At 70.9% G+C, this 42364-nt stretch carries 39 protein-coding genes; 12 read left to right on the plus strand and 27 right to left on the minus strand.

The window, feature by feature from the left end; translation table 11 throughout:
- Window positions 1-139 precede the first annotated feature (139 nt).
- The 9 genes from ACFVFH_RS00540 to ACFVFH_RS00580 form a co-directional block, all read right to left on the minus strand.
- Complete coding sequence (locus ACFVFH_RS00540; protein WP_383761375.1) at window positions 140-1534, minus strand: hypothetical protein; 1395 nt, start codon at window positions 1532-1534, stop codon at window positions 140-142.
- 159 nt (window positions 1535-1693) lie between these two features.
- Window positions 1694-2032 carry a metal-sulfur cluster assembly factor gene (locus ACFVFH_RS00545; RefSeq protein WP_093539690.1) on the minus strand — a complete coding sequence of 113 codons (339 nt, stop codon included), beginning with the start codon at window positions 2030-2032 and terminating at the stop codon, window positions 1694-1696.
- A complete protein-coding gene (gene sufU / locus ACFVFH_RS00550) occupies window positions 2029-2484 on the minus strand; it encodes a Fe-S cluster assembly sulfur transfer protein SufU (RefSeq protein WP_072483050.1) in 456 nt (151 codons plus the stop codon). Before sufU ends, ACFVFH_RS00545 begins: the two co-directional genes overlap by 4 nt.
- A gap of 25 nt (window positions 2485-2509) precedes the next feature.
- Window positions 2510-3766, minus strand: coding sequence for a cysteine desulfurase (locus ACFVFH_RS00555; protein WP_383761377.1), 1257 nt, complete (start codon window positions 3764-3766; stop codon window positions 2510-2512).
- The gene (gene sufC, locus ACFVFH_RS00560) at window positions 3763-4527 is read right to left on the minus strand and encodes a Fe-S cluster assembly ATPase SufC (protein ID WP_266736468.1); all 765 of its coding nucleotides are present in this window, start codon (window positions 4525-4527) and stop codon (window positions 3763-3765) included. The genes ACFVFH_RS00555 and sufC overlap by 4 nt, the downstream gene beginning before the upstream one ends.
- A 7-nt stretch (window positions 4528-4534) precedes the next feature.
- A complete protein-coding gene (locus ACFVFH_RS00565; RefSeq protein WP_383761380.1) occupies window positions 4535-4852 on the minus strand; it encodes a bifunctional 3-phenylpropionate/cinnamic acid dioxygenase ferredoxin subunit in 318 nt (105 codons plus the stop codon).
- Window positions 4852-6030 (minus strand): Fe-S cluster assembly protein SufD, encoded by a 1179-nt coding sequence (gene sufD, locus ACFVFH_RS00570; RefSeq protein ID WP_383761383.1) that lies wholly within the window; start codon window positions 6028-6030, stop codon window positions 4852-4854. Before sufD ends, ACFVFH_RS00565 begins: the two co-directional genes overlap by 1 nt.
- A 59-nt stretch (window positions 6031-6089) precedes the next feature.
- Entirely contained in the window at window positions 6090-7511 is a 1422-nt protein-coding gene (gene sufB, locus ACFVFH_RS00575; RefSeq protein ID WP_383761385.1) for a Fe-S cluster assembly protein SufB, read from the minus strand.
- Window positions 7508-8248: a helix-turn-helix transcriptional regulator gene (locus ACFVFH_RS00580; RefSeq protein ID WP_383761389.1), complete on the minus strand. Its 741-nt coding sequence runs from the start codon at window positions 8246-8248 to the stop codon at window positions 7508-7510. Before ACFVFH_RS00580 ends, sufB begins: the two co-directional genes overlap by 4 nt.
- A gap of 146 nt (window positions 8249-8394) precedes the next feature.
- Between ACFVFH_RS00580 and ACFVFH_RS00585 the strand changes: the two genes are divergently transcribed.
- The 3 genes from ACFVFH_RS00585 to ACFVFH_RS00595 all read left to right on the plus strand — a co-directional run bounded on the left by ACFVFH_RS00585 (window position 8395) and on the right by ACFVFH_RS00595 (window position 11207).
- Entirely contained in the window at window positions 8395-9321 is a 927-nt protein-coding gene (locus ACFVFH_RS00585) for an ABC transporter ATP-binding protein (RefSeq protein ID WP_383761392.1), read from the plus strand.
- Complete coding sequence (locus ACFVFH_RS00590) at window positions 9318-10085, plus strand: ABC transporter permease (RefSeq protein WP_383761395.1); 768 nt, start codon at window positions 9318-9320, stop codon at window positions 10083-10085. The genes ACFVFH_RS00585 and ACFVFH_RS00590 overlap by 4 nt, the downstream gene beginning before the upstream one ends.
- A 108-nt stretch (window positions 10086-10193) precedes the next feature.
- Window positions 10194-11207 carry a heme A synthase gene (locus ACFVFH_RS00595; RefSeq protein ID WP_383761398.1) on the plus strand — a complete coding sequence of 338 codons (1014 nt, stop codon included), beginning with the start codon at window positions 10194-10196 and terminating at the stop codon, window positions 11205-11207.
- Window positions 11208-11308: 101 nt separating this feature from the next.
- Here the strand turns inward: ACFVFH_RS00595 and ACFVFH_RS00600 are convergent, their stop codons facing one another.
- Window positions 11309-11665: a hypothetical protein gene (locus tag ACFVFH_RS00600; RefSeq protein ID WP_383761401.1), complete on the minus strand. Its 357-nt coding sequence runs from the start codon at window positions 11663-11665 to the stop codon at window positions 11309-11311.
- A 96-nt stretch (window positions 11666-11761) separates the two neighbouring features.
- Window positions 11762-12715 (minus strand): heme o synthase, encoded by a 954-nt coding sequence (locus ACFVFH_RS00605; protein ID WP_383761403.1) that lies wholly within the window; start codon window positions 12713-12715, stop codon window positions 11762-11764.
- A 394-nt stretch (window positions 12716-13109) separates the two neighbouring features.
- Between ACFVFH_RS00605 and tkt the strand changes: the two genes are divergently transcribed.
- From tkt to ACFVFH_RS00635, 6 genes are all read left to right on the plus strand, one after another.
- A complete protein-coding gene (gene tkt / locus ACFVFH_RS00610; protein WP_383761406.1) occupies window positions 13110-15197 on the plus strand; it encodes a transketolase in 2088 nt (695 codons plus the stop codon).
- A gap of 34 nt (window positions 15198-15231) precedes the next feature.
- The gene (gene tal / locus ACFVFH_RS00615) at window positions 15232-16350 is read left to right on the plus strand and encodes a transaldolase (RefSeq protein WP_383761409.1); all 1119 of its coding nucleotides are present in this window, start codon (window positions 15232-15234) and stop codon (window positions 16348-16350) included.
- A 5-nt stretch (window positions 16351-16355) separates the two neighbouring features.
- Window positions 16356-17888: a glucose-6-phosphate dehydrogenase gene (gene zwf, locus ACFVFH_RS00620; protein ID WP_383761412.1), complete on the plus strand. Its 1533-nt coding sequence runs from the start codon at window positions 16356-16358 to the stop codon at window positions 17886-17888.
- The gene (gene opcA / locus ACFVFH_RS00625) at window positions 17885-18895 is read left to right on the plus strand and encodes a glucose-6-phosphate dehydrogenase assembly protein OpcA (protein WP_383761415.1); all 1011 of its coding nucleotides are present in this window, start codon (window positions 17885-17887) and stop codon (window positions 18893-18895) included. The genes zwf and opcA overlap by 4 nt, the downstream gene beginning before the upstream one ends.
- Window positions 18892-19674, plus strand: a complete 783-nt coding sequence (gene pgl / locus ACFVFH_RS00630) for a 6-phosphogluconolactonase (RefSeq protein WP_383761418.1) — start codon at window positions 18892-18894, stop codon at window positions 19672-19674. The genes opcA and pgl overlap by 4 nt, the downstream gene beginning before the upstream one ends.
- Window positions 19675-19752: 78 nt before the next feature.
- A complete protein-coding gene (locus tag ACFVFH_RS00635) occupies window positions 19753-20112 on the plus strand; it encodes a VOC family protein (RefSeq protein WP_383761421.1) in 360 nt (119 codons plus the stop codon).
- A 6-nt stretch (window positions 20113-20118) separates the two neighbouring features.
- Here the strand turns inward: ACFVFH_RS00635 and ACFVFH_RS00640 are convergent, their stop codons facing one another.
- From ACFVFH_RS00640 to ACFVFH_RS00705, 14 genes are all read right to left on the minus strand, one after another.
- Window positions 20119-21708 carry a PH domain-containing protein gene (locus ACFVFH_RS00640; protein WP_383761424.1) on the minus strand — a complete coding sequence of 530 codons (1590 nt, stop codon included), beginning with the start codon at window positions 21706-21708 and terminating at the stop codon, window positions 20119-20121.
- Complete coding sequence (locus ACFVFH_RS00645; protein WP_383761427.1) at window positions 21705-22208, minus strand: PH domain-containing protein; 504 nt, start codon at window positions 22206-22208, stop codon at window positions 21705-21707. The genes ACFVFH_RS00640 and ACFVFH_RS00645 overlap by 4 nt, the downstream gene beginning before the upstream one ends.
- Before the next feature lie 4 nt (window positions 22209-22212).
- On the minus strand, window positions 22213-23865 hold the full coding sequence (gene pgi, locus ACFVFH_RS00650; RefSeq protein ID WP_383761430.1) for a glucose-6-phosphate isomerase: 1653 nt from the start codon (window positions 23863-23865) through the stop codon (window positions 22213-22215).
- Window positions 23866-24052: 187 nt separating this feature from the next.
- On the minus strand, window positions 24053-24388 hold the full coding sequence (locus ACFVFH_RS00655; RefSeq protein ID WP_072483070.1) for an RNA polymerase-binding protein RbpA: 336 nt from the start codon (window positions 24386-24388) through the stop codon (window positions 24053-24055).
- A gap of 109 nt (window positions 24389-24497) precedes the next feature.
- The gene (gene secG / locus ACFVFH_RS00660; RefSeq protein ID WP_093539669.1) at window positions 24498-24734 is read right to left on the minus strand and encodes a preprotein translocase subunit SecG; all 237 of its coding nucleotides are present in this window, start codon (window positions 24732-24734) and stop codon (window positions 24498-24500) included.
- A gap of 115 nt (window positions 24735-24849) precedes the next feature.
- Window positions 24850-25626: a triose-phosphate isomerase gene (gene tpiA, locus ACFVFH_RS00665; RefSeq protein ID WP_383761432.1), complete on the minus strand. Its 777-nt coding sequence runs from the start codon at window positions 25624-25626 to the stop codon at window positions 24850-24852.
- Window positions 25627-25632: 6 nt separating this feature from the next.
- Window positions 25633-26844 carry a phosphoglycerate kinase gene (locus ACFVFH_RS00670; RefSeq protein WP_383761435.1) on the minus strand — a complete coding sequence of 404 codons (1212 nt, stop codon included), beginning with the start codon at window positions 26842-26844 and terminating at the stop codon, window positions 25633-25635.
- Between the two features lie 252 nt (window positions 26845-27096).
- Entirely contained in the window at window positions 27097-28107 is a 1011-nt protein-coding gene (gene gap, locus ACFVFH_RS00675; protein WP_124718312.1) for a type I glyceraldehyde-3-phosphate dehydrogenase, read from the minus strand.
- 259 nt (window positions 28108-28366) lie between these two features.
- Complete coding sequence (gene whiA, locus ACFVFH_RS00680; RefSeq protein WP_329865985.1) at window positions 28367-29356, minus strand: DNA-binding protein WhiA; 990 nt, start codon at window positions 29354-29356, stop codon at window positions 28367-28369.
- Window positions 29347-30381: a uridine diphosphate-N-acetylglucosamine-binding protein YvcK gene (yvcK, locus tag ACFVFH_RS00685; RefSeq protein WP_383761440.1), complete on the minus strand. Its 1035-nt coding sequence runs from the start codon at window positions 30379-30381 to the stop codon at window positions 29347-29349. The genes whiA and yvcK overlap by 10 nt, the downstream gene beginning before the upstream one ends.
- Window positions 30378-31370, minus strand: a complete 993-nt coding sequence (gene rapZ, locus ACFVFH_RS00690) for an RNase adapter RapZ (protein WP_383761443.1) — start codon at window positions 31368-31370, stop codon at window positions 30378-30380. The genes yvcK and rapZ overlap by 4 nt, the downstream gene beginning before the upstream one ends.
- Window positions 31367-33505 (minus strand): excinuclease ABC subunit UvrC, encoded by a 2139-nt coding sequence (gene uvrC / locus ACFVFH_RS00695; RefSeq protein WP_383761444.1) that lies wholly within the window; start codon window positions 33503-33505, stop codon window positions 31367-31369. The genes rapZ and uvrC overlap by 4 nt, the downstream gene beginning before the upstream one ends.
- A gap of 99 nt (window positions 33506-33604) precedes the next feature.
- Window positions 33605-34540, minus strand: coding sequence for a hypothetical protein (locus tag ACFVFH_RS00700; RefSeq protein WP_383761447.1), 936 nt, complete (start codon window positions 34538-34540; stop codon window positions 33605-33607).
- A gap of 4 nt (window positions 34541-34544) precedes the next feature.
- Window positions 34545-35201 carry a papain-like cysteine protease family protein gene (locus ACFVFH_RS00705; RefSeq protein WP_383761450.1) on the minus strand — a complete coding sequence of 219 codons (657 nt, stop codon included), beginning with the start codon at window positions 35199-35201 and terminating at the stop codon, window positions 34545-34547.
- A 228-nt stretch (window positions 35202-35429) separates the two neighbouring features.
- On the opposite strand from ACFVFH_RS00705, the gene ACFVFH_RS00710 reads away from it, so the two are divergent.
- Window positions 35430-36356, plus strand: a complete 927-nt coding sequence (locus ACFVFH_RS00710; RefSeq protein ID WP_383761453.1) for a hypothetical protein — start codon at window positions 35430-35432, stop codon at window positions 36354-36356.
- 401 nt (window positions 36357-36757) lie between these two features.
- Here ACFVFH_RS00710 and ACFVFH_RS00715 read toward each other — a convergent pair whose 3' ends face one another.
- Window positions 36758-37186: a Rieske (2Fe-2S) protein gene (locus ACFVFH_RS00715; RefSeq protein ID WP_383761456.1), complete on the minus strand. Its 429-nt coding sequence runs from the start codon at window positions 37184-37186 to the stop codon at window positions 36758-36760.
- Between the two features lie 387 nt (window positions 37187-37573).
- Window positions 37574-40657, minus strand: coding sequence for an excinuclease ABC subunit UvrA (gene uvrA / locus ACFVFH_RS00720; protein ID WP_383761458.1), 3084 nt, complete (start codon window positions 40655-40657; stop codon window positions 37574-37576).
- 175 nt (window positions 40658-40832) lie between these two features.
- Here uvrA and ACFVFH_RS00725 point away from each other — a divergent pair, with 175 nt between their 5' ends.
- Both ACFVFH_RS00725 and ACFVFH_RS00730 read left to right on the plus strand, forming a co-directional pair.
- Window positions 40833-41522 carry a maleylpyruvate isomerase family mycothiol-dependent enzyme gene (locus tag ACFVFH_RS00725; protein WP_383761461.1) on the plus strand — a complete coding sequence of 230 codons (690 nt, stop codon included), beginning with the start codon at window positions 40833-40835 and terminating at the stop codon, window positions 41520-41522.
- 10 nt (window positions 41523-41532) lie between these two features.
- Window positions 41533-42189, plus strand: a complete 657-nt coding sequence (locus ACFVFH_RS00730; RefSeq protein WP_383761464.1) for an MBL fold metallo-hydrolase — start codon at window positions 41533-41535, stop codon at window positions 42187-42189.
- Window positions 42190-42364 lie beyond the last annotated feature (175 nt).

Genomic DNA, 42364 nt, shown 5'->3' on the forward strand with positions numbered 1-42364 from the left:
GCCGCCTGCGTTGCGGCCCCGCCGCGCCCCCCCCGGACCCACCCGCCGGCCCCCGCCGGGCAGCCGGGCGCCACGGCCGCTTCACATCCCGTGCGGGCACGGCCGTTCCGCGTCCCGCGCCGCGGGTCCGGCCGGTCCGTCAGCCTCCGACGGTGAACCAGACGGCCCGCGACTTCTTCCACTCGGCGTGGTCGAGGTCCTTCGCCTCCGTGCCGTCCCCGTACAGATCGGCCGATCCGGCGTCCGTGATCAGCTGCGCCCTGGCACCCGGGGCCGACAGGTCCGGAACGTCCACGACGGCCTCCCAGCCGCCCGGGTCCGAGGTCGGCAGATCGATCCGCTTGACCGGCGCGTGCCCGGCGACACCGTCCCAGCTGTAGAGGGCGTACGGGTCGGAGTTGTCGTCGGCCGCCCAGGAACCGGCCACGATCAGGTACTGGTCCGCGGCGTTCTTGCGGATGTCCCGGATGCTGAGCCCGCCGAGGTCCAGCTCGATCGGCGCACCCATGACCGCCTTCGCCCCGCTGCCGGCCACCTTGTCGAAGTTGGTGACGGGCACGATCAGGGCCTTGCCGCCCGACTTCGGCGGCACCAGCGGCGCCCGGAAACCGAGGTAGGCGGTGGTCGTGGAACCGGGGGCGAACTCCAGCCCCTCGACGTTGAATCCGTCGATCTGCTTGGGCGCCTCGCCGTCCGCGGTGCCCGCGGCGAAGCCCAGGCGGTTGCCGTTCGCCTTGTCCCAGGCGACCAGGTCGTCCCGGAGCTTCTTGTACGAGCCGCCCACCTTCAGCTGGGTGCCGGCGCCCGAGCCGGTCACCGTCGTGGTGAAGACGGTGTTGCGGGGCGACTTGTAGACACCGTCCTTGTTGTTGCCGAGCGAACCCGTCCAGTAGATGGTGTCGCCGACCCGGGCCGCCGCCTCGATGTCGATCTCCTTCGACAGACCGAGCTTCGAGCCGACGTCCCAGCTCCGCACCGGGCCGCCGGAGGCGGAACGGTCGTACAGGCGCAGGGTGTTGGACTCGTCGTCGGCCACCACCACATACCCGCCGCCGACGTCGACGGCGGCCGAGGAGTCGGAGGAGCCGGTGAGGTAGCGGGTGTCGGCGGCGTTGCCGACGGCGGCGGAGGCCGCGTAGTGCAGGGTCTTGGTGGCGGTCTTGCCGCCGAGCCCGGTGACCTTGACCGTGAGGTCGGTGTAGCCGCGGCCGCGTGCGGAGACCGCGAGGGTCCGGGTGGAGCCGGTCCCCGCCACGGTCACATCGCCCGTCCCGGCGACGGAAGGCTTGGAGCTGGCGGACGCCGCCACGCCGAGCGCGCTCGCGTCGGCCCCGCTCTGGGCGACGGTGACGGTGACCACGGGGTCGCCGCTCGCGCCGACCGCGCCGGAGAGGTAGGAGACCGAGAGACCGATCGTCGGCGTCCCGTAACTCGCGGCGTGCGCGGGGGTGTCGAGCCCCAGTGCGGCCAGCAGGAGAACCCCGCCCGCGGCGGTGGCCGCACCGCGGCCGGGGAGCGAAAACTGATGCAGCACGGCATGCCTCTCGTCGGCGTGGTGTCGCGGTCACTTTCCGCTACCCGCGCCAACGAGGAACACACATCGTGGGTACGGCAGGTGTCGCCGGGACGAAGAACGGCCCCCGGCACGGAGCCGGGGGCCGTTCCTGCGCAACCCGCGCGCCGGGCGCGGGGATCAGACGTTGAACCCCAGGGCGCGCAGCTGCTCGCGTCCGTCGTCCGTGATCTTGTCCGGGCCCCACGGCGGCATCCAGACCCAGTTGATCCGCAGCTCGTTGACGATGCCGTCGGTCGCGGACTTCGCCTGGTCCTCGATGACGTCGGTCAGCGGGCAGGCCGCGGACGTCAGCGTCATGTCGAGGGTGGCGATGTTGGCGTCGTCGATGTGGATGCCGTAGATCAGGCCCAGGTTGACGACGTCGATGCCCAGCTCGGGGTCGACCACGTCGTACAGGGCCTCACGGACCTCCTCCTCGGAGGCCGGCTTGGTGGTGAGAGTCTCGTTGTCGCTCATGCCGTCTTCCCTTCGGACAGCGCTTTGGCCGTCGCGTCCTTCCACGCCATCCAGCTCAGCAGCGCGCACTTGACCCGGGCCGGGTACTTGGAGACACCGGCGAACGCGACCGCGTCCTCCAGCACCTCCTCCATCGCGTCGTCCGGCTCCAGCTGGCCCTTCGACTGCATCAGCTCCAGGAAGGTCTCCTGGATCTTCTGCGCCTGGCCCAGCTCCTTGCCGACCAGGAGGTCGTTCAGCACCGAGGCGCTGGCCTGGCTGATGGAGCAGCCCTGACCCTCGTACGACACGTCGGCGATGGTCTCGCCGTCGTACTTCACCCGGAGAGTGATCTCGTCGCCGCACGTCGGATTGACGTGGTGCACCTCGGCGTCGCCGTCCCGCAGGCCACGCCCGTGGGGGTGCTTGTAGTGGTCCAGGATCACTTCCTGGTACATGGAATCAAGCTTCACCAGTCAACCCTCAGCCGCTCGCCCATTATCCGAAAAAGTTCCGTACGTGTTCCAGTCCGTCCACCAGGGCGTCGACCTCGGCGGGCGTGGAATACAGATAGAACGACGCTCGCGTGGTCGCAGGAATTCCGTACCGCAGGCAGACCGGGCGTGCGCAGTGGTGTCCGACGCGGACGGCGATGCCCTGTTCGTCGAGCACCTGGCCCACGTCGTGCGGGTGGATGTCGCCGAGCGTGAAGGAGATCGTGGCGCCGCGGTCCTCGGCCGTCGCCGGACCGATGATCCTGAGGTCGGGGACCTCCAGGAGCCGCTTCACCGCGTACTCGGTGATCGCGTGCTCGTGCCGGGCGATCTTCTCCATGCCGATCGCCGAGAGGTAGTCCACGGCCGCGCCGAGGCCGACGGCCTGCGCGATCGGGGGCGTACCGGCCTCGAACTTGTGCGGCGCGGGGGCGTACGTCGACGAGTGCATCGACACGGTCTCGATCATCTCGCCGCCACCGAGGAACGGCGGCAGGTCCTCCAGGAGCTCCTGCCGTCCCCAGAGCACGCCGATGCCGGTCGGGCCGACCATCTTGTGACCGGTGAAGGCCACGAAGTCGGCCTGGAGCGCCTGCACGTCCAGCACCATGTGCGGGGCGGCCTGCGAGGCGTCGATGCAGACCAGCGCGCCGACCTGCTGGGCCCGGCGGATGATCTTCTCGACCGGGTTGATCGTGCCCATGATGTTGGAGACCAGGGTGAAGGAGACGATCTTCGTCTTCTCCGTGATGATCTCGTCGATGTCGGACAGGTCGAGGCGGCCGTCGTCGGTGATGCCGAACCACTTCAGCTTCGCGCCCGTGCGCTGCGAGAGCAGCTGCCACGGCACGATGTTGGAGTGGTGCTCCATCTCCGTGGTGACGATCTCGGTGTCGTGGTCCACCCGGTAGGGCTCGTCGGCCCAGCCGAGCATGTTGGCCACGAGGTTCAGCGACTCGGAGGCGTTCTTGGTGAAGATCACCTCGTCGCGGCTGGGCGCGTTGATGAACGCGGCGACCTTGTCACGGGCGCCCTCGTACAGCGCCGTGGCCTCCTCCGCGATCGTGTACACGCCGCGGTGCACATTGGCGTTGTGCCGCTCGTAGTACTCGTTGAGGGCGTCGAGCACCTGGCGCGGCTTCTGCGAGGTCGCCGCGCTGTCCAGGTAGACGACCTTCTTCCCGTCGTGGACCGTACGATCCAGCAGGGGGAAGTCCTTGCGGATCGCCTCGGTGTCGAGGAGGCCCGGCAGCTGTGTCACGCGGAAGCGCCACCCTTCACATATGCCTCGTAGCCCTCGTTCTCCAGCTTGTCGGCGAGCTCGGCGCCGCCGGACTCGGCAATGCGGCCGTTGGCGAAGACGTGCACGAAGTCGGGCTTGATGTAGCGGAGGATCCGCGTGTAGTGCGTGATCAGCAGGGTGCCGACCTCGCCGGTCTCGCGGACCCGGTTGACGCCCTCGGAGACGATGCGCAGGGCGTCGACGTCCAGGCCGGAGTCGGTCTCGTCGAGGATCGCGACCTTCGGCTTGAGGAGCTCCAGCTGAAGGATCTCGTGGCGCTTCTTCTCACCGCCGGAGAAGCCCTCGTTGACGTTGCGCTCGGCGAACGCCGGGTCCATCTGGAGCCGGCCCATCGTCTCCTTGACCTCCTTCACCCAGGTACGCAGCTTGGGCGCCTCGCCGCGGACGGCGGTGGCGGAGGTGCGCAGGAAGTTGGAGACCGAGACGCCGGGGATCTCGACCGGGTACTGCATCGCGAGGAACAGACCGGCGCGGGCGCGCTCGTCGACGGTCATCTCCAGGACGTCCTCGCCGTCCAGGGTCACCGAGCCGCTGGTGATCGTGTACTTGGGGTGACCGGCCAGCGAGTAGGCGAGGGTGGACTTGCCGGACCCGTTGGGGCCCATGATGGCGTGGGTCTCGCCCTGCTTCACGGTCAGGTCGACGCCCTTGAGGATCTCCTTCGTGGCGTTGTCGGCCTCGACGGAGACGTGCAGGTCGCGGATTTCAAGCGTTGCCATGGGTGACTCAGGACTCCTGGGTGACGGAGACGAGCACATCGTCCCCTTCGATCTTGACGGGGTATACGGGGACGGGGCGCGTCGCGGGAAGGCCGGAGGGCTTGCCGGTGCGCAGGTCGAAGCTGGAGCCGTGCAGCCAGCACTCGATCATGCAGTCCTCGACCTCTCCCTCGGACAGTGAGACGTTCGCGTGCGAGCAGATGTCGTTGATCGCGAACACCTCGCCCTCGGTACGGACGACGGACACCGGGACGCCGCCGAGCTCCACCCGTTTCGGGGTGTCGGCCTCCAGCTCACTCAGCGCGCAGGCTTTGACGAAGGCCATCAGACGGAAGCCTTCAGCTCGGCCTCGATCTTGTCGAGCAGCCGCGCCTCGACGTCCGGCAGACCGATCTGCTGGACGAGCTCGGCGAAGAAGCCGCGCACGACGAGCCGCCGGGCCTCCTCGGCCGGGATGCCGCGGGACTGGAGGTAGAAGAGCTGCTCGTCGTCGAATCGGCCGGTCGCGGAGGCGTGGCCGGCGCCGACGATCTCACCGGTCTCGATCTCCAGGTTCGGCACGGAGTCGACCCGCGCGCCGTCGGTGAGGACGAGGTTGCGGTTCATCTCGTAGGTGTCGGTGCCCTCGGCCGCGGCCTGGATGAGGACGTCACCGATCCACACGGCGTGTGCGCCGTCGCCCTGGAGGGCGCCCTTGTACGCGACGTTGGACTTGCAGTGCGGGGTGTTGTGGTCGACCAGGAGGCGGTGCTCCTGGTGCTGGCCCCGGTCGGTGAAGTACAGGCCGAAGAGCTCGGCCTCGCCGCCGGTGCCCGCGTAGGCGATCCGCGGGTGCAGGCGCACGACGTCGCCGCCGAAGGTGACGACGATCGACTTGAACGAGGCGTCCCGGCCGACCAGAGCGTTGTGCTGGCCGACGTGGACGGCGTTCTCGTCCCAGTCCTGCACGGAGACGACGGTGAGCTTCGCGCCGTCGCCGAGGACGTAGTCCACGTTGGCGGCGAGCACCGCGTCGCCGGTGTGGTCGATGACGACGACGGCCTCGGCGAAGGCGCCCAGCTCGACGACCTGGTGGCCGTAGGCCACGCCGCCCTCGCCGTGCACCGCGATGCGGATCGGCTCGGTGAGCACCGCCTCCTTGGCGACCGTGACGACGGACGCCTGCTCGAAGGAGGAGTACGCCTGGGCCGCGACGCGGTCCACCGGGGTCCCGGCCCGGCCGAGCCGGGAGTCGTCCCGGCCGACGGTCTCGACCGTGACGCCCTCGGGCGCCTCGATCGCGACCTTCACTCCGCCGTTGGCGGTGGCCGTGCCGTCGTGCAGCCCGCGCAGCCGCTCCAGCGGGGTGAACCGCCACTCCTCCTCGCGGCCGTGCGGGACGGGGAAGTCCGCGACGTCGAAGGACGGGGGCGCGCTCATGCGCGTGGCGACGGTCGACTCGGCGGCCACCGCGATGGAACCGGTGGTGGTGGAACCCGCCGGGAAGTTCTGAGCCTCAGCCATGGCTGTCGTAGTGCTCGCTTTCTCTGTCAGTGGTCGGGGGATCCGGTCGTCAGGCTGCGCTAGCCGACCGAACCCTCCATCTGCAGCTCGATCAGCCGGTTGAGCTCAAGGGCGTACTCCATCGGCAGCTCCTTGGCGATCGGCTCGACGAAGCCGCGCACGATCATCGCCATCGCCTCGAACTCCGTCAGACCACGGCTCATCAGGTAGAAGAGCTGGTCCTCGGAGACCTTGGAGACGGTCGCCTCGTGCCCCATCGACACGTCGTCCTCGCGGACGTCGACGTAGGGGTAGGTGTCCGAGCGCGAGATCGTGTCGACGAGCAGGGCGTCGCAGAGCACGTTGGACTTCGCGCCCGGCGCGCCCTCGCCGATCTCGATCAGACCGCGGTAGGAGGTACGGCCGCCGCCCCGCGCCACCGACTTGGAGACGATGTTGGAGGAGGTGTTCGGCGCCATGTGGACCATCTTGGCTCCGGCGTCCTGGTGCTGGCCCTCGCCCGCGAAGGCGATGGAGAGCGTCTCGCCCTTGGCGTGCTCGCCCATCAGGTAGACGGCCGGGTACTTCATGGTGACCTTGGAGCCGATGTTCCCGTCGACCCACTCCATGGTCGCGCCCTCGTAGGCCACGGCGCGCTTGGTGACCAGGTTGTAGACGTTGTTCGACCAGTTCTGGATCGTCGTGTAGCGGCAGCGGCCGCCCTTCTTCACGATGATCTCGACGACCGCGGAGTGCAGCGAGTCGGAGGAGTAGATCGGGGCGGTGCAGCCCTCGACGTAGTGGACGTAGGCGTCCTCGTCGACGATGATCAGCGTCCGCTCGAACTGGCCCATGTTCTCCGTGTTGATACGGAAGTAGGCCTGGAGCGGGATGTCGACGTGGACGCCCTTGGGCACGTAGATGAACGAGCCGCCGGACCACACGGCCGAGTTCAGCGAGGCGAACTTGTTGTCGCCGACCGGGATGACGGTGCCGAAGTACTCCTGGAAGAGCTCCGGGTGCTCCTTCAGCGCGGTGTCGGTGTCGAGGAAGATGACGCCCTGCTCCTCCAGGTCCTCACGGATCTGGTGGTAGACGACCTCGGACTCGTACTGCGCGGCGACACCGGCGACCAGGCGCTGCTTCTCCGCCTCCGGGATGCCGAGCTTGTCGTAGGTGTTCTTGATGTCCTCGGGCAGGTCCTCCCAGGACTCCGCCTGCTTCTCCGTGGACCGCACGAAGTACTTGATGTTGTCGAAGTCGATGCCCGACAGGTCGGAGCCCCAGTTCGGCATGGGCTTCTTGTCGAAGAGCCGCAGGCCCTTGAGGCGCAGCTTCAGCATCCACTCGGGCTCGTTCTTCTTGGCCGAGATGTCGCGGACGACCTCCTCGGAGAGCCCGCGCTTGGCTGCGGCGCCTGCCGCGTCGGAGTCGGCCCAGCCGAATTCGTACGTGCCCAGACCCTCGAGCTCAGGGTGGGCAGTCTCCGTAGGGAGCGTCATGCGGGGTTCCTCCCGGCCGTGCTTGCAGATGCTGAATTGGTGGTCTGTGGTGCTGGGTGGCCGCTGCGCGGAATGTACGTCGTGCACACGCCGTCGCCGTGGGCGATGGTGGCCAGACGCTGCACATGCGTCCCGAGGAGGCTGGAGAAGAACTCCGTCTCCGCCTCGCACAGCTGCGGGTACTGCTCGGCGACATGGGCGACCGGGCAGTGGTGCTGGCAGAGCTGCTCGCCCTGCTGGGGACCGGGCGCGCTACGCGCCGTAGCAGCGTACCCGTCGGCGGACAGGGCCTTGGCCAAGGCCTCGGTGCGGGCCTCGGGGTCCGCGGCCTCGACCGCCGAGCGGTACGCCTCGGACTGGGCCGCGATCCTGGCGCGGGCGAAGGCGATGACCGCCTCCTCGCCCGACGTCTCGGCGATCCAGCGCAGGGCGTCCGCCGCGAGCGCGTCGTAGGACTGGTCGAACGCGTCCCTGCCGCAGTCGGTGAGGGCGAACACCTTGGCCGGGCGGCCACGCGTCCGCGCCCCGTAGACCCGCTGTTCACGGGCCTCGACGACGCCGTCGGTGACGAGGGCGTCGAGATGGCGGCGGACCGCGGCCTGGGTGAGGCCGAGGCGCTTGGCCAGCTCGGCGACGGTGGACGGGCCATGGTCCAGGATGGAGCGCGCGACCCGGTTGCGCGTGGAGCGCTCACCGGTCGCGAGTTCCTCCTGCGGAGCCTCGCCGACGTATTTCACAACGCCATTGTTGCGTAATTCATCGGGCTCTGACAACCACGGTCCGAAACGATCTATGGTGCCATTCATCACTTAGGGTTACCTAATCAGGGCCCCGGAAGACCCGGAAGACGGGGACGTTCCGCCCCTGCCTAGACTTACCGGCCATGAAGAGCGAGTCGGCCGTAGAGGTCCGCGGCCTGGTGAAGCGGTACGGCCGCAAGACCGCCGTGGACGGCCTCGACCTGTGTGTACGCACCGGTGCCGTCACCGCCGTCCTCGGCCCCAACGGCGCCGGCAAGACCACCACCGTCGAGATCTGCGAGGGCTATCGCCGCGCCGACGCCGGCACCGTCCGGGTCCTCGGCCTGGACCCGGTCGCCGACGCCGCGAAGCTCCGCCCCCGGATCGGCGTGATGCTCCAGTCGGGTGGCGTGTACTCCGGCGCGCGCGCCGACGAGATGCTCCGGCACATGGCGAAGCTCCACGCCCACCCGCTGGACGTCGACGCCCTGATCGAGCGGCTCGGCCTCGGCAGCTGCGGCCGTACGGCCTACCGGCGGCTCTCCGGCGGCCAGCAGCAGCGTCTCGCCCTGGCCATGGCCGTCGTCGGGCGGCCCGAGCTGGTCTTCCTGGACGAGCCGACCGCCGGTCTCGACCCGCAGGCCCGCCGCTCCACCTGGGACCTGGTGCGCGAGCTGCGCGCCGACGGCGTGTCGACCGTCCTCACCACCCACTTCATGGACGAGGCCGAGGAGCTCGCCGACGACGTCGCGGTCGTCGACGCGGGCAGGGTCATCGCCCAGGGCAGCCCCGAGGCGCTCTGCCGCGGCGGCGCCGAGAACACCCTGCGCTTCACCGGCCGCCCCGGCCTCGACATCGGTTCGCTGCTGAAGGCACTGCCGGACGGCAGCGAGGCGGCCGAGATCCTGCCGGGCGCGTACCGCATCGGCGGCGACGTCGGTCCGGAGCTGCTGGCCACCGTCACCTCCTGGTGCGCCCAGCACGGGGTGATGCCCTCCGGCATCTCCGTGGAGCGGCACACCCTGGAGGACGTCTTCCTGGAACTGACCGGCAAGGAGCTGCGCGCATGAGCGCCGGTACGTACACCCCGCGGCCGGGCGGTGCCCCGCTGGGCCGCATGATCACCGCGCAGACCGCACTGGAGACGCGGATGCTGCTGCGCAACGGCGAGCAGCTGCTGTTGACCGTGATCATCCCGACGCTGCTGCTGGTGCTGTTCAGCGCGGTCGACATCGTGGACACCGGCGCCGGCGCGTCCGTCGACTTCCTGACGCCCGGCATCCTCGCGCTGGCCGTGATGTCCACGGCGTTCACGGGCCAGGCCATCGCCACCGGCTTCGAGCGGCGCTACGGGGTGCTCAAGCGGCTCGGGGCCTCGCCGCTGCCGCGCTGGGCGCTGATGACCGCCAAGACCCTCGCGGTGCTGGTCACCGAGGTGCTCCAGGTGGTGCTGCTCACGGTGATCGCGTTCGCGCTGGACTGGTCCCCGCAGGGCAGCCCCTTCGCCGTCCTGCTGCTGCTGGTGCTCGGCACGGCGGCCTTCTCCGGGCTCGGGCTGCTGATGGCCGGCACGCTCAAGGCGGAGGCGACGCTCGCCGCGGCCAATCTGGTCTTCCTGCTGCTGCTGGTCGGCGGCGGGGTCATCGTGCCGCTGGACAAGTTCCCGGACGCGGTGCAGTCGGTCCTCGGGCTGCTGCCGATCGCGGCCCTGTCGGACGGTCTGCGCGAGGTGCTCCAGCACGGGGCCTCGATGCCCTGGGCCGACCTCGGCGTCCTGGCGGTCTGGGCGGTGCTCGGGCTCGGCGCGGCGGCGCGGTTCTTCCGCTGGGAGTGAGACCGCGCGCCGGGGGCGGCTGCGGGCGGCGAGGTCCAGGGCGCGCCGCGTCGGCGTTTCGGGGTAACTCGTCCCCCTCGTGAAAGCTTGCACAAGCCGCCGCCTACGATGGTGCGCGTGCCCAAGCTGACCCGAGCCGAAGTCGCTCAAGCCGTGCGGAACCCGCTCCTGTACATCGCCGAGCGATGGACCCCTTCGCCCCGCACGGTCCGCCGTGCGGCCCTGTCGGCCGTCGTCATGGCCGTGCTCATCGTCGTGACCGGCGGCGCGGTCCGGCTGACCGGCTCCGGCCTCGGCTGCCCGACCTGGCCCAAGTGCACCGACGAGAGCCTCACCGCGACGAGCGAGATGGGCTTCCACGGCGTCATCGAGTTCGGCAACCGGATGCTGACGTACGTCCTGTGCGCGGCCGTCGGTTGGGCGATCATCGCCGCCCGGTCCGCCAAGCCCTGGCGCCGCAGCCTGACCAGGCTCGGCTGGGTGCAGTTCTGGGTGGTCATGGGCAACGCCGTGCTCGGCGGCATCGTGGTGCTGGTCGGCCTCAACCCGTACACCGTCGCCGCACACTTCCTGCTCTCCACGGCGCTGCTGACCGTCGCGATGCTGACCTGGCAGCGGACCCGCGAGGGCGACGGGGCGCCCCGGCCGCTGGTCGGCAAGGCGGTGTCCCAGCTGACCTGGCTGCTGACGGTCGCCGCGGGGCTGCTGATCGCGGTCGGCACGGTGGTCACGGGCGCCGGACGGCACGCGGGCGACTCCAGCGATGTGCACCGCATCCCGATCGACTGGAAGATGATCGCGCAGCTCCACGCCGACCTGGCCTGGGTCGTGGTGGCGCTGACCGTCGCGCTCTGGTTCGTGCTCAAGGCCGTCGACGCGCCGGTCGGGCCGCTGCACCGCACGCGCGACCTCTTCCTGGTGCTGATGGCGCAGGGCGTCATCGGATACGTGCAGTACTTCACCGACACGCCGGAGATCCTGGTCGGTCTGCACATGCTGGGCTCGTGCCTGGTGTGGATCGCGGTCGTGCGGGTGCTGCTGTCGCTGCGTGAGCGCCCCGTGGCCGTCGCGTCGGTGCCCGGCCCCGCGGCCGGGCAGCCGGAGCCCGCCGCGGCGGGCTGACGCCGGGCGGCCGCCTCCCCCTCCGATACGCCGATACGCCGATCGCCGGACGGGTTCCTCCTGGGAACCGTCCGGCGATCGGCGTATCGGGAGCCGCGCGGTCAGGACGCGTTGGCGGGGCCGCCGATCTGGATGCCGGCCATCCGCGTCCACTCGTACGGGCCGGTGCGGACCTTCGCCGCGAACTCCCCGTCGAAGGACTCGTGCATCGTGATCCCGGCCTTCCGCGTGGCGCTCTCGGCGATCGCGTAGGAGGGGGCGACCAGATCGCCCCAGTCGCCGTCCTCGCCCACGAGCACGATGCGGGCGCCCATCTGCCCGAGATAGGCGAGCTGTCCCTCCGCACCGCCGTGCGCCTTGGAGAAGGCGCCGATCTCCTTGGCGAGCTTGGCCGCCCTGCGCTCCGCGCGGGCCGCCTGCTTGCCGCTCTCCACCTGGGTCTCTGCCGTCTCAGCCATGTCCAGGATGCTACCGACGGGTAGCCGAACGTGCGACGGGCGGGGTGCGTGGCCTGGGCCACGCACCCCGCCCGTCGGCAGGGATCGAGGAGCGGACTACCTCAGGAAGGGGTCGACCGCCACGGCGACGAAGAGCAGCGAGACATAGGTGATGGACCAGTGGAACAGCCGCATCTCCTTGAGCTTGGCGCCCGTCACACCGGCCTTGGCCCGGTTCTGGAGGCCGTGCGCCTCCCAGAGCCAGAACCCGCCGGTCGCCAGCGCCACCGCCGTGTAGAACCAGCCGGTGTAGCCCAGCGGCGTCAGCAGCAGCGAGACGGCCACCATCACCCAGCTGTAGATGACGATCTGGCGGGCCACCACCCGATTGGACGCGATCACCGGAAGCATCGGGACGCCGACCCGGGCGTAGTCCTCCTTCACCTTCATAGAGAGCGGCCAGTAGTGCGGCGGCGTCCAGAAGAAGATGACGGCGAAGAGGATCACCGCGGCCCACGACATCGAGTTCGTCACGGCCGACCAGCCGATGAGGACCGGCATGCAGCCCGCGATGCCGCCCCAGACGATGTTCTGCGAGGTCCGGCGCTTGAGCAGCATCGTGTACACCACGACGTAGAACAGCAGCGCGCCGAGCGACAGCGCCGCCGACAGCCAGTTCACCAGCAGGCCGAACCAGACCGTCGAGACCGCCGCGAGGGCGAAGCCGAAGGCCAGGCACTCGCGCGGGCTCACCATGCCGGTCACCAGCGGGCGCTGCGCCGTACGGTCCATCAACGCGTCGATGTCGCGGTCGATGTACATGTTCAGCGCGTTGGCACCGCCGGCGGAGAGATATCCGCCGATGGTGGTGGTGACCACGAGCCACAGATCGGGCACACCCTGAGCGGCGAGGAACATCACCGGAACAGTGGTGATCAGCAACAGCTCGATGATCCGCGGCTTGGTCAGCGCCACGAAAGCCTTGACACGGGCCCCGAACGGGCGATGGCCCCCTGGGCTGGGAGTCAAGGCGACCCCTGCGGGTCGGGACTCGACGGCCGTCACGCACACCCCTGACAGAGAAATCCCAGCAAGCTCCGGGCGTGAAGGCCCAGTAAAGACTTGCGCGAACCAGACCACTGTAGACGTTGGGGACAGGCCGATCTTCGCGGGGGTGGGTCGTGTTGGGGCGGCGCGGGAGCGGGCCCCCGGGCCCGGGGTCCCGCCCGGCGGATCCGTGCCTCGGCGCCGGGACGCGTTCGTCGCGGGGCACATGAGTAAGGAGAAGCGCTCATCGGAGTGGCGCAGAAGTGAGCCGTCGCGCTCATACGGGAGGCGAACTCCGCGGGCCGCCCGCACCCTGGAAAGCAGCGGAAAATGCTTGTTCCGGCGGGGGTAGGCTCGACAACGCCCGGTGCGGTCACAGTCACCGGTTTACAACAGTGGAGAGGAGCCCTGACTCAGGGTGAGCACCAAGCCGACCACCACAGACCTCCAGTGGACCGAATTGGACCAGCGGGCCGTGGACACCGTCCGTGTCCTCGCCGCGGACGCCGTACAGAAGGTCGGAAACGGCCACCCTGGTACGGCCATGAGCCTCGCTCCCGCCGCGTACACCCTCTTCCAGAAGGTGATGCGCCACGACCCCGCCGACGCCGACTGGACCGGACGCGACCGGTTCGTGCTCTCGGCCGGTCACACCAGCCTGACCCTCTACATCCAGCTCTACCTGGCCGGGTACGGCCTGGAGCTCGACGACCTCAAGGCGTTCCGTACCTGGGGCTCGAAGACCCCCGGTCACCCGGAGTACGGCCACACCACCGGTGTCGAGACCACCACCGGCCCGCTGGGCCAGGGTGTCGCCAACGCCGTGGGCATGGCGATGGCCTCCCGCTACGAGCGCGGCCTGTTCGACCCGGAGGCCGCCCCCGGCACCTCCCCGTTCGACCACATGATCTGGGCCGTCGCCGGTGACGGCTGCCTCCAGGAGGGCATCTCCGCGGAGGCGTCCTCGCTGGCCGGCCACCAGAAGCTGGGCAATCTGGTCCTGCTCTGGGACGACAACCACATCTCCATCGAGGGCGACACGGAGACCGCGGTCTCCGAGGACACCCTGAAGCGCTACGAGGCGTACGGCTGGCACGTCCAGCGCGTCGAGCCGCTGCCCAGCGGCGACCTGGACCCGGCGGGTCTCTACCGCGCGCTCCAGGCCGCCAAGGCCGAGACCGGGCGCCCGTCGTTCATCGCGGCCCGCTCGATCATCGCCTGGCCCGCGCCGCACGCCCAGAACACCGAGGCCGCGCACGGCTCGGCGCTCGGTGACGAAGAGGTCGCCGCCACGAAGAGGGTCCTGGGCTTCGACCCGGAGAAGACCTTCGAGGTGGCCGACGAGGTCATCGCCCACACCCGTGAGGCGCTGGACCGCGGCCGCGAGGCCCGGGGCGAGTGGGAGAAGTCCTTCGCCGCGTGGCGCACCGCCAACCCGGAGCGCGCCGCCGATTTCGACCGGATCTCCGCCGGTGAGCTGCCCGCGGGCTGGGAGGACAAGTTCCCGGTCTTCGAGCCGGGCAAGGGCGTCGCCACCCGTGCCGCCTCCGGCAAGGTGCTCCAGGCGCTCGGCGAGATCATCCCCGAGCTGTGGGGCGGCTCCGCCGACCTCGCGGGCTCGAACAACACCACGATCGACAAGACGTCGTCGTTCCTCCCGGTGGGCAACCCGCTGCCGGGCGCGGACCCGTACGGCCGCACGATCCACTTCGGCATCCGTGAGCACGCCATGGCCGCGGCCATGAACGGCATCGCGCTGCACGGCAACACCCGCATCTACGGCGGCACCTTCCTGGTGTTCTCCGACTACATGCGCAACGCGGTGCGCCTGTCCGCGCTGATGCACCTGCCGGTGACGTACGTGTGGACGCACGACTCGATCGGTCTCGGCGAGGACGGCCCGACCCACCAGCCGGTGGAGCACCTGGCCTCGCTGCGTGCCATCCCGGGCCTGAACATCGTCCGCCCGGCCGACGCCAACGAGACCTCCATCGCCTGGCGCGAGATCCTGCGCCGCTACACCAAGGTGTTCGGCAAGGGCGCCCCGCACGGCCTGGCGCTGACCCGCCAGGGCGTTCCGACGTACGAGGCGAACGAGGACGCGGCCAAGGGCGGCTACGTGCTCTTCGAGGCGGAGGGCGGAGAGCCCCAGGTCCTCCTCATCGGCACGGGCTCCGAGGTGCACCTCGCCGTCGAGGCGCGCGAGGAGCTCCAGGCGGCCGGCATCCCGACCCGGGTGGTCTCGATGCCGTCGGTCGAGTGGTTCGAGGAGCAGGACCAGGCGTACAAGGACAGCGTTCTGCCGCCGTCCGTGAAGGCGCGCGTCGCCGTCGAGGCCGGTATCGGCCTGACCTGGTACCGCTACGTCGGGGACGCCGGCCGGATCGTCTCGCTGGAGCACTTCGGCGCTTCGGCCGACGCCAAGGTCCTCTTCCGTGAGTTCGGCTTCACCGGCGAGCACGTCGCCGCCGCCGCCCGGGAATCTCTCGCGGCAGCCACGCGCTGACGCCGTTATACGACTAGTAGGAGATGCATTTCTCATGACAGACGCACTCAAGCGCCTCTCCGACGAGGGCGTGGCGATCTGGCTCGATGACCTGTCGCGCAAGCGGATCACCTCGGGCAACCTCGCCGAGCTGATCGACCAGCAGCACGTCGTGGGCGTCACCACCAACCCGTCGATCTTCCAGAAGGCGATCTCCTCGGGCGACGGGTACGAGCAGCAGCTCACCGACCTCGCCACCCGCAAGGTCACCGTCGACGAGGCGATCCGCATGATCACCACGGCCGACGTACGGGACGCCGCGGACATCCTGCGTCCGGTCTTCGACGCCACGGACGGCCAGGACGGCCGGGTCTCCATCGAGGTCGACCCGCGCCTGGCCCACCACACCGCGGCCACCGTCGCCGAGGCCAAGCAGCTGGCCTGGCTGGTGGACCGGCCCAACACGCTCATCAAGATCCCGGCGACGAAGGCCGGTCTCCCGGCGATCACCGAGGTCATCGGCAAGGGCATCAGCGTCAACGTCACGCTGATCTTCTCGCTGGAGCGCTACCGCGAGGTCATGGACGCCTACCTGGCGGGCCTGGAGAAGGCCAAGGCCGCGGGCCTGGACCTCTCCCTGATCCACTCGGTGGCCTCGTTCTTCGTGTCCCGCGTGGACACCGAGATCGACAAGCGCCTGGACACCGTGGGCACCGACGAGGCCAAGGCCCTCAAGGGCAAGGCGGCCCTCGCCAACGCCCGGCTCGCGTACCAGGCGTACGAGGAGGTCTTCTCCTCGGACCGCTGGGCCGCCCTCGACCGGGCCCACGCCAACAAGCAGCGTCCGCTGTGGGCCTCGACCGGCGTCAAGGACCCCGCGTACAAGGACACCCTGTACGTCGTCGACCTCGTCGCCCCCGGCACGGTGAACACCATGCCCGAGGCGACCCTGGAGGCCACGGCCGACCACGGACAGGTCACCGGCGACACCATCGCGGGCACCTACGAGCAGGCCCGCGCCGAGCTCGACGCCGTGGCGAAGCTCGGGATCTCCTACGACGACGTCGTCCAGCTCCTGGAGGACGAGGGCGTCGAGAAGTTCGAGGCCGCCTGGATCGACCTGCTCAACTCGACCGAGGCGGAGCTCAAGCGCCTCGCCCCTTCGGAGGGCTGACCACCTTGTCCGGTGTTCCCGGAGCCAATCCGCTTCGTGACCCCCAGGACCGACGGCTCCCGCGCATCGCGGGGCCGTCGGGGCTGGTGATCTTCGGTGTCACGGGCGATTTGTCCCGCAAAAAGCTGATGCCCGCCGTCTACGACCTGGCCAACCGCGGCCTGTTGCCGCCGGGCTTCTCCCTCATCGGTTTCGCCCGCCGCGAATGGCAGGACGAGGACTTCGCACAGGAGGTCCACGATGCCGTCAAGCAGCACGCCCGTACGCCGTTCCGCGAGGAGGTCTGGCAGCAGCTCATCCAGGGGATGCGCTTCGTCCAGGGCAACTTCGACGACGACGACGCCTTCGAGCAGCTGAAGACCACGATCCAGGAGCTGGACAAGGCGCAGGGCACGGGCGGCAACTTCGCCTTCTACCTGTCCGTGCCGCCGAAGTTCTTCCCCAAGGTCGTCCAGCAGCTCAAGAAGCACGGGCTCGCCGACCAGAAGGAGGGCTCCTGGCGGCGTGCCGTCATCGAGAAGCCCTTCGGCCACGACCTGAAGAGCGCGCAGGAGCTCAACCAGATCGTGCACGACGTGTTCCCGCCCAACGAGGTCTTCCGGATCGACCACTACCTGGGCAAGGAGACGGTCCAGAACATCCTGGCGCTGCGCTTCGCCAACACGATGTTCGAGCCGATCTGGAACAGGTCCTACGTCGACCACGTCCAGATCACGATGGCCGAGGACATCGGCATCGGCGGCCGGGCCGGCTACTACGACGGCATCGGCGCCGCCCGTGACGTCATCCAGAACCACCTGCTCCAGCTGCTGGCGCTGACCGCGATGGAGGAGCCCGGCTCCTTCCACCCGAAGGCCCTGGTCGCCGAGAAGCTCAAGGTGCTCACGGCGGTGGAGCTGCCGGAGGACCTGGGCAAGCACACCGTGCGCGCCCAGTACGCCCACGCGTGGCAGGGCGGCGAGGAGGTCCCCGGGTACCTCGAAGAGGACGGCATCGACCCCAAGTCGAAGACCGACACCTACGCCGCGATCAAGCTGACGATCAACAACCGCCGCTGGGCGGGCGTGCCGTTCTACCTCCGTACCGGAAAGCGGCTCGGCCGCCGGGTCACGGAGATCGCGGTCGTCTTCAAGCGGGCCCCGTACCTGCCCTTCGAGTCCGGTGCCACCGAGGAGCTGGGCGGCAACGCCCTGGTCATCCGGGTCCAGCCGGACGAGGGCGTGACCGTGCGGTTCGGCTCCAAGGTGCCCGGCACCTCCATGGAGGTCCGGGACGTCACGATGGACTTCGCGTACGGCGAGTCCTTCACGGAGTCCAGCCCGGAGGCCTACGAGCGGCTCATCCTCGACGTGCTGCTCGGCGACGCCAACCTCTTCCCCCGGCACCAGGAGGTCGAGCTGTCCTGGAACATCCTCGATCCGATCGAGGAGTACTGGGACAAGCACGGCAAGCCCGCGCAGTACCCGGCGGGCACCTGGGGCCCGGCCGAGGCCGACGAGATGCTCGCACGAGACGGACGGAGCTGGCGCCGGCCATGAAGATCGATCTCACGGAGACCACTTCCAGCAAGATCAACCAGGCGCTGGTCTCGGCCCGCCGCGCCATCGGCACCCCGGCCATCGGCATGGTGCTCACCCTGGTCATCGTCACCGACGAGGAGAACGCGTACGACGCGCTCAAGTCGGCCGGTGACGCCTCGCGCGAGCACCCCTCGCGGATCATCGCGGTGATCAAGCGGGTCAGCCGCTCGCCGCGCAGCCGCCGGGACGCCCGGCTCGACGCCGAGGTGCGGGTCGGTTCCGACGCGGGCACCGGCGAGACGGTCGTGCTGCGCCTCCACGGCGAGCTGGCCAACCACGCCCAGTCGGTGGTCCTGCCGCTGCTGCTGCCGGACGCCCCGGTCGTGGTCTGGTGGCCCGAGGACGCACCCGTCGACCCGGCGAAGGACCCGCTGGGCGCGCTCGCCCAGCGCCGGATCACGGACGCGTACTCGGCGGAGCACCCGGGCCAGGAGCTGGCGACGCGCGCCGACTCCTACACCCCGGGCGACACCGATCTGGCCTGGACCCGCATCACGCCGTGGCGCTCGATGCTGGCGGCCGCGCTCGACCAGCAGCACGTGGACGTCGTCTCGGCGACGGTCGAGGGCGAGTCGGAGAACCCCAGCTGCGAGCTGCTCGCCATGTGGCTCGCGGACCGGCTCAAGGTGCCGGTCGAGCGCACCGTCTCCGCCGGGCCCGGTCTGACGGCCGTGCGGATGGAGACCAAGAACGGCGTCATCGTCCTGGACCGCCCCGACGGCTCGCTGGCCACGCTCTCGATGCAGGGCCAGCCGGACCGCGCGGTGGCGCTCAAGCGACGGGACACCGCCGAGCTGCTCGCCGAGGAGCTGCGCCGTCTGGACCCGGACAACACCTACGAGGCGACGGTGAAGTTCGGCGTGGCGAAGCTCGGCGGACAGGCGGAGCCGCAGCCCGCGGAGCCCGCCGCGCCCGCCCCGGCCGCCGCGAAGAAGACCGCGGCCAAGAAGGCGGCGTCGAAGTGAGTGCTCCCCAGCTCGTCGTGCACCGCGACAAGGAGCTGATGGCACAGGCCGCCGCGGCCCGGCTGATCACGAGGATCGTGGACGCCCAGGCCGCGCGGGGCTACGCCTCGGTGGTCCTCACCGGCGGGCGCAACGGCAACGGCCTGCTGGCCGCGCTCGCCGCCGCGCCCGCCCGGGACGCGATCGACTGGTCGCGGCTCGATCTGTGGTGGGGCGACGAGCGGTTCCTCCCGGAGGGCGATCCGGAGCGCAATGTCACGCAGGCCCGCGAGGCCCTGCTGGACTCGGTGGAGCTGGACCCGTCCCGGGTGCACGCGATGCCCGCCTCGGACGGCCCGTACGGCAACGACGCGGACGCGGCGGCGGCCGCGTACGCCGGGGAGCTGGCCGCCGCGGCCGGTCCCGAGGACCACGGCCCGGTGCCGACGTTCGACGTGCTGATGCTGGGCGTCGGCCCGGACACCCATGTCGCGTCGCTCTTCCCGGAGCTGCCCGCGGTACGGGAGACCGAGCGCACCGTCGTCGGTGTGCACGGCGCCCCCAAGCCGCCGCCCACCCGTATCTCGCTCACGCTGCCCGCGATCCGGGCGGCCCGCGAGGTGTGGCTGCTCGCCGCGGGCGAGGACAAGGCGGAGGCCGCGGAGATCGCGCTCTCGGGTGCCGGGGAGATCCAGGCCCCGGCCGCCGGCGCCTACGGGCGCAGCCGCACCCTGTGGCTGCTGGACGCGGCGGCGGCCTCCCGGCTGCCGCGCGCGCTGTATCCGCCCGCCTCGCCCTGATCGACCGTCGGTATGCCCACGCGCAGGCCCGGTTCGCTCCTCGGAGCGGCCGGGCCTGCCGCGTGGAAGACTCGGCCCATGGTGCGGATCGGAACCGTGGTGATGGGTGCGTCGGACGTACGGCGGGCGGCGCAGTTCTGGAAGGCGGCGCTCGGCCTCGTCGAGCGTGAACCGGCGGAGGAGGACTGGGTGGTGCTGGTCCCGGCCGGGGGGTCGGGCGTCGGGCTGGCCCTGGGGCGCGGCGACACGCCCGTGCAGGAGGTCCCCCGGGTCCACCTCGATCTCTACACCGAGGAGCAGGACGCCGAGGTGGACCGGCTGATCGCGCTGGGCGCGGTACGGGTCGACTGGGAGCTGTACCCGGACGACCCGGACTTCGTCGTCCTGGCGGACCCCGAGGGCAATCGCTTCTGCGTGATCGACACCACGCACGGCTGACCCGGGTCAGCCGGTGGGCGGGACACGCTCCAGGAAGGGCTCCAGCAGGCCGGGCACGGCCTCGGCGGCGAAGCGGAGCCCCTGGCTCGCCCCGGTGTCGTGCGCCGTGTACGCGCCCGCCCCGGCGGCCGTCGTCGCGGTGACGCTCAGCACCCCGGACCGCCGCTGGAAGTACGTCTGCCGGACCGTCCAGCCGATGACCCCGGCCCGCTCCAGCGCCGCGGTCGAGCGCCGGAGCGTGCCCGCCCTCACCACCAGGTAGTCGCCGCTGACGGCGTGTCCGAGGCCGCGGTAGGCGTCCCGGGCCAGGAGGAGGCCGAGGGGCAGCCCCACGACGGCGCAGCCGAGCGCGGTCCAGAGCAGGACCGGGGTCAGCAGCGCGCCCAGCAGGGCCAGGACGAGGACCGGGGCGCCGACGGCCCAGCACGCCCGGCGCAGCCGGCGGCCGCGGGCCGCCAGGGGGTGTGCGGTCAGCGGGGCGCCGGTCGGGGACGCGCCCGCGCGCAGGACGTCCGCGGCCACCGCGTCGGCGACCCGTCTGGGCACGGCGGGCAGCAGGGTGTTGTGGTCGCCGTGCTCTTCCTCGTCGTCCTTGGCCAGTCCGGTGGTGATCGCGTCGACGCGGGCCGCGCCGAAGGTCCGGATGCCGAGCGGTTCGACGAGGTCGACCCCGCGCAGCCGCTTCTCCTCGATGGTGACGGACCGGGAGGTCAGCAGTCCGCGCCGGATGCGCAGGGTGCCGCCGGGCTCGCGCTCCAGCCGGTAGTTCCACCACATCTCGACCCAGAGACCGAGCGCGCCGACGACCCCGGCGACCACGGCGGCGAGGGCGAGGAGCACGATCATGGTGAGCAGCGAGGTGTCCCGGAAGCGCTCGCCGATCCACTCGATCACCTGCCCCTGTGCCCCGAACCAGTCGCTGACCTGGAGCACCGCGCCGCCTGCGGCGCCGCCGAGCGCGGGGGCGACGAACGAGACCGGTGCGTAGCGGATCCAGCGCGGGTCGAGGGCGGCCAGCTCGCCCTCGCGATGGGTGCCGGGGGCGTCGGTGGCCGCGCGTTCGAGCAGGGCGCGGCGCAGCCGTTCGCCCTCGGGCCGGGTGACCGGGTCGAGCTCCAGGGTGGAGTCGTGGCCGGCGTGCTCGCCGGTGCCGATGCGGACGGTGACCAGGCCGAGGATCCGTTGCAGCAGATGGGCGGTGAGGTCGACGCTGCGGATGCGCTCCCGGGCCAGCGAACGCTTCTTGACCAGGAACAGTCCGGTGTGGAGTTCGACCCGCTCGGCCCCGATGCGGTAGCGGGTGCGGCGCCACCGTACGTAGTCGCCGCCCGCGGCGGAGCCGATCAGCAGGAGGGCGCCGGTGAGGACCCAGGCGACCGCGGCCCCGAGGCCGAGGCGCCCGGACAGGCCGAGGGTGGTGGGCACGGCCGCTCCGGCCACCACTCCGCCGGTGACGAGCGCGCTGGCGAGGACCGTGCGCCGGTCCAGCCGCCGCCAGTCGGCCGGGGCCGGGGCGGTGCCGGGGTCCTGGGCGTGGCTCCGGTCCCGGCCGTCCCCGGCGTCCGGGGAGGGGGAGAGCGCCGCCCCGGAGCTCATGTGGCGTCCCCGGGGGTGTCCTGGGTGATCCGGGTCAGCCGCTCGGCCAGCTCGGCCGCCGTCTCGTGGTCGAGGCCCTCGATCCGCACCGCTCCCTTGGCCGAGGCGGTGGTCACGGTGACCGTGGCGAGCCGGTAGAGCTGTTCGAGCGGCCCGCGCACGGTGTCCACGGTCTGGATCCGGGACATCGGGGCGATCCGCCACTCCTGCCGGAAGACCCCGGTCCTGACGTACACCGCTTCGTCGGTGACCTCCCAGCGGTGGGTACGGAACCACCAGGCGGGGAGGAGGACGGCGCAGCCGGTGCCGAGGACCGCGAGGACCCCGGCGGGCAGCAGCAGCCAGAACCGGGCGGGCGCGATGAACGCGCCCAGCACGGCCAGGACGACCACGGGGGCGGCGGTCAGCAGCAGCCACTGGGACCGCCACCACCCCACGGCCCTCGGGTCCAACGTGTTGTTCGGCGGCCGCAGCCGCACCGTCCCCTCCCCCGTGGTCATCGGCTCAGCGCCCCCGGCGGGCGCGGTACGCCTCGACGAGCGCGGCGGTCGAGCTGTCCAGCCCCTCGCCCTTCTCGTCCCCGGTCAGCACCGGCTCGATCTTCTTGGCGAGGACCTTGCCGAGCTCGACGCCCCACTGGTCGAAGGAGTCGATGTTCCAGACGGCGCCCTGGACGAAGACCTTGTGCTCGTACAGCGCGATCAGCTGGCCGAGGACGGACGGGGTCAGCCGGTCGGCGAGGATCGTCGTCGTCGGGTGGTTGCCCTTGAAGGTCTTGTGCGGCACCAGTTCCTCGGCGACCCCCTCGGCGCGGACCTCGTCCGGCGTCTTGCCGAAGGCGAGCGCCTGGGTCTGGGCGAAGAAGTTGGCCATCAGCAGGTCGTGCTGGGCGACCAGACCGGGCAGCAGGTCGGCGACCGGCTCGGCGAAGCCGATGAAGTCGGCCGGGATGATCTTGGTGCCCTGGTGGATCAGCTGATAGTAGGCATGCTGACCGTTGGTGCCGGGGGTGCCCCAGACGACCGGCCCGGTCTGCCAGTCGACCGGATTGCCGTCCCGGTCCACGGACTTGCCGTTGGACTCCATGTCCAGCTGCTGCAAGTACGCGGTGAACTTGGACAGATAGTGGCTGTACGGCAGCACGGCATGCGACTGGGCGTCGAAGAACGCCCCGTACCAGACGCCCAACAGGCCCAGCAGCAGCGGGACGTTCTCCTCGGCGGGGGCGGTGCGGAAGTGCTCGTCGACCAGGTGGAAGCCGTCGAGCATCTCGCGGAACCGGTCCGGTCCGATGGCGATCATCAGCGAGAGGCCGATGGCGGAGTCGTACGAGTAGCGGCCGCCGACCCAATCCCAGAACTCGAACATGTTGGCGGTGTCGATGCCGAACTCGGCGACCTTCCCGGCATTCGTGGACAGCGCCACGAAGTGCTTGGCGACCGCGTCCTGCCCGGCGCCCAGGCCGGTCAGCAGCCAGTTGCGGGCGGAGGTGGCGTTGGTGATGGTCTCGATCGTGGTGAAGGTCTTCGACGCGATGACGAAGAGCGTCTCGGCCGGGTCGAGGTCGCGTACCGCCTCGTGGAGGTCGGCGCCGTCGACGTTCGACACGAAGCGGACGGTCAGCCCGCGGTCCGTGAAGGAGCGCAGCACCTCGTACGCCATGGCGGGGCCGAGGTCGGAACCGCCGATGCCGATGTTGACGACGTTCTTGATGGGCCTGCCGGTGTGACCGGTCCACTCCCCCGACCTGACCCGGTCGGAGAACGCCGCCATCTTGTCCAGCACGGCGTGCACACCGGGCACCACGTTCTCGCCGTCGACCTCGATCACGGCGTCGCGCGGGGCACGCAGCGCGGTGTGCAGGACGGCGCGGTCCTCGGTGGTGTTGATCTTCTCGCCGCGGAACATCGCGTCCCGCAGCTCGGCCACCCCGGTGGCCGAGGCGAGGTCGCGCAGCAGCCGCAGCGTCTCGTCGGTGACCAGGTGCTTGGAGTAGTCGACATGGAGTTCGCCGACCCGGAGGGTGAATCCGGTACCGCGCCGCGGATCGTCCGCGAAGAGCTGTCGCAGATGTGTCGTCCCGAGCTGCTCACGGTGTTCGCCCAGAGCGGTCCACTCGGGCGTCTGGTTGAGCCTGGTTCGGCTTCGTGTATTCATCCCGGATATCAGCCCAATTCTTCTCGTGCCTGCAGATGCCCCGCTGCGTCTCCAACCTAATTGATCAGAGGGGCCGACGAGACAATGCGGACCCGCGGCACGGCAAAGGCCCGTACGGCGGATCGGGGCCGGACCGGCCCGGAAGCGGTCCGGCCGGACACCCTGTGGGTGCCCGGCCGGTGAACTTCTAGATTTCGCCCCGGAGTTTCGCCAGGGCCTCGGCGAGGATCGCCTCGCCGTCCGCGTCGCTGCGCCGCTCCCGTACGTACGCGAGGTGTGTCTTGTACGGCTCGGTGCGCGGCGGGTCCGGGGGGCTGTCCCGGTCCTGGCCGGCCGGGAAGCCGCAGCGCGGGCAGTCCCAAGTCTCCGGTACCTGCGCGTCACTGGCGAAGCTCGGCTGCGTCTCGTGCCCGTTCGAGCACCAGAAGGAGATGCGGAGGCGAGGCGCGGACTCGCCGCGCTCGGCCTCCCCCATCGGCCCCGCTCCGACCCGGCTTCCCCGGATCGCGTTGCCACTTGCCACGGTCGTAACTCCCTGCGTGATGGTGCTCGAAGATGCCCCAGTCTACGTAAGGCCCAACGCGCGTCCAGTGAAAGGAGTTACACCGTCACCGGGAATCGCGTACGACGGGTCAGTTGTCCAGCTTGATCAGCAGACCAAGCACAACAATGCACGCGAACCACGCCAGGCCGACGACCACGGTGATCCGGTCGAGGTTCCGCTCGGCGACCGAGGAGCCGCCGACCGAGGACTGCATGCCGCCGCCGAACATGTCGGAGAGGCCGCCGCCCTTTCCCTTGTGCATCAGCACCAGCAGCATCAGCAGCAGGCTGAAGACGATCAGGGCGATCTCGAACGCCAAAATCACGGCTGGTCCCTACTTTCCGGAATTCCTCTGGACTGCATGTGCGAACAACGGGGGCCGGGAGGCTACACCCTCCACGGCCCCCGCAAGGGTACGACGGATCCGCGCTACCGCATACTCACTGGTCGCGGAAGCGGATGATCTTGACGAACTCGTCGGCGTCCAGCGCGGCACCGCCGACCAGCGCGCCGTCCACGTCGGGCTGCGCCATGATCGCGGCGACATTGCCGGACTTCACCGAGCCGCCGTACTGGATGCGGACGGCGTCGGCCAGCTCCTGCGAGTACAGCTCGGCCAGCCGGCGGCGGATCGCACCGCAGACCTCCTGGGCGTCCTCGGGGGTGGCGACCTCGCCGGTACCGATGGCCCAGACCGGCTCGTACGCGATCACGATGGACTCGGCCTGCTCGGCCGGGACGTCCTTCAGACCGCCGTCGAGCTGCGCGAGGGTGTAGGAGACCTGGTCACCGGCCTTGCGGACGTCCAGGCCCTCGCCGATGCAGAGGATCGGGGTCAGGCCGTGCTTGTACGCGGCCTTCACCTTGGCGTTGCAGATCTCGTCGGTCTCGCCGTGGTACTGACGGCGCTCGCTGTGACCGACCGCGACGTAGGTGCACCGCAGCTTGGCGAGCATCGGGCCGGAGATCTCACCGGTGTACGCGCCGGAGTCGTGCGCCGAGATGTCCTGGGCGCCGTACTTGATCTTCAGCTTGTCGCCCTCGACCAGGGTCTGCACGGAGCGCAGGTCGGTGAAGGGCGGCAGGACGGCGACCTCGACGGCGTCGTAGTCCTTCTCGGTCAGCGCGAAGCCGAGCTTCTGGGTGTGGGCGATGGCCTCCAGGTGGTTGAGGTTCATCTTCCAGTTGCCCGCCATCAGCGGGGTACGCGTGGTCATGAAAGGTCAGTCCTCCAGTGCGGCGAGGCCGGGGAGCGTCTTGCCCTCAAGGTATTCGAGGCTGGCACCGCCACCGGTCGAGATGTGTCCGAAAGCGTTCTCGTCGAAGCCCAGGGTGCGGACGGCCGCGGCGGAGTCGCCACCGCCGACGACACTGAAGCCCGAGGAGTCGACGAGGGCCTGGGCGACGGCCCGGGTGCCCTCGGCGTAATCGGGGTGCTCGAAGACGCCCATCGGGCCGTTCCAGAAGACGGTGGCCGCGTCGGCGAGCTTCGAGGCGTACAGCTTGTTGGTCTCGGGGCCGTTGTCCAGGCCGATGAACCCGGCCGGCATGGCGTCCGCGGGCACGGTGCGGTGCTCGGTCGGGGCCTTGGCCTTGAGGTCCGGGAACTGCTCGGAGACCACGACGTCGACGGGGAGCACGAACTCCACGCCCTTCTCCTCGGCGCGCCGGAGGTACTCCAGCACCGCCGGGATCTGGTCCTCCTGGAGGAGGGAGCTGCCGACCTCGTGGCCCTGGGCCTTGAGGAAGGTGTACGCCATGCCGCCGCCGATCAGGATGCGGTCGGCGCGCTCCAGGAGATGGTCGATGACACCGAGCTTGTCGGAGACCTTGGAGCCGCCGAGCACCACGGCGTACGGACGCTCGACGTTCTCGGTGAGCTTCTTCAGTACGCCGACCTCGGTGGCGATCAGGTCACCGGCGGCGTGCGGCAGCCGGGCCGGGAGGTCGAAGACCGAGGCGTGCTTGCGGTGCACGGCTCCGAAGCCGTCGCCCACGTACAGGTCGGCGAGCTCGGCGAGCTGGTCGGCGAACGCGCCGCGCTCGGCGTCGTCCTTGGACGTCTCACCGGGGTTGAACCGGAGGTTCTCGATGACGGCGACCTCGCCGTTGCCCAGCGCGGCGACCGTGGCGCGGGCGGACTCACCGACGGTGTCGGTCGCGAACGCCACGTCGGCGCCGATGAGTTCGCCGAGGCGGGCGGCGGCGGGCGCCAGCGAGAAGGCCGGGTCCGGGGCACCCTTGGGGCGGCCCAGGTGCGAGGCGACGACGACTCGCGCACCGGCCGCGACGAGCTTCTCCACGGTCGGCTGGACGGCGCGGATGCGGCCGTCGTCGGTGATGGTGGTGCCGCTCAGCGGCACGTTGAGGTCGGCGCGGACGAATACGCGCTTGCCGGTGACCCCTTCGGCGATCAGTTCGTCGATCGTCTTCATCTTGCTGGACTCCTTGGAGGGCGGGAGAGCACGCGACGGGGCCCGAACAGCGCGTCGTTGCGCTGTTCGAGCCCCGTGCTCACATCGTGGGTCTTTCGTTCGGATCGGTCCGGACGAGGGAGCGGGGTCCGGTGCGTGCGGCCGCGAGGCGGAGCCCCGGCGACCGGCGGCGACGCCGCGAGCGTGCGTGCCGGACCTCGCGACCCCGGCATGATCCGAACGAGAGGCCCTGGGTGCCTGCCGGTTCGACGGTCAGAGCTGGTTGCCGACGAAGACGGTCAGGTCGACGAGGCGGTTGGAGTAGCCCCACTCGTTGTCGTACCAGCCGAGGATCTTCACCGACTTGCCCTCCTGGACCATGGTCAGCGAGGAGTCGAAGGTGCAGGACGCCGGGTCACCGACGATGTCCGAGGACACGATCGGGTCCTCGGTGTAGTACAGGATGCCCTTGAGGTCGCCGTCGTCGGCGGCCTTCTTGAACGCGGCGTTGACCTCGTCCTTGGTGACCTCGCGCTGGAGCTCCACGACCAGGTCGGTGGCCGAGCCGGTCGGGACCGGGACGCGCATGGCGATACCGTCCAGCTTGCCCTTGAGCTGCGGGAGCACCAGGGCGGTGGCCTTGGCGGCACCGGTGGTCGTCGGGATGATGTTCTCGGCGGCGGCACGGGCGCGACGCAGGTCCGAGTGCGGGAAGTCCAGGATGCGCTGGTCGTTGGTGTACGCGTGGACCGTCGTCATCAGACCCTTGACGATGCCGAAGTTCTCGTCGAGGACCTTGGCCATCGGCGCGACGCAGTTGGTCGTGCAGGAGGCGTTGGAGATGACGTGGTGGTTGGCCGCGTCGTACTTGTCCTGGTTGACGCCCATCACGATGGTGATGTCCTCGCCCTTGGCCGGAGCCGAGATGAGGACCTTCTTGGCGCCGCCGGCGATGTGCTTCTCGGCGTCGGCCTTCTTCGTGAAGATGCCGGTCGACTCGATGACGATGTCGACGCCCAGCTCACCCCAGGGGATGTCGGCCGGGTTGCGCTCGGAGAGCACCTTGATCGTGTGACCATCGACGGTGATGGTGTCGGCGGTGTGGCTGACCTCTGCCTTGAGACGACCCAGGATGGTGTCGTACTTCAGCAGGTGGGCCGTGGTCGCGGTGTCACCCAGGTCGTTGACAGCCACGATCTCGATGTCCGCACCCTGCTCCAGCAGCGCGCGGAAGTAGTTACGACCGATGCGGCCAAAGCCGTTGATGCCTACGCGGATCGTCACGAACCGATCTCCTCGTTAGGTACGCGGGGCTCTCACCCCGGCGAGTTGTATGAGATGTCCCCGACCGCCTCCGACCCTACCTCTCCGAGGCCCGCGGGGTGACATCGAGCAGGCCCGTAAGAACCTTCGAGGCCCGTACCCCTCGGTAGGAGCACGGGCCTCCGGATGCTCGGCCGCACACGCAGCGGCCATTACGCAGCGTCAGCACTCCGGGAGGCCCCTCGGGGCCCCGAACCGGCCGGGATCACCGCTGCCCGGGTCAGCCCACCAGGCCGTCCGCGAGCTCCTCGCCGAGGGTGGATTCGGTGCCCGGGATGCCCAGGTCCTGGGCCCGCTTGTCGGCCATCGCCAGCAGCCTGCGGATCCGGCCGGCGACCGCGTCCTTGGTGAGCGGCGGGTCGGCGAGCGCGCCCAGCTCCTCCAGGGACGCCTGCTTGTGCTCCATGCGCAGCCGCCCGGCCGCCGCGAGGTGCTCGGGGACCTCCTCGCCCAGGATCTCCAGCGCGCGCCCCACCCGGGCGCCCGCGGCGACCGCGGCCCGTGCGGAACGGCGCAGGTTGGCGTCGTCGAAGTTGGCCAGGCGGTTGGCGGTGGCGCGGACCTCGCGGCGCATCCGCCGTTCCTCCCAGGCCAGCACCGAGTCGTGGGCGCCGAGCCGGGTGAGCAGGGCGCCGATGGCGTCGCCGTCGCGGACGACGACCCGGTCCACCCCGCGCACCTCGCGGGCCTTGGCGGCGATGGAGAGCCGGCGCGCGGCGCCGACCAGGGCGAGCGCCGCCTCCGGGCCGGGGCAGGTCACCTCCAGCGAGGAGGAGCGGCCCGGTTCGGTGAGCGAGCCGTGGGCCAGGAAGGCCCCGCGCCAGGCGGCCTCTGCGTCGCAGGTGGCCCCCGAGACCACCTGCGGGGGCAGTCCGCGGATCGGACGGCCGCGGCCGTCCACCAGCCCGGTCTGGCGGGCCAGCTGGTCGCCGCCCGCCACCACCCGTACGACGTAGCGCGAGCCGCGGCGCAGTCCGCCGGGCGCCATCACGATGAGCTCCGAGCTGTGCCCGAAGATTTCGAGGATGTCCCGCTTGAGCCGCCGTGCCGCCATCGAGGTGTCCAGCTCCGCCTCGATCACGATCCGGCCGCTCACCAGGTGCAGCCCACCCGCGAACCGAAGAATCGCCGAGACTTCTGCCTTCCTGCAGCAGGTCCGGGTCACGGGAAGCCGAGAGATTTCGTCCTTCACCGCCGGCGTCATCGCCATGGGCCGATCCTTCCATGCATCCGAAAAATACGGTCGTACGCGGCGGCCAACAGCTCCGGGTCATGAATCGGAACGCCGTCGGGTGAGGCCACCGGCGCCAGCTCGACCGCGGCGCCGAGCCGCTTGGCGGCATCGGCGAGGGACTCGCGATCGGGCACAGCGGCTTCGTCGGCCAGCACCACGTCCAGGGCGAGTTTAGGGGCGTGTCGTCCCAAAACCTCCAAATGACGCTGCGGGGAGAAGCCATCAGTTTCACCGGGTTGCGGTGCGAGGTTGAGCGAGAGGACCTTGCGGGCCTTGGTCTCGACGAGCGCGTCGAGCAGTTCGGGGACGAGCAGGTGCGGGATCACGGAGGAGAACCAGGACCCGGGGCCGAGCACCACCCAGTCCGCGTCGAGCACCGCGGCGACGGCCTCGGGGACGGCCGGCGGGTCGTGCGGGACGAGGTGGACGGACTGCACCTCGCCGGGGGTGAGCGCCACGGTGGCCTGTCCGCGCACGGTGTCCACGTCGTCGGGGCGGTCCGGGTCGTGTCCCCGGACGAGTGCCTGGAGCTCCAGCGGCACGGCGGACATGGGCAGCACCCTGCCCTGCGCGCCGAGGAGGCGGCCGACCAGGTCGAGTGCCTGGACATGGTCGCCGAGCTGCTCCCAGAGGGCGACGATCAGCAGATTGCCGACCGCGTGCTCGTGCAGGTCGCCCTTGGACTGGAAGCGGTGCTGGATCACCCGGGCCCAGGTCTGGCCCCAGTCGTCGTCGCCGCAGAGGGCGGCCAGCGCCTTGCGCAGGTCGCCGGGGGGCAGGACGCCGAGCTCCTCGCGGAGCCGGCCGCTGGAGCCGCCGTCGTCGGCCACGGTGACCACGGCGGTGAGGTCGCCGGTGATCCGGCGGAGCGACGTCAGCGACGCGGACAGGCCCATGCCGCCGCCGAGGGCGACGACCTTGGGCTGCGCGCCGCGCTTGCGGCCGGACAGCGCGGAGGTGGCCCTGCGCAGCCGCCGCAGACGCAGGTTGCGGCTGGTCACTCGCGCCCCATGTCCCGGTGGACGAGGACGGTCTCGATGCCTTCGGTCGCGAGCCGGGCCGCCAGCTTCTCGGACATGGCGACCGAACGGTGCTTGCCGCCCGTGCAGCCGACGGCGATGGTCACGTACCGCTTGCCCTCGCGGCGGTACCCGGCGGCGATGAGCTGGAGCAGCTCCGTGTACTGGTTGAGGAACTCCTTGGCGCCGGGCTGGTCGAAGACGTAGGCGGAGACCTCCTCGTTGAGCCCGGTGAACGGGCGCAGCTCGGGGACCCAGTGCGGGTTGGGCAGGAAGCGGCAGTCGACCACCAGGTCGGCGTCGACCGGCAGGCCGTACTTGAAGCCGAACGACATCACCGTGGCGCGGAGCTCCGGCTCCTCGTCCCCGGCGAACTGGGCGTCCATCTTGGCGCGCAGTTCGTGCACGTTGAGGCTGGAGGTGTCGATCACCAGGTCGGCGTCGCCGCGCAGCTCGCGCAGCAGGTCGCGTTCGGCGGCGATGCCGTCGACGATCCGGCCGTCGCCCTGGAGGGGGTGCGGTCGGCGGACCGATTCGAAGCGGCGGACGAGGGCGTCGTCGGAGGACTCCAGGAAGACGATCCGCCGGGTGACGTGCTTGGCCTCCAGGTCGGCGAGGGAGTCGCGGAGGTTGTCGAAGAAGCGGCGTCCCCGGACGTCGACGACGACGGCGATCCGGGCCACGTTGCCCTGCGAGCGGGCGCCGAGCTCGACCATGGTGGGGATCAGGGCGGGCGGGAGGTTGTCGACGACGAACCAGCCGAGGTCCTCCAGGCACTTGGCGGCCGTGCTGCGGCCGGCGCCCGACATCCCCGAGATGATCACCAGCTCGGGAATGGTCGCGTTCCCGTCGCTCGTCTCGATGGTGGTGCCCGTACTCACGTGTCCTGCTCCGTCTGTTCGGTCGGTGCCGTCGTGCTCGACTTCTTGCGTGCGCTCGGCTTCGTGCGCGTTCTTCTCACGCTCGGTCATGTCGTGCTGCCCCCGTCGTTCTCTTCCATGATCTCTCCTGTCGCCGTGTTCACGGCGGGCGCGGCCGGGGCGGCCGAGGCGAGGGCGACTGCCACTGATTCCGCCGTCCTGCGGCCTATCCCCGGAACCTCGCAGATCTCGTCGATTGTCGCCTGCCTCAGCTTCTTCACGGAGCCGAAATGCTTGATCAACGCCTGTTTCCGGGTTTCACCGAGACCGGCGACGGCGTCCAGGGGGCTGGACCGGATCCGTTTGGCCCGCTTGGCGCGCTGGTACGTGATCGCGAAGCGGTGGGCCTCGTCACGGACCCGCTGGAGGAGATAGAGGCCCTCGCTGGAACGGGGCAGGACGACGGGGTCGTCGTCCTCGGGCAGCCAGACCTCTTCCAGGCGCTTGGCGAGACCGCAGACGGCGATGTCGTCGATCCCCAGCTCGTCGAGGGCCCGCTTGGCCGCGGCGACCTGCGGCTGCCCGCCGTCGACCACGACGAGCTGCGGCGGATAGGCGAACCTCTTGGGCCGCCCGTCGTCCTCGCGGGGCTCGGCATCCGGATCGGGGGCGCCGCCGGGGACGGCCGCGCTGTCGGGGACAGCGGTGTCCGCTCCGGGGGCCGGAGCCGCGTCAGGGGCAGGGACCTCGCCGGAGCAGGCCGGGACCTCGCCGGAGGCCAGGGCCGCGTCCGGGGCCGGGACCGGTCCGGTGGGTGCCGGGGCCTCCTCCCACTCCCCCGTCCGCTCCTTGTCCTGGAGGTACCGCTTGAAGCGGCGGCCGATCACCTCGTGCATGGACCGGACGTCGTCCTGGCCCTCGAAGCCCTTGATCTGGAAGCGACGGTACTCGCTCTTGCGGGCGAGGCCGTCCTCGAAGACGACCATGGAGGCGACCACGTCGTCGCCCTGGAGATGCGAGATGTCGAAGCACTCGATGCGCAGCGGGGCGGTGTCGAGGCCGAGCGCCTCGGCGATCTCCTCCAGGGCGCGGGAGCGGGTGGTCAGGTCGGAGGCGCGCTTGGTCTTGTGCAGTCCCAGGGCCTGCTGGGCGTTGCGCTGGACCGTCGCCATCAGGTCCTTCTTGTCGCCGCGCTGCGGGATGCGCAGGCTGACCTGGGAGCCCCGGCGGCCGGCGAGCCACTCGGAGACCGCGTCCGGGTCCTCGGGCAGGGCCGGGACGAGGACCTCCTTGGGGACGGAGTCGCCCGTCTCCTCGCCGTAGAGCTGCTGGAGGGCGTGCTCGACCAGGCCCGAGGTGTCGACGTTCTCCACCTTGTCGGTGACCCAGCCGCGCTGGCCGCGGACCCGGCCGCCGCGGACGTGGAAGATCTGGACGGCGGCTTCGAGCTCGTCCTCGGCGACCGCGATCAGGTCGGCGTCGGTGGCGTCGGCCAGCACGACGGCGCTCTTCTCCATGGCCCGCTTCAGGGCCTCCACGTCGTCGCGGAGGCGGGCGGCGCGCTCGTACTCCATCTCCTCCGCGGCCGCCATCATCTCCTTCTCCAGGCGGCGGATGTACGTGCCGGTGCGGCCGGCCATGAAGTCGCAGAAGTCGACGGCCAGTTCGCGGTGTTCCTCGGGGGTGACGCGGCCCACGCAGGGGGCGGAGCACTTGCCGATGTAGCCGAGGAGGCACGGGCGGCCGGTCCGGGCGGCGTTCTTGAAGACGCCGGCGGAGCACGTGCGCACCGGGAAGACCCGGAGCATCAGGTCGACCGTCTCGCGGATCGCCCAGGCGTGCCCGTAGGGGCCGAAGTAGCGCACGCCCTTCTTCTTGGCGCCACGCATCACCTGGACGCGCGGGAACTCCTCGTCGAGCGTGACCGCGAGGTACGGATAGCTCTTGTCGTCGCGGTACTTGACGTTGAACCGGGGGTCGAACTCCTTGATCCAGGAGTACTCCAGCTGGAGGGCCTCGACCTCCGTGGAGACGACCGTCCACTCCACCGAGGCGGCCGTGGTGACCATCGTGCGCGTCCGGGGGTGGAGCGCGGCCAGGTCCTGGAAGTAGTTGGCCAGGCGCTGGCGCAGGTTCTTCGCCTTGCCGACGTAGATCACCCGGCGGTGTTCGTCACGGAATTTGTAGACCCCCGGGGAGTCGGGGATCTGTCCCGGCTTGGGGCGGTAGCTGGAGGGGTCTGCCATGTGTCCCACCCTACTTGCGGGCAGTGACAGTACGGCCGGTCCGGACGTGGTGCCGTGCTCCGGGGCGCGGAACGCGGGAGCGCGCCCCGGAGCACGGTGTCAGTGGCCGGCGCTGTCGGCCGGGCCCCGCCGGCGGCGGTTGCGCAGGACCGTCAGGCCGCCGAGGGCGAGCACGAGCAGGGCGCCCGCTCCGGCGGTGGCCGGGACGGCGGCCACGGCGGGGCCGGACGCCGTGCCCGCGGCGACCGCGCCCTGCCCCCGGCCGCCGGGGCCCGGGGCGGTGGAGGGGGCGGTGGAGGGGCCGTATCCGCCCGCCTTGCCGGAGCGGGCGTACCCGGAGCCGGGGAGCTTGTCGCCGTAGGCGGCGCGCACCCGGGCGCGGTAGGCGGCCAGCGTGGTGCCGCGGGGGCCGACCGCGCGGACCGCGTCCTGGTCCAGCGGGAGCACCCGGGCCCCCTTCTGGACGAACCAGGCGTCCACCTGCGGCTCGCGGAAGACCGTTCCGCCGGGCAGCTTCCGGGCACCGGCGGCGGCGTACCGCGTCTCGTCGTCGCCGGTGGCGATGTTCACCACCTGCCAGCCGCCCTCCTTCCCTTCCTTCGGAAGGGTCCACAGGGACGCCTTCTGGCCGTCCGAGGAGACGGCCGTGGTGGCGAGGTAGTCCAGCCGTGCGACGGGCGCTCCCGGCTTCCCGGCCACGAAGTCCGGATCGAGGCCGTTGACGGGAACGGCCGTGCCCTCGATGCGCGGTGCGGCCGCCGACCTGGTGACCCGGCCCTCGCGGGAGAAGAACCGGGCCAGGGTGTCCAGGGTCGCGGGGTCGGTGGCCGCCTGTCGGGCGGCGGCCAGGGCGGCCGGTCCGGCGGTGGGTCCGGTGGCGGCGGCGGCCCCGGGGGCCGCGACGGTGAACAGGGCGGCCCCGGCCAGGACCCCGGCGCCGGCCAGGGCGGCGGCCGCGGACCGGGCGGCCCTGCGGGGGCCCGCGGTGTCTGCGGCCCGTATGAGGCGTGCGGTGCGTGCGGTGTCGTGGCTCATCCCGTCACGCCCCGATCCGGTAGAGGGAGTGGGTCCAGGAGAACTCGTTGTTGTTCACGTACCAGGCGTGCGAGGCCCAGTTGTAGCGGTTGCTGGAGGGCCAGGGATCGCCCCAGTAGACCCAGCTGTTCGCGTCGTCGTATCCGTACAGGACATGCATGTGGCCGCCGCCCGCCGACCACTGGATCCGGGTCTCGACGGGGCGGCCGGCGGCGATCTCGGCCTGGACGGTGGGGTAGCGCAGCCAGCCGGTGACGTACGAACCGGGGTTGATCCCGGCCCAGTACAGACCGTCCTGGACGTTGCCGAGCGAGGCCTGTGAGTTGGGGCAGTCGTAGCCCTGCGCACGGCCGAAGGCGGCATTGCAGAACTGGTTCTGCGAGTAGTTCCGGCCGAACCAGGTGGCGATGGTGTTGCCGGCCGCCGCCCAGCACCAGTTGTTCTTCTGCTGGGCCTGCATGGTGATGTTCAGCCGCTGTGTGGCGGCGATGGTGTTACCGGCCGGGGAGGCCGGGGAGGCCGCGGCGGGGGGCCGCGCGGCGGAGACGCCGATGGCGGGTGCCGGGGCCGCCGAGGCGGTCGCCGTCGGCACGGCGAGGAGTACGGCGGCCAGGGCGGCCGTGGCCGGGAGCCGTCCCTTTCGGATTCTTCGGTTACGCATGACGTTCCTCCGAGGCGGGGGGTGTGGGATCGGGGGAGCGCGTCCGGACGCTGTCCGAGGAGCATCAACCGTTGTCGGAGGAGGGTCAACACGCTTCAATGCGGGGGAACATCGCGGTGTGAACGGCGTGGCGGACACGTGAACGGCCCTCCCCCGGCCACCTGCGGCACCGCCCCCACCGACGCGGTCTTCCCACGCCGCGTCGTGAACGTTCACCTGGAGGACCCCATGCAGCACACCGAGGCCGAGCTGGCGCAGGTGCTGCACACCGGCCCGTTCCATCTGGCCCTGCGCACCGCGTTCTCGGTGCGGGGGCTGCCGCTCCAGCGGGTGCAGCACCATCTCGCGCACCGCGGGGTCAAGGTCGGGGTGACGAGCCTGAGTTACTGGCAGCAGGGGGCCAGGCGCCCGCAGCGCGCCGAGTCCCTGCGGGCCGTGAAAGCACTGGAGGAGGTGCTGGAACTGCCGGGGAATTCGCTGCTGCGGCTGCTGGGGGCCGAGGGGGGCCGCCCGGAGGCGGGTCGTCCGGCGGCGCGTTCGTACCGTTCCCTGCTGGAGTCGTCCGGCACCGTGGAGCGGCTGCTCACGGCCATGGGGTCACCGGTGGACGGCGGCCTGCACACGGTGGGGCACCACGAGCGGGTCCGGATCGGTCCGGGGCGGGAGCTGCGGCGGCGCGAGTCCCAGCACGTGGTGCGCGCCCACCGGGACGACATCGACCGCTATCTGGCCGTCCACCGGGGCGATCCGGGCTGCGATCCGGAGCGGGTGACGGTGACGGCCGGGGAGAACTGCCGGACGGGGCGGGTCCGCTGGGACCGCGGGACGGGGGTGCTCGTCGCCGAGCTGCTCTTCGACACCCGGTTGCGGGCGGGCGACACGTACCTCTTCGGCTACGGCTTCGCCGACGGCACGGGAGGTCCGTGCCGCGAGTACGTGCGGGGGTTCAGCTTCGGCGGCGGGCAGTACGTGCTGCAGGTGGCCTTCGACGAGGGCGCGCTGCCGGTACGGTGCCGGCGCTTCGCCCAGGTCTCGGCGGGGTCGCCGCGCGGCGCCCGTACGGATCTCACGCTGACCGGCCGGCACCGGACCGCCCACCTGGTCGAACAGGGGGTACGGCCCGGCCTGGTCGGCATCGACTGGGACTGGGAGTGAACCGGCCCGCCACGCGGCGCCCAGGGGGGCGGTTCCGGCGCGATGTGCGGCGCGCGAGGCCGGGCGTCGGTCCGGTGTCCGGCGTGCCGTGCTGGCCCGGTGTCCGGTGTACGAGGCCCGACGTCGGTCCGGTGCACGAGGCCCGACGTCGGTCCGGTTTCCGGTGTGTCGTGCTCGGCGTCGATCCGGTGTCCGGTGTCCGGCCCGGAGTGCCCGGTGCCCGGCGTACGGTGCCTGGTGCCGGTCCGGTGTCCGCTGTACGAAGCCCGGCGTCAGTCCGGTGTCCGGCGTCCGCTCCCGGTGCCGTGCCCGTCCGGTCCTGTGCCCGTCCGGCACCGGGGCCGGGGCCTGGTCTGCCCGTCCGGCACCGGGGCCGGGCCTGGTCAGACGTCGGGGCCCGGTCAGGCGTCGGGGCCCGCGACCAGCTTTCCGCTCTCCACCCGGACCGGGACCGAGGGCAGCGGAGCGGTCGCCGGGCCGTGCATCGCCTTGCCCGTCGTGGTGTCGAAGTGGCTGCCGTGGCAGGGGCACTTCCCCACGTTGTCCTCGACCTTGTCCAGCAGACAGCCCGCGTGGGTGCACTGGGCGCTGAACGCCTTGTACTGACCCTTGGCCGGGCAGTTCACGATGACCCGTGCCTCGCGGTAGAGCTTGGACTGACCGACCGCGACCTCGTCCGGCGCTCCGAGCTCGACGGGTGCGGTGGGCGTCGGCGTCTCGGCGTGGCCGAGCTTCGACTCGGTCGAGCAGGCGGACACGCCCAGTCCGGCGGCGCCGACGAGAGCGGCCCCCTTCAGCACGGTGCGGCGGGCGGCGGGCTGGCCGGACATGCGGTCTCCACTGGTCGGAGGGGTTGATGGGCACCGGGCTCGGCTGGAGCACCGCGTACCAGGAGTACCGCGGGGACCGGAGCCCAACGGTGCCATCGGTGACAGAACCGACGATACCGGCGGCGACGGACGGCCCTGCGGGCGGCCCACCCGAGGCCGGTCGTCCCTGGTCAGCGGAGCGGGCTCACCCTCGGTGACCGGACCGGCCGGCTCCCGCCCGCCGCGAGGGCGGCGGTGGAACGGCGGAAACGGAACGGCGGCGGCCCCCCGGTGATCCGGGAGCCGCCGCCGCGACACGCGGTGTCAGGCCCTGCGCACGCAGCTGCCGAGCCCGCGCACGCGCGGGGCGCCTGCGCGCTACCGGCCAGCCGTTGCGCTCACATACGGTCAGGCCTTGCGCGCGCGGGTCGCCTTCTTCGCCGGGGCCTTCTTCGCCGCCGCCTTCTTCGCCGGGGCCGCCTCGGCGGCCTTGCCCGCCTTGGCGGTGGTGGACTTCGCCGCCCTGCCCGCGCCCGTCCTGGCCGTGGCCGTCTTCCGCGCCGGGGCGGACTTCGCCGCGACCGCCTTCTTGGCCGCCGTCTTCCGCGCCGGCTTGCGGGCCGCGGGCACCGCGGCCTCGCTCACCCGCTCCGGGTCCAGGATGCCCTGGAGGAACTTGCCGGTGTGGCTGGCCGGAACCCCGGCGACCTCCTCCGGCGTCCCCTCGGCGATGACCAGACCGCCGCCGCTGCCTCCTTCGGGGCCCATGTCGATGACCCAGTCCGCGGTCTTGATCACATCGAGGTTGTGCTCGATGACGATCACCGAGTTGCCCTTGTCGACCAGCCCGGAGAGGACCTTGATGAGCTTGCTGATGTCCTCGAAGTGCAGACCCGTGGTCGGCTCGTCCAGGACGTAGACCGTACGGCCGGTGGAGCGCTTCTGCAGCTCGCTGGCGAGCTTCACGCGCTGGGCCTCACCGCCGGAGAGCGTCGGCGCGGACTGGCCGAGCCGCACATATCCCAGGCCCACCTCGTTGAGCGTGCGGAGGTGGCGGGCGATGGTCGGGACGGCGTCGAAGAACTCCAGGCCCTCCTCGATCGGCATGTCCAGCACCTCGGCGATGGACTTGCCCTTGTAGTGGACCTCCAGCGTCTCCCGGTTGTAGCGCGCTCCGTGGCAGACCTCGCACGGGACGTACACGTCCGGCAGGAAGTTCATCTCGATCTTGATGGTGCCGTCGCCGGAGCAGTTCTCGCAGCGGCCGCCCTTGACGTTGAAGGAGAAGCGGCCCGGCAGATAGCCGCGCACCTTCGCCTCCATCGTCTCCGCGAACAGCTTGCGGACATGGTCGAAGACGCCGGTGTACGTGGCCGGGTTGGACCGGGGCGTACGGCCGATGGGCGACTGGTCGACGTGCACCACCTTGTCGACCAGGTCGTCGCCGTCGACCCGGGTGTGCCGGCCGGGGACCGACTTGGCGCCGTTCAGCTCGCGCGCCAGGTGGGTGTAGAGGATGTCGTTGACCAGCGTCGACTTTCCCGAACCCGAGACGCCCGTGACGGCCGTGAGCAGGCCGAGCGGGAAGGAGACGTCGATGTCCTGGAGGTTGTTCTCCCGGGCACCGTGCACCGTGAGCACGCGCTGTCGATCGACGGGGCGCCGGACGTCGGGCATCGGGATCGACTTCTCGCCGGTCAGATACTGACCGGTGATCGACTCGCCATTGGCCAGCAGCTCCTTGAGCGATCCGGAGTGGACCACCTTGCCGCCGTGCTCACCGGCTCCGGGGCCGATGTCGACGACCCAGTCGGCGACCTTGATGGTGTCCTCGTCGTGCTCGACGACGATGAGCGTGTTGCCCATGTCGCGGAGGCGGACCAGGGTCTCGATCAGCCGGTGGTTGTCCCGCTGGTGCAGGCCGATGGACGGCTCGTCCAGCACGTACAGCACACCGACCAGGCCGGAGCCGATCTGGGTGGCGAGCCGGATGCGCTGGGCCTCGCCGCCGGACAGGGTGCCGGCCGCGCGGTTGAGCGAGAGGTAGTCGAGGCCGACGTCGACCAGGAACCTCAGCCGCTCGTTGACCTCCTTCAGCACCCGCTCGGCGATCTTCTTGTCACGGGCGTTGAGCCTCATCCGGCCGAGGAAGTCGGCGCACTCGCTGATCGACATCGCGGCGACCTGGGCGATGGACTTCTCCATCACCGTCACCGCGAGGACGATCGGCTTGAGCCGGGTGCCCTCACAGGTGGGACAGGGCACCTCGCGCATATAGCCCTCGAAGCGCTCCCGGCTGGAGTCGCTCTCGGCGTCCGAGTGCCGCCGCTTGACGAACTGCACCGCGCCCTCGAAGGACGGGGTGGTGTACGCGCGCTCCCGCCCGTAGCGGTTGCGGTAGCGGACCTCGGTCTGGATCTTGTGGCCGTGGAGCAGGGCCTTCTTGGCCCGCTGCGGCAGCCCGGCCCAGGGGATGTCCGTACGGAATCCCAGGGCGTCGGCGAGCGCGGCGATCTGCCGGCCGAAGTACTCCTTGGTGTGGCCGTGCGACCAGGGGTGGATCGCGCCCTCGTCGAGCGACTTCTCCACGTCGGGAACGATCAGCTCCGGGTCGACCTCCATCCGCGTACCGATGCCCGTGCAGTCGGGGCAGGCGCCGAAGGGCGAGTTGAAGGAGAAGGAGCGCGGTTCGAGCTCCTCGAAGGAGAGGTCGTCGTACGGGCAGTAGAGGTGCTCGGAGTACATCCGCTCGCGCTCGGGGTCGTCCTCCGGGAGGTCGACGAAGTCGAGCACGACCATGCCGCCGGAGAGGCCGAGCGCGGTCTCGACCGAGTCGGTCAGCCGGCGCTTGGCGCTGTCCTTCACCGTGAGCCGGTCGATGACCACCTCGATGGTGTGCTTCTCCTGCTTCTTCAGCTTGGGCGGCTCGGAGAGCTGGATGGTCTCGCCGTCGACCCGGGCCCTGCTGTAGCCCTTGGTCTGCAGATCGGCGAAGAGGTCGACGAACTCGCCCTTGCGCTCGCGCACCAGCGGCGAGAGCACCTGGAAGCGGCTGCCCTCGGGCAGGCCGAGCACCTTGTCGACGATGGCCTGCGGCGACTGGCGCGAGATGGGCCGGCCGCACTCCGGGCAGTGCGGCTTGCCGATCCGGGCGAAGAGCAGCCGGAGGTAGTCGTAGACCTCGGTGATGGTGCCGACCGTCGAGCGCGGGTTTCGCGAGGTCGACTTCTGGTCGATGGAGACGGCGGGCGAGAGGCCCTCGATGAAATCGACGTCCGGCTTGTCCATCTGGCCGAGGAACTGGCGGGCGTACGAGGACAGGGACTCCACGTAGCGCCGCTGGCCCTCGGCGAAGATCGTGTCGAACGCGAGGGACGACTTGCCCGACCCGGAGAGCCCGGTGAAGACGATCAGGGAGTCGCGCGGGAGGTCGAGCGAGACGTTCTTGAGGTTGTGCTCGCGAGCGCCACGGACGATGAGACGGTCGGCCACGCCGGTCCGCACCTTTCTGGAGAGAAATGGGGGAACTGAGCCCCTGTCCCAGGGTATGGGGGGCGCCACAGCGATGTACGAAGCTTTCGACTCCGAGCGTATAGCACGCACATTCGATTTACGGACGCCGCCGGACTCCTTCACCCGAATGAGTGGCGAGGCTAGGCTCAGCCTCATGATTGATCATGCGCACGACCTGCACGCCGTACGTGAAGCAACCGACCGGCTGCTCAGCGCCACCGGAAAATTTGACGCCGACGCGCTCGCCGGACCGTCGCGACTGCCGGGCTGGAGCCGGGGTCATGTCGTCGCGCACCTCTCTCGTAACGCCGACGCGCTCGTAAATGTTCTCCAGGGCCGGCCCATGTACGCAGACAGCGAAACCCGCGACCGCGACATCGAGCGCGACGCGCTGCGGTCGCAGGCCGAGCAGCAGGCCGATCTGGCCGGGAGCGCGGACCGCTTCGAGGCCGCCGCCGCGGTCCCGGCCGACTGGTCCCGCACGGTCGTCCTGCGCAACGGAGTCTCGGACTCCGCCTCCCGGCTCCCCTTCCGCCGGCGTGCCGAGGTCGAGCTGCACCATGTCGATCTGGGAATCGGCTACGAGCTGGAGGACCTGCCGGACGAGTTCGTCTCGCGGGAGATCGACTTCCTCGCCGAGCGGTTCGGCGGGCACCCCGACGTGGTCTCCACGGCACTGACCGACGACCGGGGCCGGGTGTGGACGACGGGCGGCGGCGCGGAGGGCGGCCCGGTCGCGGTGCGGGGCACGGCCCCCGAGCTGCTCGGCTGGCTCAGCGGGCGCCGGGACGGGTCCGCGCTGACCGTCGAGAACGGCCCGCTGCCCGCCCTGCCCCCGCTATAGGCTGAGTCGTATGACGTACAGCGGAGCGGTCAAGGTCGGCGGGCCTGCGGAAGTGCACGAGCTGACGGATCTGATGATCTCCAAGGTCGCCGTCGGCGCGATGAACAACAACGCGTATCTGCTGCGCTGCCGGGCCACCGGTGAGCAGCTCCTGATCGACGCGGCCGCCGAGCCGGGGACGCTGCTGCGGCTGATCGGCGACGACGGCATCGCGTCCGTCGTCACCACCCACCGGCACGGCGACCACTGGCAGGCGCTGGCCGAGGTGGTCGCGGCCACCGGGGCACGCACCCACGCCGGGCGGTACGACGCCGAGGGCATCCCGGTCCCGACCGATGTCCTCGTCGACGACGGCGACACCGTCCGGGTGGGCCGGGTCGCCCTGACCGCCCGCCATCTCGTCGGTCACACCCCGGGCTCCATCGCGCTGGTCTACGACGACCCGCACGGCGCCCCGCACCTGTTCACCGGGGACTGTCTGTTCCCCGGCGGGGTCGGCAACACCCACAAGGACCCCGACGCCTTCGCGAGCCTGCTCCACGACGTGGAGACCAAGCTCTTCGACCAGCTGCCCGACGAGACATGGGTCTACCCGGGCCACGGCCACGACACCACGCTCGGCGACGAGCGGCCGCAGCTGCCGCTGTGGCGGGCCCGCGGCTGGTGACACCGGCCGCACCGGGCCCGGCGCGCGGCACGGGCGCCGCCCGGTGGGCCACCGTCCGGGAGTGAGAGCGCGGAGCACCGGCCGGGGGGGGGGGCCGGGGGGGGGCGCCCCCCGGCCGGGGCGGGTGGCCGGCGGGCGGGCGGGGCGGGGGGCGGGCGGACGCCCGGGGGCAGGC

It is taken from the genome of Streptomyces sp. NPDC057697, assembly GCF_042799335.1.
Lineage (GTDB): Bacteria > Actinomycetota > Actinomycetes > Streptomycetales > Streptomycetaceae > Streptomyces.

Excerpts from the sequence above, each read along its gene's own strand:
- opcA (WP_383761415.1), top strand. The coding sequence starts at position 17,885 with ATGAAGATCGATCTCACGGAGACCACTTCCAGCAAGATCAACCAGGCG.
- pgi (WP_383761430.1), bottom strand. The coding sequence starts at position 23,865 with ATGAATACACGAAGCCGAACCAGGCTCAACCAGACGCCCGAGTGGACC.
- ACFVFH_RS00710 (WP_383761453.1), top strand. The coding sequence starts at position 35,430 with ATGCAGCACACCGAGGCCGAGCTGGCGCAGGTGCTGCACACCGGCCCG.
- ACFVFH_RS00545 (WP_093539690.1), bottom strand. The coding sequence starts at position 2,032 with ATGAGCGACAACGAGACTCTCACCACCAAGCCGGCCTCCGAGGAGGAG.
- whiA (WP_329865985.1), bottom strand. The coding sequence starts at position 29,356 with ATGGCGATGACGCCGGCGGTGAAGGACGAAATCTCTCGGCTTCCCGTG.
- ACFVFH_RS00595 (WP_383761398.1), top strand. The coding sequence starts at position 10,194 with ATGGTGCGCGTGCCCAAGCTGACCCGAGCCGAAGTCGCTCAAGCCGTG.
- sufC (WP_266736468.1), bottom strand. The coding sequence starts at position 4,527 with ATGGCAACGCTTGAAATCCGCGACCTGCACGTCTCCGTCGAGGCCGAC.
- ACFVFH_RS00600 (WP_383761401.1), bottom strand. The coding sequence starts at position 11,665 with ATGGCTGAGACGGCAGAGACCCAGGTGGAGAGCGGCAAGCAGGCGGCC.
- ACFVFH_RS00585 (WP_383761392.1), top strand. The coding sequence starts at position 8,395 with ATGAAGAGCGAGTCGGCCGTAGAGGTCCGCGGCCTGGTGAAGCGGTAC.
- ACFVFH_RS00700 (WP_383761447.1), bottom strand. The coding sequence starts at position 34,540 with ATGAGCCACGACACCGCACGCACCGCACGCCTCATACGGGCCGCAGAC.
- ACFVFH_RS00635 (WP_383761421.1), top strand. The coding sequence starts at position 19,753 with ATGGTGCGGATCGGAACCGTGGTGATGGGTGCGTCGGACGTACGGCGG.
- ACFVFH_RS00725 (WP_383761461.1), top strand. The coding sequence starts at position 40,833 with ATGATTGATCATGCGCACGACCTGCACGCCGTACGTGAAGCAACCGAC.
- ACFVFH_RS00715 (WP_383761456.1), bottom strand. The coding sequence starts at position 37,186 with ATGTCCGGCCAGCCCGCCGCCCGCCGCACCGTGCTGAAGGGGGCCGCT.
- ACFVFH_RS00645 (WP_383761427.1), bottom strand. The coding sequence starts at position 22,208 with ATGACCACGGGGGAGGGGACGGTGCGGCTGCGGCCGCCGAACAACACG.
- rapZ (WP_383761443.1), bottom strand. The coding sequence starts at position 31,370 with ATGACCGAGCGTGAGAAGAACGCGCACGAAGCCGAGCGCACGCAAGAA.
- ACFVFH_RS00640 (WP_383761424.1), bottom strand. The coding sequence starts at position 21,708 with ATGAGCTCCGGGGCGGCGCTCTCCCCCTCCCCGGACGCCGGGGACGGC.
- ACFVFH_RS00565 (WP_383761380.1), bottom strand. The coding sequence starts at position 4,852 with ATGGCCTTCGTCAAAGCCTGCGCGCTGAGTGAGCTGGAGGCCGACACC.
- ACFVFH_RS00705 (WP_383761450.1), bottom strand. The coding sequence starts at position 35,201 with ATGCGTAACCGAAGAATCCGAAAGGGACGGCTCCCGGCCACGGCCGCC.
- ACFVFH_RS00590 (WP_383761395.1), top strand. The coding sequence starts at position 9,318 with ATGAGCGCCGGTACGTACACCCCGCGGCCGGGCGGTGCCCCGCTGGGC.
- sufB (WP_383761385.1), bottom strand. The coding sequence starts at position 7,511 with ATGACGCTCCCTACGGAGACTGCCCACCCTGAGCTCGAGGGTCTGGGC.
- sufD (WP_383761383.1), bottom strand. The coding sequence starts at position 6,030 with ATGGCTGAGGCTCAGAACTTCCCGGCGGGTTCCACCACCACCGGTTCC.
- ACFVFH_RS00670 (WP_383761435.1), bottom strand. The coding sequence starts at position 26,844 with ATGAAGACGATCGACGAACTGATCGCCGAAGGGGTCACCGGCAAGCGC.
- tpiA (WP_383761432.1), bottom strand. The coding sequence starts at position 25,626 with ATGACCACGCGTACCCCGCTGATGGCGGGCAACTGGAAGATGAACCTC.
- tal (WP_383761409.1), top strand. The coding sequence starts at position 15,232 with ATGACAGACGCACTCAAGCGCCTCTCCGACGAGGGCGTGGCGATCTGG.
- uvrC (WP_383761444.1), bottom strand. The coding sequence starts at position 33,505 with ATGGCAGACCCCTCCAGCTACCGCCCCAAGCCGGGACAGATCCCCGAC.
- ACFVFH_RS00730 (WP_383761464.1), top strand. The coding sequence starts at position 41,533 with ATGACGTACAGCGGAGCGGTCAAGGTCGGCGGGCCTGCGGAAGTGCAC.